At 62.4% G+C, this 47,558-nt stretch carries 42 protein-coding genes; 21 read left to right on the top strand and 21 right to left on the bottom strand.

Translation table 11 applies throughout. The features are described from left to right. A partial coding sequence (locus VGY55_06380) for an ABC transporter permease (protein HEV2969599.1) occupies positions 1-1,234 on the bottom strand: 1,234 nt, incomplete at its 3' end. An 82-nt stretch (positions 1,235-1,316) separates the two neighbouring features. Then, positions 1,317-1,994: an ABC transporter ATP-binding protein gene (locus VGY55_06375; protein ID HEV2969598.1), complete on the bottom strand. Its 678-nt coding sequence runs from the start codon at positions 1,992-1,994 to the stop codon at positions 1,317-1,319. A 330-nt stretch (positions 1,995-2,324) separates the two neighbouring features. Here VGY55_06375 and VGY55_06370 point away from each other — a divergent pair, with 330 nt between their 5' ends. Then, positions 2,325-2,648, top strand: a complete 324-nt coding sequence (locus tag VGY55_06370; GenBank protein ID HEV2969597.1) for a DUF6793 family protein — start codon at positions 2,325-2,327, stop codon at positions 2,646-2,648. Positions 2,649-2,653: 5 nt separating this feature from the next. Here VGY55_06370 and VGY55_06365 read toward each other — a convergent pair whose 3' ends face one another. Both VGY55_06365 and VGY55_06360 read right to left on the bottom strand, forming a co-directional pair. After that, positions 2,654-4,261, bottom strand: a complete 1,608-nt coding sequence (locus tag VGY55_06365; protein ID HEV2969596.1) for a DHA2 family efflux MFS transporter permease subunit — start codon at positions 4,259-4,261, stop codon at positions 2,654-2,656. 23 nt (positions 4,262-4,284) lie between these two features. Beyond that, entirely contained in the window at positions 4,285-5,931 is a 1,647-nt protein-coding gene (locus VGY55_06360) for an HlyD family secretion protein (protein ID HEV2969595.1), read from the bottom strand. Between the two features lie 227 nt (positions 5,932-6,158). On the opposite strand from VGY55_06360, the gene VGY55_06355 reads away from it, so the two are divergent. The 4 genes from VGY55_06355 (at position 6,159) to VGY55_06340 (ending at position 9,739) form a co-directional block, all read left to right on the top strand. Continuing rightward, positions 6,159-6,656, top strand: a complete 498-nt coding sequence (locus VGY55_06355; protein HEV2969594.1) for a phosphatidylglycerophosphatase A — start codon at positions 6,159-6,161, stop codon at positions 6,654-6,656. Between the two features lie 60 nt (positions 6,657-6,716). Further along, positions 6,717-7,589, top strand: coding sequence for a bifunctional methylenetetrahydrofolate dehydrogenase/methenyltetrahydrofolate cyclohydrolase FolD (folD, locus tag VGY55_06350; protein ID HEV2969593.1), 873 nt, complete (start codon positions 6,717-6,719; stop codon positions 7,587-7,589). A 171-nt stretch (positions 7,590-7,760) separates the two neighbouring features. After that, positions 7,761-8,828: a site-specific DNA-methyltransferase gene (locus tag VGY55_06345; protein HEV2969592.1), complete on the top strand. Its 1,068-nt coding sequence runs from the start codon at positions 7,761-7,763 to the stop codon at positions 8,826-8,828. 17 nt (positions 8,829-8,845) lie between these two features. Further along, a complete protein-coding gene (locus VGY55_06340) occupies positions 8,846-9,739 on the top strand; it encodes a NotI family restriction endonuclease (GenBank protein HEV2969591.1) in 894 nt (297 codons plus the stop codon). Positions 9,740-10,003: 264 nt separating this feature from the next. Here VGY55_06340 and VGY55_06335 read toward each other — a convergent pair whose 3' ends face one another. The 5 genes from VGY55_06335 to VGY55_06315 all read right to left on the bottom strand — a co-directional run bounded on the left by VGY55_06335 (position 10,004) and on the right by VGY55_06315 (position 15,337). Then, positions 10,004-10,708, bottom strand: a complete 705-nt coding sequence (locus VGY55_06335; GenBank protein HEV2969590.1) for a hypothetical protein — start codon at positions 10,706-10,708, stop codon at positions 10,004-10,006. A 270-nt stretch (positions 10,709-10,978) separates the two neighbouring features. Continuing rightward, entirely contained in the window at positions 10,979-14,260 is a 3,282-nt protein-coding gene (carB, locus tag VGY55_06330; GenBank protein ID HEV2969589.1) for a carbamoyl-phosphate synthase large subunit, read from the bottom strand. 155 nt (positions 14,261-14,415) lie between these two features. Then, a complete protein-coding gene (locus VGY55_06325; GenBank protein HEV2969588.1) occupies positions 14,416-14,706 on the bottom strand; it encodes a hypothetical protein in 291 nt (96 codons plus the stop codon). Between the two features lie 64 nt (positions 14,707-14,770). Continuing rightward, complete coding sequence (locus tag VGY55_06320; GenBank protein HEV2969587.1) at positions 14,771-15,025, bottom strand: hypothetical protein; 255 nt, start codon at positions 15,023-15,025, stop codon at positions 14,771-14,773. A 60-nt stretch (positions 15,026-15,085) separates the two neighbouring features. Then, a complete protein-coding gene (locus tag VGY55_06315) occupies positions 15,086-15,337 on the bottom strand; it encodes a hypothetical protein (protein ID HEV2969586.1) in 252 nt (83 codons plus the stop codon). A 593-nt stretch (positions 15,338-15,930) separates the two neighbouring features. Between VGY55_06315 and argH the strand changes: the two genes are divergently transcribed. The 6 genes from argH to hemA all read left to right on the top strand — a co-directional run bounded on the left by argH (position 15,931) and on the right by hemA (position 23,813). Next, positions 15,931-17,373 (top strand): argininosuccinate lyase, encoded by a 1,443-nt coding sequence (gene argH, locus VGY55_06310; protein HEV2969585.1) that lies wholly within the window; start codon positions 15,931-15,933, stop codon positions 17,371-17,373. A 50-nt stretch (positions 17,374-17,423) separates the two neighbouring features. Then, entirely contained in the window at positions 17,424-19,724 is a 2,301-nt protein-coding gene (locus VGY55_06305; protein ID HEV2969584.1) for a hypothetical protein, read from the top strand. A gap of 137 nt (positions 19,725-19,861) precedes the next feature. After that, positions 19,862-20,908 (top strand): sigma-54 dependent transcriptional regulator, encoded by a 1,047-nt coding sequence (locus tag VGY55_06300; protein ID HEV2969583.1) that lies wholly within the window; start codon positions 19,862-19,864, stop codon positions 20,906-20,908. Positions 20,909-20,986: 78 nt separating this feature from the next. Further along, entirely contained in the window at positions 20,987-21,535 is a 549-nt protein-coding gene (locus VGY55_06295; GenBank protein HEV2969582.1) for a YqgE/AlgH family protein, read from the top strand. Next, entirely contained in the window at positions 21,535-22,542 is a 1,008-nt protein-coding gene (ccsA, locus tag VGY55_06290; protein HEV2969581.1) for a cytochrome c biogenesis protein CcsA, read from the top strand. The genes VGY55_06295 and ccsA overlap by 1 nt, the downstream gene beginning before the upstream one ends. Beyond that, on the top strand, positions 22,539-23,813 hold the full coding sequence (hemA, locus tag VGY55_06285) for a glutamyl-tRNA reductase (protein ID HEV2969580.1): 1,275 nt from the start codon (positions 22,539-22,541) through the stop codon (positions 23,811-23,813). Before ccsA ends, hemA begins: the two co-directional genes overlap by 4 nt. Positions 23,814-23,930: 117 nt before the next feature. Here hemA and VGY55_06280 read toward each other — a convergent pair whose 3' ends face one another. The 3 genes from VGY55_06280 to VGY55_06270 all read right to left on the bottom strand — a co-directional run bounded on the left by VGY55_06280 (position 23,931) and on the right by VGY55_06270 (position 26,208). Further along, complete coding sequence (locus VGY55_06280; GenBank protein ID HEV2969579.1) at positions 23,931-24,299, bottom strand: hypothetical protein; 369 nt, start codon at positions 24,297-24,299, stop codon at positions 23,931-23,933. Positions 24,300-24,320: 21 nt separating this feature from the next. Then, a complete protein-coding gene (gene scpB, locus VGY55_06275) occupies positions 24,321-24,977 on the bottom strand; it encodes an SMC-Scp complex subunit ScpB (GenBank protein HEV2969578.1) in 657 nt (218 codons plus the stop codon). 502 nt (positions 24,978-25,479) lie between these two features. Continuing rightward, a complete protein-coding gene (locus VGY55_06270) occupies positions 25,480-26,208 on the bottom strand; it encodes a hypothetical protein (protein HEV2969577.1) in 729 nt (242 codons plus the stop codon). Positions 26,209-26,389: 181 nt separating this feature from the next. On the opposite strand from VGY55_06270, the gene VGY55_06265 reads away from it, so the two are divergent. Continuing rightward, positions 26,390-26,752: a 4a-hydroxytetrahydrobiopterin dehydratase gene (locus VGY55_06265; GenBank protein HEV2969576.1), complete on the top strand. Its 363-nt coding sequence runs from the start codon at positions 26,390-26,392 to the stop codon at positions 26,750-26,752. Between the two features lie 113 nt (positions 26,753-26,865). Here VGY55_06265 and ribD read toward each other — a convergent pair whose 3' ends face one another. The 3 genes from ribD to VGY55_06250 form a co-directional block, all read right to left on the bottom strand. Then, positions 26,866-27,978, bottom strand: a complete 1,113-nt coding sequence (gene ribD, locus VGY55_06260) for a bifunctional diaminohydroxyphosphoribosylaminopyrimidine deaminase/5-amino-6-(5-phosphoribosylamino)uracil reductase RibD (protein HEV2969575.1) — start codon at positions 27,976-27,978, stop codon at positions 26,866-26,868. Between the two features lie 123 nt (positions 27,979-28,101). Next, the gene (locus tag VGY55_06255) at positions 28,102-30,249 is read right to left on the bottom strand and encodes a hypothetical protein (protein ID HEV2969574.1); all 2,148 of its coding nucleotides are present in this window, start codon (positions 30,247-30,249) and stop codon (positions 28,102-28,104) included. A 109-nt stretch (positions 30,250-30,358) separates the two neighbouring features. Beyond that, the gene (locus VGY55_06250; protein HEV2969573.1) at positions 30,359-31,420 is read right to left on the bottom strand and encodes a transaldolase family protein; all 1,062 of its coding nucleotides are present in this window, start codon (positions 31,418-31,420) and stop codon (positions 30,359-30,361) included. A gap of 434 nt (positions 31,421-31,854) precedes the next feature. On the opposite strand from VGY55_06250, the gene VGY55_06245 reads away from it, so the two are divergent. Then, positions 31,855-33,165 (top strand): hypothetical protein, encoded by a 1,311-nt coding sequence (locus VGY55_06245; GenBank protein HEV2969572.1) that lies wholly within the window; start codon positions 31,855-31,857, stop codon positions 33,163-33,165. A gap of 107 nt (positions 33,166-33,272) precedes the next feature. Here VGY55_06245 and VGY55_06240 read toward each other — a convergent pair whose 3' ends face one another. Continuing rightward, entirely contained in the window at positions 33,273-34,634 is a 1,362-nt protein-coding gene (locus VGY55_06240) for an ABC transporter permease (protein ID HEV2969571.1), read from the bottom strand. Positions 34,635-34,726: 92 nt separating this feature from the next. Continuing rightward, positions 34,727-35,662 carry an ATP-binding cassette domain-containing protein gene (locus tag VGY55_06235; protein ID HEV2969570.1) on the bottom strand — a complete coding sequence of 312 codons (936 nt, stop codon included), beginning with the start codon at positions 35,660-35,662 and terminating at the stop codon, positions 34,727-34,729. A 149-nt stretch (positions 35,663-35,811) separates the two neighbouring features. On the opposite strand from VGY55_06235, the gene VGY55_06230 reads away from it, so the two are divergent. After that, positions 35,812-37,071: a DegT/DnrJ/EryC1/StrS family aminotransferase gene (locus tag VGY55_06230; GenBank protein ID HEV2969569.1), complete on the top strand. Its 1,260-nt coding sequence runs from the start codon at positions 35,812-35,814 to the stop codon at positions 37,069-37,071. Positions 37,072-37,156: 85 nt separating this feature from the next. On the opposite strand, the gene VGY55_06225 is transcribed toward VGY55_06230, so the two are convergent. Next, a complete protein-coding gene (locus tag VGY55_06225; protein ID HEV2969568.1) occupies positions 37,157-37,390 on the bottom strand; it encodes a hypothetical protein in 234 nt (77 codons plus the stop codon). Between the two features lie 324 nt (positions 37,391-37,714). On the opposite strand from VGY55_06225, the gene VGY55_06220 reads away from it, so the two are divergent. The 7 genes from VGY55_06220 (at position 37,715) to VGY55_06190 (ending at position 44,980) form a co-directional block, all read left to right on the top strand. Next, a complete protein-coding gene (locus tag VGY55_06220; protein HEV2969567.1) occupies positions 37,715-38,326 on the top strand; it encodes an acyltransferase in 612 nt (203 codons plus the stop codon). 94 nt (positions 38,327-38,420) lie between these two features. Beyond that, the gene (locus tag VGY55_06215) at positions 38,421-39,143 is read left to right on the top strand and encodes a glycosyltransferase family 2 protein (protein HEV2969566.1); all 723 of its coding nucleotides are present in this window, start codon (positions 38,421-38,423) and stop codon (positions 39,141-39,143) included. A 42-nt stretch (positions 39,144-39,185) separates the two neighbouring features. Beyond that, positions 39,186-40,238, top strand: coding sequence for a Gfo/Idh/MocA family oxidoreductase (locus VGY55_06210; GenBank protein ID HEV2969565.1), 1,053 nt, complete (start codon positions 39,186-39,188; stop codon positions 40,236-40,238). A gap of 109 nt (positions 40,239-40,347) precedes the next feature. After that, complete coding sequence (locus tag VGY55_06205) at positions 40,348-41,463, top strand: DegT/DnrJ/EryC1/StrS family aminotransferase (GenBank protein HEV2969564.1); 1,116 nt, start codon at positions 40,348-40,350, stop codon at positions 41,461-41,463. Between the two features lie 10 nt (positions 41,464-41,473). Continuing rightward, positions 41,474-42,292 (top strand): hypothetical protein, encoded by an 819-nt coding sequence (locus VGY55_06200; protein ID HEV2969563.1) that lies wholly within the window; start codon positions 41,474-41,476, stop codon positions 42,290-42,292. Beyond that, positions 42,289-43,773, top strand: coding sequence for a hypothetical protein (locus tag VGY55_06195; protein ID HEV2969562.1), 1,485 nt, complete (start codon positions 42,289-42,291; stop codon positions 43,771-43,773). Before VGY55_06200 ends, VGY55_06195 begins: the two co-directional genes overlap by 4 nt. Before the next feature lie 28 nt (positions 43,774-43,801). Then, complete coding sequence (locus VGY55_06190; GenBank protein HEV2969561.1) at positions 43,802-44,980, top strand: LptF/LptG family permease; 1,179 nt, start codon at positions 43,802-43,804, stop codon at positions 44,978-44,980. A gap of 155 nt (positions 44,981-45,135) precedes the next feature. Here VGY55_06190 and VGY55_06185 read toward each other — a convergent pair whose 3' ends face one another. From VGY55_06185 to VGY55_06175, 3 genes are all read right to left on the bottom strand, one after another. Beyond that, entirely contained in the window at positions 45,136-46,326 is a 1,191-nt protein-coding gene (locus VGY55_06185) for a glycosyltransferase (protein ID HEV2969560.1), read from the bottom strand. A gap of 176 nt (positions 46,327-46,502) precedes the next feature. Next, complete coding sequence (locus VGY55_06180) at positions 46,503-47,042, bottom strand: HYExAFE family protein (GenBank protein ID HEV2969559.1); 540 nt, start codon at positions 47,040-47,042, stop codon at positions 46,503-46,505. A gap of 39 nt (positions 47,043-47,081) precedes the next feature. Next, positions 47,082-47,558 (bottom strand): His/Gly/Thr/Pro-type tRNA ligase C-terminal domain-containing protein (locus VGY55_06175; GenBank protein HEV2969558.1); only part of this gene is annotated, 477 nt, incomplete at its 5' end.

Genomic DNA, 47,558 nt, shown 5'->3' with positions numbered 1-47,558 from the left:
CGGCGCCGTCCAATTCCACGATCGACTTGAGCCGAAAACTGGCAGTCCGCTCGCGCGCCTCGCCGTGCAGGCTCTCCGGCTCGAAGTATTGAATTTGGACTGTGTCGCCGCGCTTGAGTTTTGCTCCCTGCGTTGCCATGTCGACCGCCGCCCAGCTATTGAGAACGATTTCGTCGTCCTTGAGCGGCTCGATCTCTTTGTTCTCGCGGTCGAGAAATGGCCCGAGCGGCGGTTTGGAACGAATGTCGAGCGCGGTCACTGTGGAGTATGGAATCTTCGCCTTTCCGTTCGACGCAAGAATGTAGTTCGCCAAATATGTGAAGGTCGGTTGGCCGTCGAGATCCCCGAACGCTCGCTGGGCGGCGCGCTCAATCGGCTCGTCCAACATCATTCGGTCAGTTGCCAGGTTGAAGTAGCCTCGTGGGGTTTCTCGGAGCGACAGCCCATAATCAGCCAACTTCGGGTGCAAGGCTCGCTGGAGCAATTCGTCGTCGGCCGCCGGCGGCGAATCGCTGGGTCGGTCAATGCCCGCAAGGATCGCATTGACGCGGTCGGGCTGGTCGAGTGCCTTCTGCAAGGTCGCGAGGGCGACGTACGCGTTGTACGGAAGCTGCTGCGTGGGGCGCAGGCCGAACCGGCCCAGCCCGGTCGCCGGAATGATCGCCGATATCTTGAGGGCTGGCAGCGAGCGGACCGTTTCCGTCTTGCGGCCTAGCGCGCTTTCCGCGGGGATGTCGCCGGGGAGCGGCAGTCGCACGATCACGTTGTCGCCGACCTTGGCACCCAGCTTCTCGGCCAGTGATTCGTTGAGCACAATCTGGCCACTCTCAAGCCGCGGGTGCGGTCCCGCCGGATCAAAATCCCAGAAACCGTCGCTGCATCCGATTACGGCAACCTGGCCCGCCGATCGCCGCGCCGCGCCGCTTCCGTGAGCCACTGTCGCTTGTAGTAAGATGGCCGGCCGTGCGATGATCCGCGCCTCGGGGCGCTCGGCATCGCGATACGCTGAAATCTCTTCAGCCAGCGCCGCGCGAAAGAACCGCGGCGTGACGAGCGCCGCGTCGATTCGCCCGAGCCGATCCAGTGTGAGATGCCGCAGGCTGCCGCGCACCGAATCGCCGACCAATAGCGCCCCGGTCAGCACCGCCGTGGCCGCCATGACCCCCAGCGCCACGGCGACGTGAATTCGCCGATGAAACACCAGGCTGCGGACTATAAAGCGGGAGGAAGACAAAGCGGTTAAGTACGAAGTACAAAGTGCGAAGTACAAACGTTTAGCCGCGCGCCGCCAGGCGAGCGCGGCGGTTAGCGGCCCATCAATTGCGCTCCTTAAGTTTTCCCTCATCAAGTTCCATCCGCCGCTGGAACATCGCGGCCAGTTCCATGCTATGCGTGACGGCGATCATCATCGTCTGCTCCTGTTCGTGCAGCTCCAGCAGCAGTTTCGCGACGGAGGAGGCGGTGGTCCGGTCGAGATTGCCTGTCGGCTCGTCGGCCAACAGCAAGATCGGCTTGCGAATAAGCGCCCGCGCTACCGCCACCCGCTGCCGCTCGCCGCCGGAAAGTTCCGCCGGGCGATGCTCCAGCCGCGCCGCCAGCCCGACGCGATCGAGCAGCATTTTGGCCCGCTCCAGATCGCCATTATTCGTTGCACCTTGCGCTAGCGTGGGTAGCAGCACGTTTTCCAGTACTCTGCACTGCGGCAGCAGATGGTGATCTTGAAAGACGAAACCGATCCGTCGGCTGCGGAAATCGGCCAGTTTCGGCTCGTCGAGTACGAACGGGTCTTTGCCATCCAGCCGCACCTCGCCGGAGGTGGGGCGGTCGAGCGTGCCAACGATGTGCAGCAGCGTGCTTTTCCCTGATCCGCTCGGCCCGAGAATTGCCAAATTCTGCCCGGCCGACAATGCCAGCGACACCCCGCGCAGCACTTCGAGCGACTCGGCCCGAGCCGGAAACTGCTTGGTCAAATTAGAAACAGCCAGTTCGGGCATGGCAGAGTCGGCGAGATTTGCTGATGGGCGTTTGCGGTATTTCGGATTGGCGGATAGTTCCAGTAGCCGGACATCGCAGATTGTAGCCGCTGTTCGCGCTCAACAGCTACCCTCAGTGCAAGTTGGCAGATGGCAGTGGCCGGCTAAGCCGCAAGCGATCCCCGGCCGTCTGCCGATTGTTGGGCTGGCCCCCTTCCAGCGTGCGTTGACGAAACTCGCCCCCCGCATTAGATTTTTGTTTAGGGCCACCCGCCATGTCTGACGCCCTTTTAGCTCGGCCGCCGCTGACGGCCGCTGGTCATCAACGCTTAGCGCATGAGGGGATTCGCCATGCCACTATTTGAAGTCGAAACGGAAGGACACATTATCATCACTTGGGCGAGCGACGAGGATTCGGCCACCGGCGTGGTCAACGAGGCGTATCCAAGTGAACGGGTGATTCGACTGACCAAGCGCCCGCGGGATACCTGGGTCATCTCGAAATCGGCCCTGGGGATCAACGGGCGAATCGACCCTTGCAACACCGCCCGCGACTGCCTCTCAAAAGCCGCCGGCGACAAAGTCCACGCGATCCGGCTCTACATGCACGAAACCGGGACCGATCTGGAGCGGGCCCGCAAGGTGATCGAATCGAATATGGTGATGGGCTGGTAGGCGACTCACTCCGCCGCCAAATGTTGCCCCGCCTCTGCCGCGGAACGGCGCATTAGCAGTACGAGCGGGATCAGAATCAAGGCCGCAATCGAGAAGAGCCAGAAGCAATCGAAGTAGGCCAAGGCCGAGGCCTGTTGGTCGCGGACGTTGGCCAGTTCGGCGACCGACATCAAGCGCGACAACGCCGGATCGCCGGTTTGCTGAAGGAAATAGCCTTGCGCCTGACGGCCGAACGAGGTCACGGCCGGATTGAGCGGATCGAGGAATTCGCCGAGCCGCAGGGCATGGAATTGAGCGCGGCGCTCCTGAATCGTCTGGGCGAGCGACGTGCCCACGCTGCCTCCTTCGTTTCGCAATAGCGAGAACATGCCGACCGCCGCCCCGCGCAGCGCCACCGGCATGTATTTGTAAGCCGCCACATTCAGCGGGGCGAAGCAGAACGAGAGCCCGATGATCATCACCACCCGCGGCCAGATGATATACATCGGGCTGATCTGCAAATTCATCCGCGACATCCAGTAGGAGCCGGCCGCCACGAGCAGCAGACCGAAGGCGATGAGCCCGCGGGCGTCGAACCGCCGACCGAGCAGAAACCCGACGATCGGCAACGTGATCACGGCGAAAATGCCCGATGGCGACATTACCAGCCCCGATTGCAGCGCATCGTAGCCGAACAGGGTTTGCAAGAGGGCGGGGAGCGAGGTGCTGGCCCCATACAGCACGGCAAAGATCGAGAAAATAATCAGCGAACAGATTGCGAAATTCCGGTTGGCGAACGGTCGGAAATTGACCAGCGGCGCCGGCCGCCGCATCTCCCAAATGAACAATCCGACGGTCGCGATTCCGAAGAGTGCAGCCAAGGTTTGCACGCGGCCGAACGGATCCCCCAGCCAATCCCATTCCTGCCCCTTGCTGAGCGTCACTTCCCAGCAGACCATCGCGATCACCAGCAAGCTTAGGCCGATCGTATCGAACGGCTGCGGGTTCTTCCGCCGCTCGGCTCGCAAGCGCTGGAGATACTCAGGATCGCGGGCCACGGCATAGCAAGCGACCGCCGCGATCATGCCGATGGGCAGGTTGATGTAGAAGATCCAGCGCCAGGAATAATTGTCGGTGATCCAGCCACCGAGCGTAGGACCGACAATCGGCGCCATCAGCCCCGCCACGGCGTAGAGCGTCATTGCTGATCCCTGCTTCTCCGGCGGAAACCGGTCGAGCAGGATCGCCTGGCTGCTGGGCTGTAATCCGCCTCCGCCGAGGCCCTGCAGTACGCGGAAGAGAATCAATTGATTCAGGCTTTGAGCGGTGCCGCACAACACCGAGCTGACCGTGAAGATGCAGATCGATAGGACGAAATAATTCCGCCGGCCGAGTGTCGTCGAAATCCAGCCCGAGATCGGCAAGATGACCGCGTTGGCGGCGAGGTAGCTCGTAATGACCCATTCGCTGTCGGTTGCTGAGGCGGAAAGCCCGCCGGCAATATAGCGGAGCGAAACGTTGGCGATCGTCGTGTCGAGAATCTCCATGAAGGTCGGCACGATGACCGCGCAGGCGACGATCCACGGGTTCACCGCAGGGCGCTCCAGACTCGGAGACAATGCGATGGTGCTCACGTTGCCTCCCTTGCCGACCGGGGCTATTTCATGGGCGATTGCGGCAGCGGCAATCCGGTAGGCGCCGGCGCAGTCGGCAAGTCAGCCGCCGGCGGCCGCGACGGGCCGGCCGGAATCGCAGCGCCGCCGGCGCCGGTCGAATTCGGCGCGACGCTTTCGACTGCCGCCGCAACCACGTGCGGCTGAAGGAATTTCCCCGCCTCGGGGCCCGTCGGCTGTTCGTTGACGTGAACATACGGCGTGACGGAAAGCCCGATGAACAGCGGGCTGTCCTCCGGGTTCGGCTCGACGAGATCGATTCGCACCGGCAATCGCTGCACGACTTTCACGAAGTTACCCGTGGCGTTCTCCGCTGGCAAGAGCGACAGCGTCGAGCCGGTGCCCATCGTGAAGCCCGAAACCCGCCCCTTGAACACGCGGCGGCCAACATACATATCGACAACCAGGTCTGCGGGCTGGCCGATTCGCAGCCAATCGAGCTGCGTTTCCTTGAAATTGGCGTCGATCCAAATCTCGGTCAGCGAGCGGACGGCCATCAGGCCTTGGCCCACTTGCACATTATTGCCGGGGTTGACGTTCCGTCGCGTGACGACGCCGTCGATGACCGCGTAGATTTTGCAGTAGCTGAGATTCAGCTCGGCCTGGTCCAAGTTGGCCTGCGCCATCGCCACTCGGGTCTCGGCCTGCTTGACGGCCGGCGCACCGAGGAGCAGTTTTTCGTAGATTCGATTCACGTCGGCGCTGGGATCGCGGCGCATGAACTCCTCGATCGTCCGCTTCGGAGTAAGTTCGTACGACGACGGATAAACTCCCAACAACGCCGCGCTTTGAATCATGGCATACAGGGCCTCGCGCACTGCGGAGGCAGTTTGATCGAGGTCCGGCGGGACCTGGCTCAAGTCCTTTCCATCAGGCGGCTCCCGCGGCAAGCCGAGCGACGCCCGCGACTGATACACCTCTTCCAGCGCTTCGTTCATGTCGGCTTCCGCCACGCGAAAGGCCGCCTGTCGCTGGTCGAAGTCCTCTTGAGCGATGGCCCGCGATTCCACGAGCTTCTTGCCGCGCTCGTAATCGGCCTTGGCCCGGGCGAGCGTGGCTTGCTTGGTTGCAAGCTGCGCGACTTTGGCCCGCAGCAACGCAATCTGGTTGTCGATGTCCTCGATGGTGTGCTGGAGCTTGAATCGCAGGCTGCGGGCTTGGGCCGCGTAACCGCGCACTTGCGATTGGGCGCCGGCCAGGTCGGTCTTGGCGGCGTCCAATGCCGCCTTTTCCAATTCGACCTGCACCTGATACGGTTTCGGGTCCAATTGAACCAGCAAATCACCGGCGCGAACACGGTTGTTGTCATCCACCAGCACCTGCGTCACTTGCCCTGCCACGCGCGGGGCGACAAACGTCACGTGTCCATTGACGTAGGCATCGTCGGTGGAGACCGTGGTCAGGGCTTCGCGAATCATCGGTATGCCGACCAGGACGAGAATCGCGATCCCGATGACTGCCGCTCCGGCGATGAGCCACTTTCGGCGTCGGTGCCGCCGGGGCGTTGCAGAAATTGCAGCGGCATTGCCGTCAGCTTGCGATTGCGGTGAAACTACTGGGTGCGGCTCGATACTCGGCGGCATGGCGGGTTGCGGCGACGCCACGGCAGGTTGAATCTGGGCCTTCGCCATAAGTCGCTCCAACGCACGACGATTGACATCATTCTAGTCGCTGCTCAAAATCCGGCTAGCCGATTGCCGGACGTATTCGGCGAAATGACGGTGCCTATTGTATCCGCAGACGCACCTGTGGCGACTTGAACCCCAAAAATCGCGTCCCTCCTCTTTCTCATCGCTCTAACTGCCGGTAGCATCCGGCTATGGGCGCTTATGGAAAAAGTGAAAAGCCGACCGGACCTGTGGACTGGCGGGCGCTGTCAGTCGTGCTGGCGACCGGATTTTGGGCCGGGCGAATTCCTTGGGCGCCGGGCACCTTCGGAGCGCTCTGGGGCTTGCCGCTAAGCTGGGCGATCAGTTTTCTGCCGGAGATTTGGTTGCAGGTTGCCGCGATCGTCGCGATCAATCTCGTCGGCATTCCGCTTTGTACCGCCGCCGCGCGGAAGTTTGGCGGCGTGAAAGACCCGGGCGCGATCGTATTCGACGAGATCGCCACGATGCCGATCGCCTTTTTTCTCGTGCCTCGGATCGCGCTTCAACAACCAATCATCCTCGCCGCGGGTTTCGCGCTGCATCGTCTGTTTGACATCACCAAGCCGCCGCCGGCCCGGCAGCTTGAGCAACTCCCCGACGGGTTGGGAATCATGGCCGACGATTGGGCCGCCGGCGCCTACGCCTGCCTCGCCCTGCACGCGCTGCATTGGGCAGGCGCGTTTGGCTCGCTCTGGCTCAGGGGATGACGCCCTGGATCGCGGCGTTAGAATGAAGCGGTCTTTCACGCCCCGATGAAGGTTGTATCCGTGACAGCGGTCCTCCTCAACGGCAAGCAGCTTGCCGAACAGATTCAGACTGAACTGACCGCCGAGGTCGCGGAGTTTGTCGCCAACAGCGGCGTGACGCCTTGCCTTGCGGCCGTGCTGGTTGGCGACAACCCGGCGAGCGAGGTTTACGTGCGCAACAAACGGCTCGCCTGCCAGCGGGTCGGCATCGAGAGCCGGCTTCATCGATTGCCGATTAGCTCCACGACGGACGAGCTGCTGGCGCTAATTCAGCAGCTTAACGAAGGACGCGACCCGGCGGTGCATGGAATCCTCGTCCAGACGCCGCTGCCGCCGCAGGTCGATGCGAACACAATTCTCTCGGCCGTCAGCCCGCTGAAGGATGTCGACGCGTTTCATCCGGAAAACGTCGGCCTGATCGCGCAAGGCCGCCCGCGATTTTTCCCCTGCACGCCGTACGGCATTCAGCAGTTGCTCGTGCGCAACGGGATCGAGACGGAAGGCCGACATGCCGTAATCGTCGGCCGCAGCGACATCGTCGGCAAGCCGATGGCCCTGATGCTGATGCAGCGCGGGCCGGGCGGCGACGCGACCGTGACCGTCTGCCATAGCCGCACTCCGAATCTGGCCAAGATCACCCGGCAGGCCGATATCCTGATCGTGGCCATCGGCAAGGCCCGGTTCGTTACAGCCGAAATGGTTAAGCCCGGCGCGGCGGTGATCGACGTGGGAATGAACCGCATCGACGGCAAGCTTTGCGGCGACGTGGATTTCACCGGCGTCAGCCAAGTGGCCGACCACATCACGCCCGTCCCCGGCGGCGTCGGCCCACTCACCGTCACGATGCTCTTGCACAACACGCTGATCGCGGCACGCGAGCAGAGCAAAAAGTAATCTCTGCCGTCGCGCGGCAACTCCTAACTCTCGACGCTTGTGGCCGTGACAACGGCGAAAGGACTGAAGCTCACCGTCGAGACGGCCTCTTAGTTGAAACCCGTGCGACTTGGACGCTGCGGAGACACGTGGTATGTTGTCCATTGAAATCCCGACGACTGGGCTACATCGATGCTCCAAAACGCCGCCCGACTCGACTACGGACACGAGTTTAGGAATTACCACGACATCGCGTCATATCGGCCGCTGTTTTTGTGCGGCGACTCGATCGACGTTCTTCGTGATTTTCCGGCGGAGTCCATCGATTTCTGCATGACTTCGCCGCCGTACTGGGGACAACGGCAGTATGCCTCGGTCGGGATCGGCGAAGAGGTCAACTTCAAGGATTACGTGCGCGACTTGTCGGCAGTCTGCGGCGAAGTGAAGCGTGTGCTCAAGAGCAGAGGCTCGTTCTGGCTTAACATCGGCGACACGTATCAGGACAAACGGCTTCTGGGTCTTCCATGGCGAGTCGCTTTGGAGTTGACCGACAACCAGGGTTGGCTGCTCCGCAACGATGTGATCTGGAACAAGGTCAAAGGCGGCCCAGACAACGCCAAAGACAAGTTGCGGAACATTCACGAATACGTCTTTCACTTCACTAAGTGCAAGTCGTATTTCTACGACGTGGATGGTATCCGATCGAACCCCAAGACGAGCAGGGTCCGTAATGGCGCGGTCGTTTCAGCTACTGGCGTCAGCGGCGTTCGATATCGGCGTCAGATCGAACTGTCGACGGCGCTCTCCGAAGCAGAGAAGGGAAATGCCTTCGGCGCGCTGGAAAACATTCTTCACGAGATTTTGGAAGGAAAATTGGCCGACTTTCGCATGATAATCCGCGGCCAGCAGCGCGCTACCCATTCCGACTCGGAAAGCGTGTCGGGCAGGGCAAGAGAACTTCGCGAGAAGGGCTTCTATTTTCTGAAATATCACCCGATGGGGAGCAAACCCAGCGACGTCTGGGATATTATGCCGGAAGACACGCAGAAGCGCGAATCTCATTTCGCTCCGTACCCCGAAGACCTCTGCAAGATTCCGATTCTTGCCACGTGTCCCGACGATGGGATCGTTCTTGATCCGTTCTGCGGCACGGGGACGACGAACCTCGTAGCGTTTCAGCTTGGACGCAAATCCGTGGGCGTCGACGTATCGGATGAGTATGTCAGGTTCGCACAAGATCGTTGCAAACTCTTGCTTTGAGCCGGCATCCCTCGAATATGGCACAGACCGATTCGAACAAGGTCTTGGAGTTGTTCGGAAACTCCACGCGGCGAAACCATAATTGGTCACAGATCGTCCAGCAGCAGCGGTGCCCGTTTTCTGCAACCAAGTGCTTCAAGGTTCGCAAGAGCGACCCCGATGTTTCCATCGGCACTTGCTCGGTCCGCTATGGGAAGGGCGATCAGGATATCATCATTTGCCCGAACAGGCTGTTGGAACGCCGACAGGTTTTCACCGATTGCCTTCACTTGCTAACCCAGCACGATCCGGGCAACGAACTGCATGTTGTCCCTGAAGTTTCGATACCGGGCGGCAGCGTTGATTATTTCCTGGTCTCGGTCAAAAAAGGCAAAGTCAAGGATTTCGTCGCCATTGAATTTCAGACGCTCGACACGACAGGAACCGTGTGGCCCGAACGGCAAAGGCTCTTGAAGGTGCTGGGAATCAAAGCCTCGCGAAAGGACGTGAATTCTCGCAAACCTTTTGGCATGAATTGGAAGATGACGGCGAAAACGATCCTTGTTCAGCTTCATCACAAAGTCGATACGCTGGAACACATTGGCAAACACCTCGCCTTGGTGATCCAAGACTGCCTTTTGGAATACCTGCAAAGCCAGTTCAACTTTGCACACCTGACGAATGTGCGCGTCGGCGACACGATGCACATCCATTCGTACAAAATGGAGGAAGGCGACGGCGAATTCAAGATTCAACTCGACACACGTCTCAGCACCGACGCGGCCGGCGTTGCTGAGTGTTTGGGTATTCAGGCGGAAACCAAGATCGAGCTGGAAGCGATCGTCGCCGAACTTGAGAAGAAGATTTCCGCCAAGACGCGGCTGACGATCGATGCGCCAATTGCGCCGGTCGCTGAAATGCCGACCGAATGAATCCCCAACGGCCTTCTGGGTCATCCCGCCCACCGCTGGCGAGAGCAATGGCGACTCTCGCTACCAATCGCGGGCGAGTTGAGCATAACGCGGTTCAAGCTGCCTTATCTCATCGCAGAACGCCTCCACGCCCGGTGGCGAGCCAAACGCAATCGTGTACTCGATGGTGGGCTTCTCCCGCGGATTGCAGTCGCAAATCTTTTGAAGAAACTGAAATAACTGGTGAACGGCGTCGCGCACAGGGTCCGACCAACCCAATTGATGCTAATGTAGCGATTGCAGGTCTTTCGACGTAAGGATTCCTCTGGCCTCGCGCTCGAACTTGACGGTCTCTTGATAAAAACGAGCAAGCGACTCAACCGTTGCCAATATCTCCTTCGGGTCCGCAGCTCTTTCCGGCGTGGATTGGAGCGCGCGAGGGAAGTCCTGAACCAGCAATTTCGTGGCGACCGAGACCATTCGCTCTAAGGTCTCAACCCGAGTTGACGCCCAGCCCCTGTAAGCGTCAATTGTCGGCGGCTTTTCGAGCCGAATAAAGGCGCGACCGGTTTCCACCTCGATCAACTCGCGTACTAAGGGCCCGAGCCTTTCGGCCAGCAGTGCCATCGCAAGCCGAAACTGCCATTTCGGTCGTCGGCGATGAGCGATCAGAGCGGCTCGGCGCGATACGTCCTCGAAACCATCCAGCACTCTTTGCCAGTAGAAGTAACCATTCCAAAGAACCGAAAAAAAGAACGATGCACCAAGCAACGCCCAATAGTAGCGCCAGTCGTGGGTGCCAACGCGGGCAAAATACAGTGGAATATCCGCCAAGGTCCACAGGGCGCAGAAGATCGAACCTGCCGCGAGCACAATCGGAACCGGGTGCTTAACGAAATCCCACAGGTGGCTCGGAACTGCCTTATACGTGAATTCAAACTTCCCTTGGAACGTATTCCTTTCCGTGCTGCTTTCCGTAATCGTACCCATCGTCCGCCCCATTCCTTGACTCTCTGTACAGAGGATTCGAAAGAGGCGGCGAGTGATAACAACGCCTCCCGTCCCTTCCGCCCGACACCATGTTTGAGCTTTCGCACGACAGAATCCTGCCGATCAGTGTTCAACCCGCGAACCCAATGCACGCTCTTTCCGGGCTGTATCGCGCGAGCAAGATACACGAACCCAGTTCTCCCTTCGGTTCAGAAACGTTGTTCAGTGACTATGCATTCCGATTCCGCCCGAAAACTGATCTATTCCGGCCTAAGAGCCCGAAACCTGGGAAAACGGCTCCGCCTTCACAAACCGATCCTGCAGCGCTTGCACCGTCATTTCTTCCTCGCGCAGCGCTTCCATCGCTTTGACGCAGGCGTCGGCCGCCGGGATCGTGGTGATGCAGGGCACTCCGTGGGCCACCGAGGCGGCGCGGATGCGGCCTTCGTCGGTGCGGGCGCCTTTGCCGCGCGGCGTGTTCATGATGAGTTGCACGCGGCCGTCGATGAGGTGATCGATCAGGTTCGGATGACCCTCTTGCAGTTTCTTCACGTGCTCGACCGGGATCCCGTCCTGCTCGATTCGCCGAGCCGTCCCCTCCGTGGCGATGAGTTGGAAGCCCATCGCCACCAGCCGCGCGGCCAGGCCAACCATGTGTTCCTTTGCCGCCGGCGAGGCGACGCTGATGAAGATTCGGCCTTCCTTGGGCAACAGAATCCCGGCGGCCAACTGGCTCTTGGCGAAGGCGATCGAGAATCGCTCGCTCACGCCCATCACTTCGCCGGTCGAGCGCATCTCCGGGCCGAGCACGATATCCACTCCCGCGAATTTCGAGAAGGGGAAGACGCTCTCCTTCACCGACACATGGCTCGGGATCGGATCGCTCGTGTAGCCTTGCTCGGCGAGCGAGATGCCGGCCATCACTTTCGCCGCGACCCGCGCGACCGGCATCCCCGTGGCCTTGGCCACGAACGGCACGGTGCGGCTCGCGCGGGGATTCACCTCGAGCACGTAAAGCACCTGACGGCCATCCTCGCGCTTGATGGCGTATTGCACGTTCATCAGTCCCACGACTTTCAAGCGCCGGGCCATGGCCACAGTCGCTTCGCGGATTTCGTTCAAGATCGGCCCGGCCAGGCTATAGGGTGGGATCGCGCAAGCGGAGTCGCCGGAGTGAATGCCCGCCTCTTCGATGTGCTCCATGATCCCGGCCACGATCACCTGCTGGCCGTCGCAGATCGCGTCGACATCGACCTCGATCGCATCTTCGAGAAAACGATCGATCAGCACGGGCTGCCCCTGAGCGACGATGAACGCCTCGGCCACGAACCGCTCAAGCTGCGATTGGTCGTAACAGATTTCCATTGCCCGGCCGCCGAGCACGAAGCTGGGGCGCACCAGATTCGGATAGCCGATCTTGGCGGCCTCGGCGCGAGCCTCGTTCATCGTGCGAGCGATGCCGTTGGCCGGCTGTCGCAGGCCGAGCCGCTGGAGAAGCCGCTGGAATTTCTCGCGGTCCTCGGCGTCTTCGATCGTATCGACGCTGGTGCCGATGATCGGCACGCCGGCCGTGGCGAGCGCCCGCGACAGATTGAGCGGCGTCTGCCCGCCGAACTGCACGATCACGCCGTCCGGATCCACGCGATCGACGATGTTCAGCACGTCCTCGGTCGTGAGCGGCTCGAAGAAGAGCAAGTCGCTGGTGTCGTAGTCGGTGCTCACGGTCTCGGGGTTGCTGTTGACCATGACCGACTCGATCCCCATTTCGCGCAGAGCGAAGCTGGCGTGGCAGCAACAATAGTCGAATTCGATCCCTTGGCCGATGCGATTCGGCCCGCCGCCAAGGATCATGATCCGCTTGCCGCCGGGCGGTTTCGGAGGCGTCTCGTCTTCGTCCTCGTAGGTCGAATAGTAATAGGGCGTGTAGGCCTCGAACTCGGCGGCGCAGGTATCGACCGATTTGAACGTGGCGACGATCCCGCGGCGCTTGCGCTGGGCGCGGATATCCATCTCGGAGCAATTCCAGATCGTGGAAAGCTGCCGGTCGGAGAAGCCGAACTGCTTGGAGCGGCGGAGCAGCGCGTCGGTCACGCTGGCCGCGTCGTCGTACGTCCGCAGCTCGTTTTCCAGCTCGACGATCTGCTCGAGTTCGTCGAGAAACCACGGGTCGATGTGCGTCAAGGCGTGAATTTCCTCGACCGTCATGCCGCTCTTTGTGGCATAGCGGAGATACCACGCGCGGTCGGCATTGGGCGTCGCCAGTTTGGCGCGGATTTCGCCGATCGAAGGCTGCTGCGGCGTGCCCCAGAGGTCCTTGCCGTCGCAGCCGAATCCGAAGCTGCCGACCTCCAGCCCACGGAGCGCCTTCTGGAACGACTCCTTGAACGTCCGCCCGATCGCCATCGTCTCGCCGACGCTCTTCATTTGCGTGGTGAGCCGGGAGTCGGCCTCGGGAAACTTCTCGAACGCGAACCGCGGCACCTTCGTCACCACGTAGTCGATCGTCGGCTCGAAGCAGGCCATCGTCTCGCGCGTGATGTCGTTGGGCAGCTCGTGCAGCCGGTAGCCGACCGCCAGCTTGGCGGCGATCTTGGCGATCGGAAAGCCGGTGGCCTTCGACGCCAGCGCGCTCGATCTGCTCACCCGCGGATTCATCTCGATCACTATCATCCGCCCGGTCTGCGGATGGATCGCGAATTGGATATTCGAGCCCCCCGTCTCGACGCCGATCTCGCGGATCACTGCCAGCGACGCGTCGCGCATCCGCTGGTATTCCTTATCGGTGAGCGTTTGGGCGGGAGCGACCGTGATCGAATCGCCAGTGTGCACCCCCATCGCGTCAAAATTCTCGATCGAGCAGATGATGACGACGTTGTCGTCGGCGTCGCGCATCACCTCCATCTCATATTCTTTCCAGCCGACGATCGATTCCTCGATCAGCACCTCGCTAATCGGGGAGGCATCGAGTCCGCGGCTGACGACCGAATCGAACTCCTCGCGATTGTAGGCCAGATTCGAGCCGCTGCCGCCGAGCGTGAAACCAGGGCGGATCACGCAAGGCAGGCCGATCTCCTTGAGCGTCTCGCGGGCGGCGGCCAGACTATGCACCGTCCGGCCGTGGCAAACCTCCAGCCCGATCTTTTCCATCGCCTGCTTGAACTGCTCGCGCTCCTCGGCCTTGGCGATTACGTCGGCCCGGGCGCCGATCATCTCGACGCCGAATCGCTCGAGCACTCCGTTGCGGGCCAGGTCCATCGCCAGATTCAAGCCGGTCTGGCCTCCGAGCGTCGGCAAAATGGCGTCGGGCCGCTCGACCTCGATCACCTTGGCGACGATCTCCCAGGTGAGCGGCTCGATGTAGGTCCGATCGGCCATGTTCGGGTCGGTCATAATGGTGGCCGGATTGGAATTGACCAGCACCACCTCATACCCCTCTTCGCGCAGGGCTTTGCAAGCCTGCGTGCCCGAATAATCGAACTCGCAGGCCTGACCGATCACGATCGGCCCGGACCCGATGAGCAGAATCTTGTGAATATCGGTGCGACGAGGCACGTGGGGATTCCTTGAGGTCGCTTCGCAGGCGCAGGGCGGCATTGCCGCCATCCATTATGCGCTTGGACGCAAGTAAAATCCCACGAAGTTACCACAGAGAGCGCTGGGACTTCAAGGGGCGCGGAATCCCGATGATGATGCCGGTGGCGGGTTTGTCAAGGAAAAAACCGGGCATGGTCGCTAGTGATGCCGTGTGCCAGAATGCCTATTCCGGCCAGCCAAATCCACACAGCCATGCCACAGAGAGCGCCAACGATTGGCCTCGCTGCGACAACAATTCCGAGTACACCCCCGATGATTGCGAAGATTGCGACCCAAAGGAGATAGCCGAGAACAAAGTCCGGATCATCCCTTTTATCGAGCATGGCGAGTTCCCATGCGCCGACGCAGAAGACGGCTGTAGCCGCGAACGTCCGACGCATCGAGAACTGGATTGGCTTGCTCATCGCCCCATTATATCACTTCGCCAAGACGCGAGCCCGTTGGCCGAGCGACATACGCCGTCGCCATTCATCGCGTATACGGGATCAGAATGCTGCCGATAATCCCCACTAGAGCGCCGACGCAAGCGCCCTTGATCGAATTGCCCGCGATAAGGCCGATGACAGCCCCGCCGGCGACGAAGAAGCCAACGAAGAGCACGACCGGATTGACCGACCGATCGAGCCTCGAGGCAAAGAACAACACGGCCAACTGCGCCGCCATAGAAACCAGCGCCACTGTGCCGAACATCTGCCGCATCGAGAACTGGACGGGTTTGCTCATTTCCGCATTGTATCACGCCGTCGATGAGCCGACTCGTTGACCAATCCACGGGCAGCAACGTCAGCCGCGCGGCGGCCGCTTGCGGCGTTTCCCGTTCTCGCCGTTTCGCTTGGGGAGCGAATCGAGCGACACGATCAGAAGCGGCTCAATGATCGACCAAGAATTGTCCTCGTCAACCACCAAAACCAAGCGGGGCCCGACGGCGACGAATTCCGGATGCCTCACCGGCACCGTGCGGCCATCTGCCAAACGGATTGCAAACTGTTGAAATGGTTCCCGGCGAAGTGCCGACCGCAAACCGTCTATGTTCATCTCACAAACCTCTTGCTGAGCCAATCACCGGGACTACGACAATGCCAGTCATTATTCCCAACTGAGCGCCCATGTAAGCGCCCCTGAGCGGACTGCCCGTAATGCGGCCGAGCGCCGCCCCACCAGTGGCAAAACACCCAATGTAGAGCAGGACCGGATATGTTACTTGCGGATTGGTCCTCTCAGCGATGAACAACATTGCCAGTCGCGCTGCCAAGGCGAGCAGCGCCACAGCGCCAAGCATCCGGCGAACTGAAAACTGCAATGGCTTACACATGCCCGCATTGTAGCATCGCGAGGTGTTGGCGGCCCGCGACAAACATCTGTGCAAATCTGTCTAATCTGTGGATCAGATCTTTCATCCACAGATTAGACAGAGTTCCACAGATTTGGATGGGAGAGCGAGGGGACGGGTTCCATTGACAAAAACGAAGAGAGGCAGATGAGATCGGTTGTGAGGTCTTACGAGAAAAGTAGCCGCGATTACAGCCGTTTAGCGGACGCCGCCGCGTTGACACCTCGCCGTAAGCCATTTACAGTAAATGTGTTGGCGAAAGTTGATCGTTTTACGAGCATGGTTTTAGGGAGTGAGCGTGGCTGCGAAAGCTTGGTCGGGCGTATTCAGCGAGGCGACGGACCGCCGTGTCGAGCAGTTTACCGAAAGCATCAGCTTCGACCGCCGCCTCTACGCGCATGACATCCAAGCCTCGATCGCCCATGCCCAAATGCTGGTCCAAGTTGGCCTGCTCACTGCCGCTGAATGCCAAAAGATTGAGCAGGCTTTGGCCGCGATTCGCCAAGAGATTGAGCAAGACCGATTCGAGTTCAAAATCGAGTTGGAAGACATCCATCTGCACATCGAGCGGGCACTGATTGACCGGCTCGGCGACGTCGGCCGCAAGCTCCATACGGCCCGCAGCCGCAACGACCAGGTCGCGACCGATCTGCGGCTCTGGCAGCGCGAGGCGATCGACCAAATCGACCGGCGGCTCGTCGAATTGCAGCGAGCATTCGTCGGCCGCGCGAAGCAGGACGCCGGCTGCATCCTGCCCGGCTACACGCACCTGCAACGTGCCCAGCCGGTGCTGGCCGCTCACTATTGGCTGGCGTATTGCGAGAAGTTGGAGCGCGATCGTTCGCGGCTGGCCGATTGCCGGCGGCGGGCGAACGTGCTTCCGCTCGGCGCGGCCGCGCTGGCCGGGACCAGCCTGCCGATCAATCGGCACGACGTAGCCGGGCGGCTCGGCTTTGACAGCGTCTCGGCAAACAGCCTCGACGCGACGAGCGATAGGGATTTCGTGCTCGAGTTCGCCTTCGCGCTCGCCACAATCGCGTTGCACTTGAGCACGTGGGCCGAGGAATGGATCCTCTGGACGACGACGGAGTTCAGTTTCTTGACGCTGCCGGAGGCGTTCTGCACCGGCTCGTCAATCATGCCGCACAAGGTCAACCCCGACGTGCTCGAATTGATCCGCGGCAAGACGGCTCGCGTCGCGGGAAACTTGCAGGCCCTGATGATGCTCGTGAAAGGGCTGCCGCTGGCGTACAACCGAGACCTGCAAGAAGACAAGCCGCGGCTGTTCGATTCGTTCGACACGGTATCGGCCTGTTTGGAATTGGCCGCGCCGCTGGTGGCCGGGGCGGAATTGAACCGAGCGGCGATCACCGAGCGGCTCGACCGAGGCCATCTCGACGCCACGACGCTGATGGAAGAAATGATCCGCCGCGGGCTGCCGCAGCGAACGGCCCACGAGGTGGTCGGCCGGCTGGTGCGCAAAGCGCTCGACCGGGGCGTGCGGCTCTCCGATCTGGCGGCCAGCGAATTCATCGACGCGCATCCGAGCTTGGACGCGAGCGTCAAAGAGGTGCTGGGCGTGGAGCGAGTCATCGCGCGGTTCACCAGCTACGGCTCGACCGCCCCGGCGGAAGTCGAGCGGCAAGTCGCGGCGTGGAGAGAGAAGTTGCAAACGTTTAACCCGGAGCCAACGGCGACGGCGATCCCCGCCATGACGCCCTCGCCGTTGGCTGGGGGTTAAACTACGGACATGAACGAGGGTGGCGCAAAGGCACGCTGGAAATCGACACCATGAAATACAACCATCGCACCATTCTTGCCGTGATCGCGGTCGCGGCAACGCTGGCAACGGCCGCAGCGCTCCGCGCCCAAGACGAAAAGGCCGCTACTGGTCAGCCCGCGGCTGAAAAGGCGCCGGAGAAGGCCGCGCCGGAGAAGAAGGCCGGGGCGGCCGGCGCCAAAGCCGCAGCCCTAGGCGAAGCTGCCGCCGCGGCGCATCCGCCAAATCCGGCGGTCGATACGATTGTCGAATCAAAGCCCAAGACGCCTCAAGAGCTGGTCCAAGCGGCCATCTTGCTTTCGGAACTCGATCGGGCCGATTTGGCGAAGCAGTATCTCGACCAACTTCTCACTGCCAAGCCGAACGCGGGGACGCTGGCCGATCTCGCGCGGCAATTCGGCAGCGGACCGCTCCTGCAAATGGCCGGCAATAAATCGCTGAACCCTCAAGCGCAGCAAGTGGCCGACCAGATTCTTGGCGCCGCGGCCGCCGAGCGCCGCGATCCGGCCCGATTGGCCGCGTTTGTGAAGCAGCTTGGCGATCCGTCGCCGGACTTGCGGCTCACTGCGGTGACGGCCCTGCGGAATTCCGGACCGCGGGGGGCGCCGCTGTTGCTCTCGGCGCTCGCCGATCCGGCGCAGGCGAAGATTTGGCCGCTGGCGCGCGAAGCGCTCGTCGGCATTGGCTCGGCCGCGGTTGCGCCGTTGGTCGCGGCGATCGACGCTCCGGATGCTCGGCAGCAAGTCGAAGCGATCAGGCTCTTGGGCGAGATCGGCCCGCCAGAAGACGCCGTGCCGTATCTATTGGTTCCTTATCTCTCGCCGAAGACTAACTCCGCCGCCCGCCGCGCGGCTGAAGAATCGCTCCGGCAGCTTGTCGGCGTGTTGCCGAGCAAAGCGGAGGCGGTGATTCTGTTGAACCGCGAGGCGCGGGGCTATCTGGAGCACGAGCGTCCGCTGCGCGGAGACGAGAGCGAAAACGTCGCCATCTGGCAATGGGACCCAGCAGTGAAGCAATTGGCCATGGCCGAGTATCCGCCGCGGCGGGCGGCGGCTTTCGTCGCGGCCCGGCTAGCGCGCGACCTGTTCGAGTTGGATCCGGATTCCGGATCCCATCGCCGATTATATCTCATCAGCCTTTTGGAATCGGCGGACTACCGAGCGGGGCTCGATAGTCCGCTGCCGACCGGCCCCCGCACGGACTACGACCGGGCGGCCCGCCTGGGAGTCGACGCGCTCAACGACGCGCTCGCTCAGGCGCTCGCCACCGGTCACACGGCGGCCGGGAAAGGGGCGGCGCAAATCCTCGGCGACATCGGCGACGTGCGGCTGCTCACGCGCGACGGCGCGAACCTGTCGCCGCTGGTGCAGGCCCTGCGGTCGAGCGATCGCCGGCTCCGCGTTGCCGCGGTCGAGGCGATCATGAAGCTCAAGCCGACGGCGCCGTTTGCCGGTTCAAGCTACCTGACCGACGCGCTGGCCGATATGGCCGCCGCGACCGGACATCGCCGCGCGGCGATCGCATTTCCGACGCTCGCGCCGCTTCAAGAACTGGCCGGCATGACCAACGCCTTGGGCTTCGAGTCGGTGACCGCCACCAACGGCCGCCAGCTTGTTGCCGCCGCCACCGAATCGCCGGACACGGAGTTGATCCTCGTCAGCGGGCGGATGAATCGTCCGGCCACATTCGAACTCGTGCAAGAGCTGCTCCGCGACCCGCGCACGGCCGACGTGCCAATCTGCGTATTGGCCGAACTCGACGAGCGCGATTTGGACCAACAGGTCTACGAGAAATTCCCTCGCGTGTTCGTCGCAACGCGTCCGCCGAGCCTCGATGCGATGAAGCCGATCGTCGCGCGGGGCGCCGAAATCGCCGGCGACCGATTCGTGCCGGTCAAGCTGCGGCAGCAGCAGGCGGTGCAGGCCCTCGATTGGCTGGCGGTCTTGGCGACGCTACCCCCCGACATCGCGGACGTGCGGCACTACGAGCCGGTGGTCGAGCGGGCGCTCTATTCGCCGCTGACGGCGCCGCACGCCGCTGCCGTCATGGCCCACCTAGCGACGCCGTCGTCGCAGCGGTCGCTGATCGACTTGGCCAGCCTCGCGACGCAGCCGCTGGCGGTCCGCCGCGCCGCCGGGGCCGCCTTTCGCGATAGTGTTCGTGAATTCGGCCTGCGCCTCAGCCCCTCGGAAATCCTCCGCCAATACGAGCGCTACAACCAAAGCGCTCAGCAAGACAAGGAAACGCAGCAACTGCTCGGCGCCGTGCTGGATGTGATCGAGAAGAAGAAGGGACTGGGGGCTGGGGGTTAGGGACTGGCAAATCCGCAAGCGGCATTCTTTCGTAGCGACAAAACAATGACGAACAGCGATCGCCTTAATCTCTCACCGACCGGCCGCTGGGCGACGCCTCTTCCCCAGCCCCCAGTCCCCAGCCCCTAGCCCCGCCTATGTCACCGCCGATCAAAGGGATCATCGGCTCCGGCGCGGCGATGACCGAGGTCTATCGGATCACCCGTCAGGTGGCCCGATCGAACGCCTCGGTCTTGCTGCTCGGCGAGACCGGTACGGGCAAGGAGCTGATCGCCAAGGCCATTCACCAGCTCAGCTCGCGGGGGACCGGGCCGTTCGTGCGCGTGAACTGCGGGGCGCTGAGCGAGAGTCTGCTCGAAAGCGAGTTGTTCGGCCACGTTCGCGGCTCTTTCACCGGGGCGATCGCCAACCGCACTGGCCGCTTCGAGGCGGCCCACACCGGCACGATCTTTCTCGACGAAATCAACTCGACCACTCCCAAGCTGCAAGTCAAGCTGCTCCGCGTGCTGCAAGAGCGCGAGTTCGAGCGCGTGGGGGACACGCAGACGATCCGCGTCGATACGCGCGTGATCGCCGCCAGCAATCGTGAGTTGTTGGAAGAGATCGAGAAGGAGACCTTTCGCGAGGATTTGTATTACCGATTGAACGTCGTGCCGATCCATCTCCCGCCGCTACGGATGCGCCGCGAAGACATCCCCGAACTGGTCGGCCATTTTCTCAATAGCTACAACGAAGAGAACGACCGCTATGTGGTCCACATCGAGCGCAAGGCGCTCGAGGCGCTGCAGGATTATCACTGGCCGGGAAACGTGCGCGAGCTGCAGAACATCGTCGAGAGGGCCGTCGTGATGGCCACCGGCGACGAGCTGACCTGCGAACTCCTGCCGCCGGCCGTGCTCGGCCAATCGCGCCCGCGGAGCGGCCGGTTCCGCGCCGCCGATTTGGAAACGCTCACCTGCGAACTCGTCCACCAGGGCCTTTCGACCGCCGGCCCGCAGGAAGACGCCCTGCACACGAAGATCGTCAACCGCGTCGAGCGCGAGCTGATCGCCCAGGTGATGGCCTCCTGCGACAACGTGCAAACCAAGGCCGCCAATCGCCTCGGGATCAACCGCAACACGCTGCACAAGAAACTCAAGGAATACGGCCTGGAAGGGGCCGAGCAAGGACAGAATGAGGAATGAAATTGGCATTCTTCATTCCGTGTTCCTCGTGATGATAGAATTACCCGTGGGACTCATCCGCTAGCTGCAAATCATTCCATGTCGCTTGAAGGTCACTTTCTCGTCGCCTCGCGGGAGCTGCTCGACCCGAACTTCGCCCGCTCGGTCGTGCTGCTCGTGCAGCATTCCGAAGAGGGCGCGATGGGGCTGGTGATCAACCGACCGACGAAGACCACTTTGTCCGAGGCTTGGCGGCAGGTGAGCGAAGCCGCTTGCCCGATGGACGGCCTGATCTATCTCGGCGGCCCCTGCCGCGGCCCGCTGATGGCCCTGCACGGCGATGCGGAGCTGGGGGAGATCGAAGTCGTCGCCGGGCTGCAATTCTGCGCCGATCCCGACAAGATCGAGGCGGTGATCGGCAAGGCCGAGGAGCCGTCGCGGTTCTTCATCGGCTTCGCCGGCTGGGGACCTGGTCAGCTCGAAGCGGAAATGGCCCAAGACTCTTGGCTCACCGTCCCTGCCACTCCCGAGCACGCCTTCGACGCCCCGCACGACATCTGGCTCAAGATCATGCGCCAAATCTCGACCTCGCAAATGATCTCGGCGCTCAATATCAAACACGTCCCCGCCGACCCGTCGCTGAACTGATGTCTGGTATTACCACCCTCTGTTTTGCCGGGAGTTATGCGGTGGCGCTGGGGTTGGAGCTGGCGCGGCTGGGGTGGCGGGGGCGGGCGCGCGGGGTGTTGGCGATCGGGTTCGCCGTCGCCGGGATCGTGGCTGAGACGCTTTATTTGGGGTATCGGGCGGCGATGGCCGAGAGCGTTCCGCTGTCGAGCGCTTACGAGTGGTTTTTGCTCGCCGCTTGGGGGCTGGTCGCGGTTTATTTGTATCTGTCGCTGTTTCATCCGGCGGCGGCGAGCGGAGTTTTCATTCTGCCGCTGGCCCTTGCGCTCGTCGCGGCGGCTCAATACGCGTCGAAGAAGCCGTTTCCGCAATCGCCAGCAACGCAGGTTTGGGGGGCGATTCACGGGGCGTTCTTAGTGCTGGGGGCCGTGGCCGTGATCTTCGGGTTCGTGGCGGGGGTGATGTATCTGTTGCAATCCAGCCGGCTCAAGCGGCTCTCGCAAAGTCACCGGCAAGGGGGACAGTCCCCTTTTTTTCCGACGACCATCGCGGCGATGGTGCCCGCAAAAAAGGGGACAGTTCCCGGGCTGCGGCTGCCGAGCCTTGAATGGCTGGAGCGGGCCAACGGCCGAGCGATTTTGATCTCGGTGCTGATGACCGGGGCGGGCCTGGTCTCGGGGATCGTGATCAACCTGATCAACCATTGGCACCAGCGCGACGAATTGCCTTGGACCGACCCGATCGTGTGGGAGTCGGCCGGGCTGTTCGGCTGGCTGTTGGCGGCGGCGCTCTTCAATGCGCTCTATCGTCCGGCCCGCCGCGGCAGGAAGGTGGCCTATCTCACGGTGGCCAGCTTCGTTTTTCTGGCGATATTTCTCGCGGCGCAGTTGTTCAATCGCTCGGAACACGATGGCAAGTACGAAGTACGAAGTACGAAGTATGAAACCGGAGACGAGGGGAAGTACGAAGTACGAAGTACGAAGTACGAAAGTGGAAACTACGCAGCTTCGGGGAGGGCGCTCTCATGAAGTTGCAAATGGTCGGGTGCAGTCATCACAATTCGTCGCTGGCGCTGCGGGAGCAACTCGCATTTAGTTCGGCGCAGGCGGCCGAGGCGCTCGAGCGCTGGCGGCGGCGCTATCCGGCGACCGAGGCCGTGCTGCTCTCGACCTGCAATCGGGTCGAGCTGTACACGGCCTGGGACACGGAGGCGACCGGGCCGAATCATCAGCAAGTGGCCGAATTCCTGGCCGAGTGTCACGGGCTGGATCTGTACTCGATCTTCGACGATCTGTTCGAGCAATCGGGAGAGGCGGCGGTGCGGCATCTGTTCACGGTGGCGGCCAGCCTCGACAGCATGGTGCTCGGCGAGCCGCAAATCCTGGCCCAGGTGAAGCAAGCCTACCAAGTCGCGCAAGCGCAGCAGAGCGCCGGGCCGCTGACGCACGAAATGTTTCAGGCCGCGCTGCGGGTGGCCAAGCGCGTGGCCGGAGAGACATCGCTCTATCGCAAGCGGGTGAGCATCGCCAGCGTGGCGGTCGGCGATTTCGCCCGCGACATCTTCGACCGCTTCGACGACAAGCAGGTGCTCGTGATCGGCGCGGGGCAAATGGGGGAAGAGGCGCTGCGCTATCTGCGCGACGAAGGCGTGGGCCGGCTCACGATCATCAATCGCCACGCCGAGCGCGCCGCGGCGATGGCCGAGCAATTCTCCGGCCGGGTGGCGGACTGGGACGAACTCGACGACTGGCTCGTCGCCGCGGATTTAATCGTCAGCACGACCGGCGCGCCGGAGCCGGTGGTGTCGCTCGAACGGTTTCGGCGGATCGAGCCGCGCCGTTATCAGCGGCCGCTGTTGATTCTCGATCTGGCGGTGCCGCGCGATTTCGAGCCGGCGATCGGCGATTGCCTCGGAGTGTATCTCTATTCGATCGACGACTTGGAGGCCGTTTGCCAACGAAACCGCCGCGAGCGCGACAGCGAATTGCCGGCCGCGGTGGCGATCATCGAGGAAGAAACGCGGCGGTTCATGGAGGATTTGCACCATCGGGCGACGGGGCCCGTGGTGCAGCGGCTGCGGCAATCGTGGCAGGAACTGCGCGATCAAGAATTGGAGCGGCTATTCAACAAGCTGCCGAACCTAGAGGAGCCGCAGCGCGAAGAAATCCGCCGCTCATTCGAGCGCTACGTGAACAAGATGCTGCATCCGCCGCTGGAGCGGATCCGCGACGAATCGCGCCACGGCCACCCGCATGGATTGCTGGAAGCGCTCAAGAGGCTCTTTCATCTGAAGGACTGAACGCCAACGTCTAATGACTAATGACGAAGCTCGATTTGTCAATTGTCAGTTGTGCTTCGTCAGTTGCTAAGCACAACTGACGACGGACCACTTTCGACATTCGACATTCGTCATTCCCTACTCGTCGTCCTCCCAGTCCTCTTCCTCCTCGTCGTCATCGTCATCGTCCCAGTCGTCGTCCTCGTCGTCCCAGTCGTCTTCCTCTTCAGCCTCCTCTTCCTCGTCCTCTTCCTCGTCGTCATCGACTTCTTCCCACTCCTCGTCGATGAAATCGTCGTCCTCGTCGTCATCGACATCGTCCTCGTCGTCTTCGAGATCGTCTTCCTCCTCTTCCTCGTCGTCTTCCAGGTCGGCATCTTCGTCTTCACTCTTGGCGGCGACGAGGAAGGAAGCCAGGCTCGCGCGGCCCGCCACTTCATCGAGCACCCAGAAGCGCTCGCCGGCCATCTCATCGGTCGAAGTCTCGAAGCGATTTGCGATCGTCACTGAAAGTCCCTCCTGCATTGCTTATCTGGAAATCGGATCGGTGGTCAGGGCAATTGATTCGGCTTGGGCTGCATTCGGCGATCCGTCGATGGCAGGCGAAGCGGCCGCAGTCGCGGTCATCGCGGGGTTGGCATCGCCGCAGCGCCGCAAATCCGCGGCCAACGGCAGTTCATCTAAATGTCGCAGTCCAAAGATTTGGAGAAATCGTTTTGTCGTTCCATACAACAGCGGCCGTCCCAAGTCGTCCGACCGGCTCGTGATCCGGACCAGATCGCGGTCCATCAACTGCCGCAAAATGTCGCCGCATTGCACGCCGCGAATCTCCTCGATCTGGGCCCGCAAGACCGGCTGACGATACGCGACCACCGCCAAAGTTTCCATCGCCGGTGGCGAGAGCCGCGTTTCAACCGGCGTCTGCAACAATCGCCGCAACCAAGGACCGAACGCCGGACGGGTCAGCAATTGAAACCCGCCGGCCAGTTCCTCGACGCGAAACGCGCTTCCCCCTTGATCGTAAAGTTGATTCAACCGGCGAACCAATGTACGCGCTTCGGTGCCGTCCGCCAAGCTGGCGAGCTGAGCAATTTTTCGGCTGGCCAACGGCTCGCGGGCGAGGAACAAAGTAGCCTCGACGCGGGCGAGCCGCTTGTCGCGCGCCAACGGTCCGGCGATCGCCAAAGGCCCGGATGTTTCTTGCGGACGGAATTGCCAGATGCGAGCAAAGCCGATGCCGCGTCGCGATCTGGCAGCAAGGCCCGATTTTCGAACCGGGCAGAGGCTGCGCTGTTTTCGTCCAGCGGTGCGAAAGCCAACTTGCATGGAAGTGATCAAAGGGTTGATTGGAAAAGGCTCGCCCGGCCTGGAAAGTGAATCGTTATACCCCGAGCACCGCCGAAACGCCACTTGGATTCTGCCGAACCAGAATGATCGCAAGTCGTTCCGTGCCCAAAAGTAAAGCCAAAGCCGGCCCAGTTGGCAAGCCCCCTTGTTCCGACTTACGGATGGCGGTCAGCAGATCTGTCTGAGGTCGGAAGTCGGAGATCGGAGGTCGGAAGCCAGACGCGACGCTCGGCCGCCATGCGCGCGCACCTCGGTTCGCAAGCGAACCGGCCAACGCGAGACATCCGGCCTCCGATCCCCGACTTCTGATCTCCGACCTCTAACCTCCGATCTCCTCCGGTCAGGGCTGGCGGCCGGAGTGCCATTCTTCGACCTGATCCAGCACGTCGCGCATCGCGCGGAGCGGATCGGCGGCGGTGGCCTGAAAGATACGGTTACGGTTGTTGTCGGCGTTGCCCGCGAGTGCCATTTTGCAGAAGAATCGGTAGCGATCGCCGCTGGAACCCCATGTCTCCAGAAGATAATAGGTGGCCCCGAGTTCACGCAATCGCTGCTCCATTCGGCGAAACTGAGTCGTGCAGTCGGACTGATTCTCGCCGGGCGCGCCGGCGGTTTGCAGATTGCCAGGCACTGCTGGCGGAGCTTCGTTTCGACGAGCGATATCGCCGGCGGCCTCGCCCGGATGTCCGGTCAATGGAGCGTCGAAGCTGGCTTGTTTGAAACCGGCGCTCTGGTCTGGCGCGCCTGGCTGTCGAAATTCAGATAGCGGCCGAGCCGCCTGACCGGAATCAGTCCAAGGGGCGGGAGCGGCCGCCGATGGCCCTCGACCGCTCAGCGGCGGAGTCGGGCTATTGTTGGCGCGGATCGGCGCGCCGGCAAATGGCGGTGCGTCGTCGGCCGCCGCTTGCGGATTGGCGACCGCCTTGGCTTGCGTGCGGGACTTGTAGGCTTCCATTACAGCCTGGGCGAAGTCGGGCACATATTTGCCATACATCGCCACCAGCGGCACCACCGCCAGGCAAGCCAGCATCACGAGCGCGCGAAACACGAGGCCGACAGAGGATTCCATCGCCCAATCCGACTCCCCTTCGATTTGAAACTGCTGTGGGGCCGGATCATAGCGACGGCGCGCCAGCAAAACAATGCCAGTCGGATTGCGCGGAAATAGGCCAAAGAGGCAAGATCGCATCGGGCGGCGATTGAATATAATGGGTGCAGTTATCCGCAGGCCACTTCAAGGAGCATCTGTCATGGAAACTCAAACATTGGATCGATTGGTCGCTAAGAAGTGCGTATCGTGCGAGGGAGGGGTTGCGAAATACTCGCGATCCGAGGCGAGGGAGCAGCTCGATCAACTCTCCGGTTGGCGGATCACGGACGATGGGAATCAAATCCGCAAGGACTGGGTCGTCAAGAATTTCATGGCCGGCATCGACTTCGTTAACGAAGTCGCCCGCCTCGCGGAAGAGGAGCAACACCATCCCGACCTGCACTTGGAAGGATATCGCAACCTGTCGATCGAACTTTCGACTCACGCGATCGGCGGGCTCTCGGAGAACGATTTCATCCTGGCGGCCAAGATCGATCAACTCCCGATCAAGCTGAAGAGCTAGGCGTGTAGCTGTAGGGTGCGTCAAGGCTCGGCGCAGACGCACCGCGGCGGCGGAAACTTAACGCTGCCGATAGTTCCGGTGCGTCAGCGCGGACTTGACGCACCCTACGTTCGCTATTGCGCGCTCGACGCTGCCGCCAAACGTCCCGCGAGGTAAAGATCGGCGCCCACGTGCTGGACGTCCATTTCTTCGAGATGCAAGGCCTCGGCAATGCGCTCGATGCCGCTGCCGCCGATCGGTCCTAACGCCGACTCGCCGCCGCAGAGTTTCGGGGCGATGAACACGTGCACCTCGTCGATTGCACGGACATCGAACAAGCTGCCGAGCAAGCGGCCGCCGCCTTCGACAAGCACGTTGGTCATTTGCCTCCGCCCGAGTTCGTCGAGCAATTGGCCAAGCCGCGTCTCGGGGCTCTGGCCGTCGCAAACGAGAACTTCGCAGCCGGCGCCGGTCAATCGTGAACGATCGGCGTCTGCCGCGTCGGGGCCGGCGACAATCACCAGCGGCGTCTCTCGCGCGGTGCGAACCAGTTGGCTATCCAAACTGAGCGCCGCGCGTCCGTCGAGCACGATCCGCGCGGCCGTCCGTGGTCCCGGCGGCCGGGCCGTCAGCAGCGGATCGTCGGCCACCGCGGTCCCGCGCCCCACGAGAATCGCATCAACCCGGCCGCGCAGCCGATGGACGATCTCGCGGGCTTGCGGGCCGGAAATCCAGCGGCTATCGCCGGAATGGGTGGCAATCTTGCCATCGAGCGTCATGGCCCATTTGGCGATGATCCAGGGCCGGCCGGTGGCAACACGCTTTAGATATGGAGCGTTCAGTCGCCGGGCCTCGGCTTCCATCAGCCCAACGTCGATTTGAATTCCAGCAGCCTTCAATTCGGCGAAACCCCGACCAGCCACCGCGGGAAACGGATCGGGCATCGCGGCGACCACGCGCTCAACTCCCGCCGCGATGAGCGCCTGCGTGCAAGGCGGCGTCTTGCCGAAATGGCAGCATGGCTCGAGCGTCACGTAGGCCGTCGCGCCGCGAGCGAGCGGTCCCGCGGCGGCAAGCGCCTCGACCTCGGCGTGAGGCGCGCCGAACTGACGATGCCAGCCCTCGCCGACGATTCCCTCCTCGCGCGCGACGACGCAGCCGACCATCGGGTTCGGCTCGACGAACCCTTCGCCGCGGCGGGCCAACTCCATCGCGCGAGCCATGCAAAATGCGTCGGCTTCAGTCACGGCAGAATTACCGAAGTACGAAGTGCAAAATACGAAGTGCGAAAGGAAGAAGGGCGCTGGGCCGGAGAATAAAGAAGCGGCAGGATCGTCCGCTTTCGTACTTTGTCCTTCGTACTTCGCACTTCAATTCGGCGTCCAGAGGACGGGTTTGCGCTCGGCGGTGGCGGGCTGGCTGTCGGGCGTTAGGATTCGGCCCATCGCGGCGGCGCCCGGCACGACGATCGGCGAAGCTTCGGCGACGGCGGGCAAGAGCAGCCGTCCGCTCGGATCGACCAATCCGTTCGAAACGAGAATCTGCCCCAAGGTCTCGGCGACTCCTTCCTCTCCAATGTGCTCTTTGCGGAGATGCTCGAACAGCCGCGCGGCCCCCTGTAGGTCGAGGAACCGAATGCGAAGCGACAGTTCCTCAAGGTCCCACCGGGCCGAAGATTGCCGCGCCTTTTGAGTGATCGCGCGCGCTTGATCGACGTGGACCAGTGCGTCGTCCAGGGTCTCGGAAAGATTCGCCAGCAAGCCGTGCGGCTCGGCGAAATCAATCTGCTCGGCAAGCCCCGGCCGGCGCACCAATTCGGCGGCCATTTTACCGATGGCCCGGGCAATCCCCAGCACCCTCGCGCGGCGATAGAATTCGATCAGCAATTTGTCCGACAGACGCTCTGCTTGCATACGGTGCAGCCGGGCCGCGGGCAACCGAGCGTCGCCGACCAGCGAGACCGGATCGATCGGACCGGGAACCGGCAAGCCGAGTTGGCGGCGCAGGTCGTTGTAAAGCTCGACATCGCGGTCCCGGACGAGCGGCAATTCGAGGTTCAAGATCAAGGCCGACGCGCGAATCCGTCCCGCCGGAAGGGTCGCGGCCTGCTCGAGCGTTTGGCCCCCGAGTCGGTTGAGACGGAGCTTCGGCAATCGGTTCAGAATACTGTCGCGGCGCCCGGCCGCCGCCAGGGCCGCGCGCTGCTCGGGAGTCGCGTCGCGCGGCAATCGCCAATCCATCCGCAAGGCGTGGGCAATCGCCGGGATTCGATCAACCACCTTTTCGGGATCACTCGTCCGCTCGCCGAGTGCGTCGCCGGCGATTCGCTTGAGGAGGGAATCCACCTGCGGCAACGTATCGCGCTCGGTCTGAACGACCAACCGCTCGGGCCGGTCGGTCTGGCGGCCAAAGAGCAACACCGTGGCGCTGACTCCCGATGCCTGATCGTGAGTCAATCCAGCCGCCGTCGCGGCAATCGGCCGGTCGAGCAACAGAAACAACGCTCGCGGCGGCGGGCTTGGGGCCTCATCCACTTCGTCGCTCTCCCAGGCGCGCGGATCGAACGGAGTCCGTTCCATCTGGCGATCTGCGGAAAACCGCTCTTCGACATCCGCTTGGTTGGCGACGGCATAAGCCACCTCCACGATTTCCACGGCGTCGGTGGTGGAATTCTCGTCGATCAGTTGCGCGAGCGCCTCGGCCTCGATCGCGTCGTCGGGCTGCGCCTCGAGGGTCGACAGCTTGCGCAGGGCCTCGACCATTCCCGGATAGTCGCCAAGCCAGCCGCGCAGCAGCGACAAATTGCGCCACAGGGCGGGGGATTGGCCGGCCAGCGGAACGAGCGCGGCGAACTTCTCGGCCGCGATGCTCCAGCGGCCTTGAACGGCGCTTTTATACGCCACATCGAATTCGAACTTCCACGGCGCGCCCTCCGGCGGCGGCTCCAAGTCGGGCTCCTCCCTCAACAGCAGCGGCAGGCGTTGATCGCTTTGAAGCTGGTATAAAGCGAGCGCGGGCTGTTGGTCTTCTCCGCGCGAAATCCTGAATTGCCACAACAGCAGCGCACGCGCGGAAATCACGTACCCCATCGCTTCCAAGTTGATGGCGACCGCCGTGATCGCTTGATAGATGTTGGTGCCGATTTCTTCGCCACTCACCTCGGTTGCCCGCAGCAGCGACACAATCGCCTCGCGCGGCTCGCCCTGGCGCGATTTCAGGACCGCCGAGCGGGCCAACGCGACCGGATTGTCCGGATACTTTGCCAGGAAGGCGGCGATCGTGGCGGTCGCCTCCTCCGGTTTGTCGAGTGAGATTTCCAGGAGCGAGCGAACCGCCATCAGGCAAGCGCGCTGCGGGCATTTCGCTTCCAGCTTGGTAATGTGGTCGAGGCAGGCAATCCGCTGATCGCCTTCCAGCATCCGCTCGATTTTGTCCAAGTCGGCAACCAAATCGGAGCAGCAGAATTTCACTTTCTTGCCGGTGCCGCCGGGACAAATGGAATAGGGATCGATGGTCATGGGAGAAAGATCGAAGAAAGATGGTTGGGCCGGCCAAGTCGAGCGGCGCCCATCGTGTCAAGGACGCCCGCCGGATTATCGTATCATCTTGGCCGCCATTAAACAGACGTCACCGGCCAGCGGGCGCGAGCGCGGCCCGCTTTTCGCCGATAAGGCTCAGCAGCGCCTTTTGCGGATCGGCGAACTTCTTGACCCCTTCCTCCATCAGCGTCCGTTCGAGATGATCGATATCGACCAGCCGATCCATTTCGGAGAGCACCGCGGCATCGGGCATCTCATCGATTCGGCGGGTGAACGTGCGGCCGCTCTTTTGCACCGCATCGTTCGTCGCGGGCGGATTGGTTTCGATGTCGCTTCCCGCGAAGGCCTCGACATATTTCCAGGGCGGATCCTCGGGCTTCTTCGTGCCCGTGCTGGCGAAAATCATCTCCTGTTGCAGCGGCGTGCGATGCTCGGTCCAAAACTGCCGGTTCTCGGCCCAGATTCGCTTGGCGTTGACGATCCCAACCATGCCTTGGGCCGCCGGCGAGAGTCCCGGTACGTGCTTTTCCGTGTAGACGTCGACTCGCGAGACAAAGATGCTGTATACGCTCTTGAACCGCTCGAGCGTTGACCGCCGCTGCGCACCGCGCCAAATGCTATCGCGCGCGATCCGGTATTGCCGCAGCGAAAAGATCAACGTGACGTTCAAGGTCACGCCCGACGCGCACAACTCCTCGAGCGCTTCGAGCCCGGCGGGGGTCGCGGGAACTTTGATCATCCGGTTGCGATGCCCTGCCGACCATTTCTTGCCCAATTCGATATATCGCGCGACGCGCTCCTTGTGCGGCGGGCCGGCTTGCGGGTCTTCCAGCAGTGGATCCAGTTCGAAACTGACGTAACCGTCGTTGCCGCGAGTCTCCTCCCAGGACGGTAGAAAGACTTGTTGAGCGTCGCGGACCAAGCTGTCGGTCAATTGCCAGGCGATCTGCTGATCGTCGAGTCCCTGCTGGATCAGCTCATCGAGCCGGCCGTCGAACCGGCCCGTCTTGATCAGGTCGGAGATAATGATCGGGTTCGACGTGGCGCCGCTGGCACCGAGAGCCCGATTGGAACGGACCAAATCCGGGTCGATCGAATCGAGCCACAACTTGGTGCCAGCAGCGACGAGCGATTCCAGAGGGGTGGTCATGGCTGGAAATCCTTTTTGAGGTGAGATGAATCCCTGAATATCCTATCCGCGGAATCCAGGCTTGGACAGCGGCCGCCAAATTCAGGTGGTTGCCTAATCTGATATAGGTCCGGGTTGCGGCTCTACTGAACTCGCCGAAGTCCGAGCCGGACCGGTCGCATCCTGCAGGCGGAACTTACTGAGAATTAAGCTGCCACCCAATTCCGAGCACGAGTGAGCGCCCGTGAATGTCGCAACAGCCTTATTTTCAATAACTTGCGAAATGCGTTGCTTGGATAAGTTAGCCTGACCCTGTCGATTTTCCGGGTTTTGCCGTTTATTCCTATGGCGTAAGGCTTGCGCTATCCGATGACCATTAGGGATTTTTGACTCCGCCCGGCCCAGAGTGGGCGCGGCGCCGCACACCGCACGGCTGGCATTGAAGGAGACGAAGGGTGGTCCGAACTGCGATCTGGCGAATTGCGATCGGCCTGATGGCAACCGCTTGGCTGGGCGGTGCGTCGATGGCGGCCGAGCCCTCCCCGACCGGAATGTCCGCCGTTTCGCCAGCGGGAGCGCCCGAGGAATCGGGCGTCGAATCGACATCCGCTGTCGGTCCGGAAGAACCGCCGGCCACCGACGCGATTCCGCCCGAGCAACCGGGAGCGGAAGCCGTTCCGCCCGGACAGATGGAGGGGCAGCCAGAGCAAACGCCCGACGGGACAACGCCGGCCGATGCTGAGCAAGTCTTCGAACAAGGGCAGCCCTGCACGCCGGTGATTTCATCGAACTGCTGGTTCGCCCCTGACCGTTGGTATGTAAACTCCGATTTTGTCGTGCTCAACCACGACCGACCCCTGCGCGATACTCGCTTCGCTGTTGACGTGGCCCTGGGAAATTTCTTCACCGAGCAGAATCTCTCGCTGGGCATCACTGAAGGGGCGCGATATACGATCGGCCTCTGGCGCTGTCACGACACCTTCGGCTGGGATCATGCAATCGAAGCCTCCTTTACCGGGATGGAGGATTGGCACCGGAGCTTCGCTTTGATTGGCGTGGTTCCGGGCGCTATTTCGACCTCTGGGAATCTGTTGGGACTCGCCGGTTTTAGCGGTGCCGACGGCGCATTTTTCTATTATAAATCGCAGTTCAACAGTGGTGGCCTCGATCTCCGCTGGACGAAGCGGCCCGGCAAAGACGCCCTCGTCTACGATCCCGACGGGTTTTGGAAACGCCAGGCCGAAGACGGGGCCGTCTTCACTTTCCTGCTGGGCATCCACGACGCCGAATACGACGAGCGATTTAGTTTCTCGACGCGAAAAAACAACGTCAGCCCAACAGTCTTCGGCGGCGACTACGCCAACCATACGACGAACAATCTGCTCGGGCTCCACATTGGAAGTGAATTGGATTACAAGCACGACTTGTGGTATGTCGGGATCCGCGGTGGTTCAACCGTCTGCGCCAATTTCGCGGAGGTTGACGCAAGCTTGAGATTCGTCGATAGTCCGGCGACTCCCGCGGGCTCGCACACAGAAAATGGTTTCCACACTGGCCCCGCCGCCGTGAGCGAACTGGGCTTTGTCGCCGGCTGGCAAATCCGGCCGAATTTGCGGCTGCGAACCTCTTACGATTTCATGTGGCTGACCAGCGTCGCGCGGGCGCCGGATCAGGTGCACTTCGGCGCATTCCAGCCGAATGCGATCAACGTTGCCGGCGGCCAAATGTTCACCGGTATGTCGTTGGGCTTGGAATTCAACTGGTAGCGGCCGCCGCCCTGACCTGTATTGTTTATCACCTACACTAGCCCGATGCGCTAGCGAGGGTGCGGGATGCCGCACCCTCGCTAGCGCATCGGGCTAGTGTTTCGTCGCTAACTCACCTCTTCCAACCGCAGCAGCGACCAGCCAAGCAAGATCAGGCCGACGCCGAAACCCGACAGAGCGGCGCAAGACTGGGCGACGATCGCCAGATTCGGGCCAGTCGGATTGGCCAACAGTTGCCGATAGGCGTCGAGCGCCCAAGCGTGCGGCGTGATCAGGCTGACCTGCCGCATGGTCTCCGGCATCAACTCGCGATCTCCCATCAGGCAGCCGCTCAAGCCGGCGAGCGCTAGCACCAGCAGCGTCCCGTAGACGGCCACTTGCGACTCTGTCTTGGCGAGCGCGGCCACGACCAACGCCAATCCCATCGCGGAGAGTGACGTGGTCAGCACGACCGGCACGAGCCACAGCGGCTGCGGTCCCCAGCTCATCGCAAACACCAGCTTGCCGGCCGCCAACAAAAAGAAACCTTGCACGATCGAGAGCAAATAGGCGGGAACAAACTTGCCGACGAGAATCTGCCACCGCGAGAGGGGTGCCGCCCGCAGACGTTTCATCGTCCCCTGCCGCCGTTCGCTGACAAACAGCCGGCCCACCACGAGGACCAAGAAATAGGCGAACATCACCAGGTACGAGGGCACGAGAATCTGATACCGCGCCGCGCCGCGGTTGAGCAATCCCGTGCTCGCCGGGGGCTGGTATGTGCTGATCTCGCCCGCGTGGTCGGCATGAGAGGCTTCGCGAGGTTTCGAGCGAGTTAGATCGGCCCAGGTGGTGGCAGTCAGGTCGTAGTTGGGAAAAAGCTGTTTCAAGCCAGCTTGCACCAGCGGTCCCAGCTCCTTTCCGACTTTGTCGAACGCCCGGCCGATCATCCACGGCATGACGACTCGCAGCGTGGTCACTTGCGCGACTTGCTCGATGATCGAAGCGGCCGTGATTTGCGTCGGATCGGTCAGCAGCTTGGCATCGACGGCTTCCAAATTGACGCCGTCGCGATAAAACGGGTTGACGCCGTCGGCCAGAAATGAGCATAGCGTGATCTGCTCGCTGAATTTGGGACCGAACACGAGCACCGCCGCTCGCCGGCCACGGTCGATGAGGTCCTTGGCCTCGCGCTCGCTCGCAATCAACTCGACGCGAATGCCGGCCGTTTGGGCCAGGTCGTTCTCGACCACTTTCGACCAGCGCCGAGCCGTCTCGACTTTGCTGGCGGGGTCTTTCTCGACGTAACCGGCATCGAGATCGACGATCGAAATCCGCAGCCGATCATCGGCCTTCTGACCGAATCCCTCCCCCAGCGACAGCCCCAACACGAGCACCAACAACAGTGGCATCAAGAGCAGCACGACCAGCGAACGCCGGTCGCGCCAACTCAGCCGCAAGTCTTTTTTGATGAGAATCCAGGTGGGCATGGGGGAAGGGAATGGGGGCTGGGAATGCGAGTCTTCGTGGCGGAGTAATCCGCTGGCGTAAGCCGCCGGAATTAGTGGCTCGAATTCAAACGCTAATCTCGCAGTGTCTTGCCGGTCAGGTGCAGGAATACGCGTTCCAGGTTTGGTTCGATGGTCTCGATATGCGTCAATTCGATTTGCAATTCCTTGAGTAGAGCGATCAGACGGAGCAGGGTGCCCGTTACATCGCGGCATTCCAGCGCCATTCGATGATCTGCTTCTTCGATAAAGTGAGCGTCGGTTAACGCAGCCAGACGCTCGCGAAGAGCCAACGCGACTTCGGAGACCTGAAAGCGAATCTGCCCCTGGAGTCTTTGCAGGAGCAATGGCAAGGTGTCGCAGGCGATCAGTCGGCCGTGATCGATGATGCCGATTCGACGGCAGAGGGCCTCGACCTCTTCCATGTAGTGGCTCGTATAGATGATCGTCACCCCGCGGGCATTGAGCCGCTTGATCTCCTCGAAGATGTGGTTTCGCGATTGCGGATCGACGCCGATGGTCGGCTCGTCGAGCAACACGAGCTGCGGATCGTGAACGAGCGCCGCTCCGAGGTTCAACCGCCGTTGCATCCCGCCGGAGAACGTATCGACCCGGTCATCGGCCCGATCGGCAAGCCCCATCGCTTCGAGCACGGCGTCAGTCTTTCGGCAGAGCACGTCGTCGGCCAGCCCGTAAAGGCCGCCGAAAAACAGAAGATTCTCGCGCGCCGTAAGATCGCCATAGAGGGCCAGCTCCTGCGGCACGATGCCCAGCCGCCGCCGCACCTCCCGATCGCGCGGGCTTGCCGCGCGGCCAAAAAGCCGCGCTTCGCCCGAATTCGGCGCCAAGAGACAAGCCAGGATCGAGAGTAGAGTCGTCTTCCCCGCGCCGTTTGGGCCCAACAGCCCGAAGATTTCTCCCTCCTCGACGCGAAAGCTGACGCCTTCCAGCGCCATCGTCTCGCCGAAGCGCTTTCCCAGCTCAACAACCCCCACGAGCGGTTCAGTCATGCGGCCATTCTAGCCGCCGTCGCGAGAATGACGAGTGGGATCGGGCTTGACGTGCCGCGGGGATGCTTTTAAGGTTCGCAGCCTAATCACGTCCGCCGCCGGCTGCTGTCATCGCGGCATTGCGTCTCCCAATCAGGAAGGAGTTATCCATGGATGGATTACCTCCCAAAGAGTCCCCCGTCCTGCACCACGATCCGGTCCTCCCGGCCGTGCCGCTGTTGGACATGCAACGGCAGTACGAGCCGCTGCGCGACGCGATCCGCGCGGCGATCGACCGCGTCTGCGAGTCGGGCCGATTTATCCTTGGGCCGGATTGCGAGCAATTGGAAAAGGGCGTTGCGGCGTTCACCGGCGCTAAGCACGCCGTCGCCTGCGCCTCGGGAAGCGATGCGCTGCTGCTCGCGCTCATGGCGGTTGGCGTGCAGCCGGGGGATGAGGTGATTGTGCCCAGCTTTACTTTTTTCGCCACGGCCAGCGCCGTCTCGCGGCTCGGCGGGGTGCCGGTGTTCGTCGATATCGAGCCGCGCACCTTCAACATGAATCCCGAACTGATCGCCGAGCGGACCACCGCAGCGACCAAGGCCATCGTGCCCGTGCATCTGTTCGGTCAATGCGCCGATATGGACGCCATCCGAACCGTCGCCGCGGCACACCAACTGCCTCTGATCGAAGACGCGGCCCAATCGATTGGGGCCGGCGTGGGCGACAAATCGGCCGGGGCGCTGGGAGACATCGGCTGCTTCAGCTTCTATCCGACCAAAAACCTGGGTGGTTTCGGCGATGGAGGCCTGCTGACGACCGAAGACGACGACTTGGCGGCCCAACTAAAGCTCTTGCGGGCGCACGGTATGGAACCGCGCTACCACCACAAAGTGGTCGGCATCAACAGCCGGCTCGATTCGATCCAAGCGGCGATTCTCAACGTCAAGTTGCCGCACCTGAATCGCTGGGCGCAACTGCGCCGCGCGAATGCGGAGTTCTACACGGAATTGATGACCGAATGCGGTCTGGATCGGATTCTCACGCTCCCCGCGGTCGCTCCGAACCGGCGACATGTCTGGAATCAATACGTGGTCCGCGTGCCGAACGGCCGTCGTGATGCCCTGCGCACCCATCTATCCGCGGCGAAAGTCGGCACGGAGGTCTATTACCCCTTGGGACTGCACGAGCAGGAATGCTTCAAGCCGCTCGGCTACCGGCCGGGGAGCTTGCCCGAGACGGAGCAGGCGGCGCGCGAGGTGCTGGCGCTGCCGATCTTTCCCGAGCTGCGAGTCGTGGAGCAGCGGGCAGTCGTCACGCGGATCGCCGAGTTTTTCGGCGCCGCGCGGCCGAGTTCGCCGACCAGCGTCAAACGGCCGAAATTCCTCGATCGGCCAACCGGATCGCGCGCCAAGCGGGAAGTCGGCTAGGTCGCGCTTGGGCCCCGCGACACGCAACCGTGGCCGACGCTGCTAGCGTCGGCGCGGATGCTGGCAGCGTCCGCCATGATCGCGCTCAGTCGTCGTCTGTTCGTTTGATCTCGCTCGAGCGGTTGGAGGAGCGGCAAACGATCAGCAGTCCCAGCGCACATGCCAATAGCACCAGAATATAAGGGACCACATAGCTCTTTTCATAGGACTGCGCTGCGCCTGGCGCCTGGGCAAAGACTGCCTGCGCTCCGAGTGTCCAGGCGATCACCGCGAAGGCGGCGATTCGTACCCAGCCGAACCAGCGGTGAAACGCTTCCATGATGGTCTGCCGGCCAATGAGGCGAAGGATTGCTTACGAGTGAGAACTCGGAATTCCGGCGAATTCCGCTACAAAGTGCGCGGTGTCACCGATTGCTTGCATTCAAGAATTCTACTTGTGAACGCGGGGATCCACAAGCCGCGGCGATGCGTCGCGCATCTTCCGGAACCCCTTCCGCCGCAATGGAATCTGACCTTGCGGCAATCGCGCTGAAGGGGTAGATATTCCGCTCCCCGCCGCTGGTGCGCGTCATGGATTCGATGCGCAAGGGCATGGCCGGGAACTCCCCCAATTCACGAGCATTTTCGAGCAAGGGCGCCAAGGATGGGCAGCTTTACTCACCGATTGGCTCTCTGCGAATCGGCGCAAATCGGAGAGGGGACGCGCATCTGGGCTTTCGCTCACGTCATGGCCGGGGCCGTCGTCGGGCGCGATTGCAACATCGGCGACGGCGCCTTCATCGAGTCGGGTGCCACGCTCGGCGACCGCGTGACTGTCAAGAATCAAGCGATGATCTGGGACGGAGTCACGATCGCCGACGACGTCTTCATCGGGCCGGGCGTGATTTTCACCAACGATCGAACGCCGCGCAGTCCGCGGATGCCGGTAGTGGCCGCTCGCTATGTCGATCCGTCCGGTTGGCGCGTTGCGACGACGGTCGGCCGCGGGGCGAGCCTGGGGGCCGGGGCGATCGTCGTGTGCGGAGTGACGATTGGCGATTTCGCGATGGTCGGGGCTGGCACGGTCGTGACCCGCGACGTTCCGCCGCATCGGATGGTGGTCGGCAATCCGGCCCGCGTTGTCGGTTGGGCCTGCGCCTGCGGAGGTCGGCTCGATCCGACGCGGTGTTGCCCGCAGTGCGGGCTCCAGTACGAAGTGCGAAGTGCGAAGTACGAAGAAACGCTCGTGGAGTGCGCGGCGCGGATGTCGGCCTGAGCGACCTCGTGGCGGACGCTGCCAGCGTCTGTATCCGACGCTAGCAGCGTCGGCCACGTCTAGGTCGAAGTTTCAGAAATCGTTAGGGACCCAAATGTACCAAGGCCGGCGAATCATCGCGATCGTGCCTGCTTACAACGAGCAGCAGAAGATCGGACAAGTGGTCGCGCGCACGCCGCGCGACATCGTCGACCGCCTGTTGGTCGTCGACGACGGCTCGATCGATCGGACGGCCGAGGTGGCCCGGTCCGGCGGGGCTGAGGTGTTGTCGCTCGGGCGGGTGCTGGGGGTGGGGAGCGCGCTGCGGAGCGGTCTGCAATATGCGCGGCGCGAAGGGTTCGAGATCGCCGTCATCATGGCCGGCAACAATAAAGACAACCCGGCCGAGATTCCGCGACTACTCGATCCAATCTGCGCCGAGCAGCAGGACTTGGTGATCGGCTCGCGGTTCCTTGGCGGCGGCGGATATGGGGGAGACATGCCGGCCTATCGCAAAGTGGCCACGCGACTGCATCCCTGGCTGATGAGCCTGGCAACTCGCAAGCGGCTTACCGAAACGACGAACGGATTTCGCGCCGTCCGGCTCTCCTGCCTCGACGACCCGAGAATCCGACTCGATCAGAAGTGGCTCGATGGGTACGGCCTGGAAGTTTACTTGCTCTACAAAATGCTCGTTTGCGGCTACCGGCACGCCGAAGTGCCCTGCACCAAGATCTACCCCCCCAAGAAGCTCGGCATTACGAAGATGAAACCGGTTGTCGGCTGGTGGGACATCTTGCGGCCGGTTGTGCTCCTGGGACTCGGGCTACGGCGTTAGAAACGTACTCTGTAATTCGCACTTGTTAGCGGAGCCAGTCGCGTGACAACGGTCAACTTCATCGGCTTGGGGCATTGGGGACCGAATCTGGTCCGGGCGTTCATCAACAGCCAGCGTGCTGGGGTCGGCACGGTCTGCGATCTTTCCGACGCGCGGCTGGCTACCGTGCGGCGCAATATCTCCGCCTCGATTCGTTGTAGCAGCGATCCGCAGGCTACGGCCACCGATCCGGCCGCCGAGGCGGTCGTGATCGCCACGCCGACTGAGACGCACTATTCCTTGACGAAGGCGGCCCTGCTGGCCGGCAAGCACGTCCTCGTGGAAAAGCCGCTGGCCGCGCGTTTGGACGAGGCGGAAGAATTGGTCGCTCTGGCTGACGAGCGGCGGCAGGTGCTCTGCGTCGGCCACGTGTTCTTGTTCAACAACGGCATCCGCGCGGTGAAGGGGCTGATCGACCGCGGGGACTTGGGGAGCATTCGCTACATCTTTTCCTCGCGGACCAACTTGGGACCGTTTCGCTCGGACGTCAATGCCTTGTGGGACTTGGGGTCGCACGACGTGAGCATCTTCAACTATTGGCTCGGCTCCGAGCCGCTGCAAGTGACCGCCTGCGGCACGTCGTATCTCAATCCCAACGTTGAAGACGTCGTCGTGGCCAACTTCGCTTATCCCAAGCAGGTGCAGGCCTGCGTCCACGCGAGCTGGCTCAACCCGCAAAAGGTGCGCGAAATCACGGTCGTCGGCGAGCGGCAGATGGTCGTCTGGAACGACATGGACCTGAACGAGCCAGTGCGGATCTATCACAAATCGGTCGACGTCGAGCGCGGCCCGGCTTATGCCGATAGCTTTGGGGCATTCCGCCTGCTGGTCCGCAGCGGCGACGTGGTGATCCCGAGGATCGACGCCGCCCAGCCGCTCGACGCCGAATGCCAGCATTTCCTGGATTGCATCGAAGGCACGGCCCAGCCGCTCAACAGCGGCCAGGTTGGCCTGCGCGTCGTGAGCGCGCTCGAGGCGGCGCAGCGGTCGATGCGCAACCGTTCGATCTTGACCCCCGTTGCTCCGTCGAAGCGCGACCTCGCGCGAGCCGCATAATAAGTACGAAGTGCTAAGTACGAAGTACGAAAGTAAGCCACTCCGCGGCAAGCCGCGGGCCTAACGACCTCTGACCTCCGATCTCCGACCTCCGATCCCCTCAGATGCCATGATTCCACTTGTCGACCTCAAGGCTCAGTACGCGTCGATTCGCGAAGAGATCAATGCCGCGTTGCAGGACGTATTGGATGAGACGTGCTTCATCCTTGGGCCGCCGGTCGCGCAATTCGAGGCGGCGTTCGCCGACTTCTGCGGGGTGCAACATTGCGTTGGAGTGGCCAGCGGCACCGATGCGCTGCACCTGATTTTTCGGGCGCTGGAGATCGGCTCGGGGGACGAAGTGATCGTGCCCGCGTTCACGTTCGTGGCCAGCGCCTTGGGAGTGAGCCTGGCCGGGGCCAAGCCGGTGCTCTGCGACGTGCGGCGCGAGGATGGCCTGATCGATCCGGATCAAATCGAAGCGGCCATCACGACGCGGACGCGCGCCATTCTGCCGGTGCACCTGTATGGGCGCTGCGCCGACATGGACAAGATCCGCGAGATCGCGGCGGCCCACGACCTGGTGATCGTCGAAGACGCCTGCCAAGCGCACGGCGCCGTCTACAAGGGCCGCCCGGCCGGCTCGCTCGGCCATGCCGCCGCGTTCAGTTTTTATCCGGGCAAGAACCTCGGGGCCTATGGCGACGGCGGCGCGATCACAACGGCCGACGCCGCCCTATCCGATCGGCTCCGGCTGATGCGCAATTGGGGTTCGCGCAAGAAATATCATCACGAAGAAGTTGCGCTCAACAGCCGGCTCGACACGATTCAGGCGGCGGTGCTCCAGGTGAAGCTCAAGCACCTCGCCCGTTGGAATTCCCAGCGGCGAACCCATGCGGCGGCCTACGATCGGCGGTTGCGCGGCCATCGCGATATCGTGGTCCCCGGCGCGGTCGAAGCGGGAAGCGAGCACGTCTATCACTTATACGCGGTCCGCGTCCCGGACCGAGCGGCCAAGCTGCAATGGCTCGAGCAGCATCAGGTGCAGGCCGGAATCCACTATCCATTCCCCGTTCATCGGCTCCGCGCGTATCGAAACTTGGCGCCGCAAGGCCGCTCGCTCCGGGAATCTGAGGCCTGGGCCGACGAGTGCCTGAGCCTTCCCATGTTTCCCGAGCTGACCGAGCAACAGATCGACTTCGTGGTCGATCACCTGCCCGCCGGCCGGATATCGCTGGCCGCGTGAGAGAAATCCGATGGAGCGAGCCATGCTTTCGCCGCGGGCCCGATGGTGGATCAATCGTCTCGGCTTTGCGCTGATGTTGCTTTGCGGTCTGCTGACCGCGGCTGCCACGCTAGCGCCCAGCCAATGGGAAATCGGGCCGATGGCGCTCAGCTTGCGGAGCGTCCGGAATCCGGTCTTCGGGCTGATCGTCGGCTACATCATGTGGCGGATGACCTTCGACGGGTACGGCCAATGGCTGAAGCGGCGGTTGCGCCGGCTGGAGGGATATGGCAACGGGATCGGCCAACAGGCGCCGGGCGTCTGGCGACATTTTCGCGATCTCTGGAGCCGTTGGGGCTGGCGCGAGCGGTTGGTTTTCGCGTTCGTCGCCTTGCAGGCTCTGTTCGTCCTGAGGTTTTGGCAAAGCTACCCGTCGTACCTCGCGCAAGAGCGGCAGGCGCAGGAGCATTCGTATCGGACCGCGGCTTACAATGTCAACGGCCAGAGCGTGCCGAATCTCGAATGCTTCGCCCGCCGCGTCAGCGAACAACTGCCGCCCAACGCCCGCATTCTGTACCACGGTCAAACGGCCGCGCTGCGATTTGCCTACGAGGTGTATCCACGGCCCGTCTTCATGTTGCCGCAGGAGTTGACGGCGCTCGCCGGAAGTTGGCACGTTCAGCCCCAGTTACGCGACATTCCCGAGGACCGGAAACTGGATTTTTGGCGGCAGCGGCTGCCCACCGCATCGATCGACGAGCAGGACTTTATCCGAAACCATCGCATCGACTACGTCGTGACATTCGATGAATACGATCTGGCTCGATCCCACCTGGAGCGCGTGCGATGATTCATTGGATCGGGATCGCGCTGTTTCTCATCGCGGTGACTGGCATCGGAGCAGTGGCCGAGCGCTGGCTGCGTTCCGGGCCAGATCGCGATCCAATGGACCTTTCGCTCGGCTGGGCGTATTTGCTGGGAGCGGCCATCGTCGGGATCGCGCTGCACGTGCCGTTGGCCATCGATGGGCGGATCACGCATCTGAGCTTTCTGATCGTAGCCGAGGCCGGCCTGGCCGCCTGGTGTTGGCTCGGCATCGGATGGTGGCGCCGGCGCCGACGGCCGCGGCTGTTCGCCTGGGTGCGGGATTTGCCGCTGGCGGGAAAAATCGCGCTCGGGATTGCGCTAGCTCCGGCGGTGCTCCATTCGGCCCGCAGCGAACTCACCGGCTACGATGCGCGGAGCATTTATGCCTTGAAGGCCCGGATGCTATACGATTCCGGCACGGTCCGCAACGAAGATTTTCAAGACGTGACGCGGGTCAACTTCAATCCGACCTATCCGCTGCTTCTGCCGCTGTTGGAAGCGGAGATGGATTGGGCCGAGCAGACGTATGAGGCGCCGGGGCTAAAGTTTCTGTTCGTCGGCTTTGCTCTGGCGGCGGCCTCGATTTACGCCGGTGCGGCAAAACGGTTCGACTCGCCCGGCTTCGTGGCGGTCTCAGCGCTGTTGTTTTTGCAGACCCCGATCCTCCTCTGCTGCTTCGAGGGGGCCGGGTTTTCGGGATCGGCCGATTTGCCGCTGGCGGCATTTCTGTTCGGCGGGGTGTTGGAATTGACGCGCTGGCTCGCTTGGCCGAGCTGGCGCGGCGCCGCGAGCGCCGGCGTGCTGCTGGGGGCGGCGGCGTTGACCAAGTCGGAAGGGATGCTGTGGATCGCCGTCTGCGGAGGTTCGCTGGCGATCGTGCTTCTTGTACGCAGCCGCTCGTTTTGGCCGCGAGCGGCAACGATCTTGCCCGTGGTGGCGATCGTCGGCGGGGCGATCGCGTTGGGCACCGAGGCGCATCGCGGAATGCCCAACTCACCTTACTACCCGTCGTATGCGGCCGCGCTCGATTGGAAATGGTTGAAACAATTGGCCGATCGGCCCTGGCCCGTGCTGATTTACGCGAGCGAAGAATTCTTTAGGGTTCGCTTTTGGAACCTGATCTGGCCCTGCCTATTCGCTGCGCTCTGTTTGCTCCGGCGAGGGAGGCTGCCGGCCCACGTCTGGCTCTGGCGGCTGACGGCCGGCGGCATGGCCGCCGCGTATCTGGCCGTGCTCGTCGTCACCCCATTGCATCTCCGCTATCAGTTGCTCACCTCGACGACGCGGCTGATGTTGCATCTTTATCCGCTCGCGGTTCTGATCATGTCGGAGCAACTGGCCGCCTCAGGCTGGTCGCGCCAGCTTACCGATATCTTCAGGACCGAACCGGCGCTCGAGCGGCCGGCCCCGATTGTGCCCATGGCGCTCGATCGAACGGAAACCCGACCGGCGCGAGCCGCCTAGTGGTAAATGACGAAAGTATCGCCGGTCGATGCGAGTGCTGACCCGCTACGTGCTGTTCGAGATCGTCAAGGTGTTTCTGATCACTTTGACCGCGATGACGCTGTTCATGATCCTGGTGAGCGTTACGAAAGAGGCGTATTCGCAGGGGTTGGGGCTGAAGCAGATTCTTCTGCTCTTGCCCTTTGTCTTGCCCGAGGCGCTGCGGTTTTCCGTTCCGGGCACGATCTTGTTCGCCACGTGCAGCGTCTACGGGCGGATGGCGTCGACGAACGAAGTGGTGGCGATCAAGGCGATGGGCATTTCGCCGTTGGTGATCCTCATGCCGACGTTCGTGTTCGCATTCGTGCTCAGCCTGGTCTGCGTAGTGCTCAACGACGTGGCCTGCTCTTGGGGGCGCGACGGGGCGCGGCGGGTCGTGATCGAGTCGGTCGAGGAGATCGTCTATTCCAAGCTCGCGCTTCAGCGCCACTACGACAGCAAGCAGTTTGGAATCAACGTCTGGCGCGTCGACGGAAAGAGACTGATCCGGCCCACCTTCACATTCAGCTCCTCCGACGACAGCCCCTCCGTGACGATCACTTGCGAGGAAGCGGAGTTGCGGAGCGACCTGAAGGCCGCCACGCTGACGATCGTTGGTCTCAATGGCACGATCGACGTGGGAGGCGTCGGCGGGTTCATTCCGGGAACGTTCGAGCGCGTCATGCCGCTGGACGAAGCGAGCCGCCGCACCACCAAGGGAGCTTCCGACTTGGCGATGTCGCAGGTGCCCGGCGAGATCAAGGCCTCGCAAGACCGCATCGCGCAAATCCAGCAAAAAATGGCCCTTCTGGCCTCCGAGCAGTTGACCACGGGAGATTTCTCCGGGCTGGCGGGGGGCCAATGGGCGGCCGACGAGAGGCGGCTGGACGAGGAGCGAGTGCGGTTCTACCGCCTGCTGATCGAGCCGTCGCGCCGCTGGGCGAATGGGTTTAGCTGCCTCTGCTTCGTGCTGCTCGGAGCGCCCGCCGGGATCATCCTGCGAAACTCCGATTTCTTGACCAGCTTCTTCGCTTGCTTCATGCCGATCCTGCTGATTTACTATCCGCTCTTGTTCCTCGGCGTCGATCAGGCGAAGCTCGGCATCCTGCCGGCGTGGTCGGTCTGGATCGGCAACGCCATTCTCGCCGTTTGCGGCGCCTGGCTGATGCGCCGCGTGCAGCGGTATTGAATGACGAACCGTGTACGGTCAACTGAGCGAATGCATAGGGTGCGTCAAGGCTCTGAGCAGACGCACCATGACGCGGCATCAATCGCGCGCTATGGCGGGGTCCGTTGCGTCTGCGCGGACTTGACGCACCCTACCGTTCCTTGGCTGATCTGCATTCATCCGCGTTCATCCGTGGCCGAGAAACTCAATCGCGCCGCGGCTGGCAACCGCGTGGTCTTTGCGCCGAGCAAGTCCTCGACCACCGCGCGGAACTCGGCCGCGAAGCGAGCCCGGGTGTGATAGGAGCGGGCGTATTCCCAGGCCGCCCGGCTGCGGCGGCGAAGCTCGTCCCCGGGGCGGCGGCTGAAGTCAATTGCCGCGGCCCGAACGTCGGCGACGGTCGAGCGCGGGAGGATCACGCCGAAGTCGCCGACGTCGACTCCCGATTCCCGGCTGATGATCGGCACCAGTCCCGCGTGCAGGCTGGTGACGACGGAGCCGGCGCAGCCTTCGGAGCACGACGGATATACGATCGCGCCGCTCGAGCGGACGATTTGCGCGAACACGTCGCCGGCCACGTCCACCCAGCCGACCGTGCGGATGTTCGGCGCGTGGTACAGTTCGCGGCGGTAGAAATCGGCGAAGTCACGCTCCTGATCGACCGGTCCGCAGACCGTCAGGTGCAGATCGGGCGTCGCGGCGAACGCTTCGAGCGCGAGATCGAGCCCTTTGTGCACCATCCCGCTCGAGCCGAACCAGACGAACCGCCTTCGGCAGGCCGCAAAATCCTTGGCATCATCCCACGGGAACTCGGCGGTGGTCGAAAGCGGGATTCGGTAGCAGGGCTTGCGGGAGTAGGCGAGCGTGGCGATCGTCAGCTCGTTGCCGAGCACGGTGAGGCAATCGGCCGCTTCGACCCCCGATCCGGCCGGGGCAATTCTCCGCGGTTGCAACGCGACGCCGCGCCGCGCCATGAGCGCTGCGAGCCGCTCGTACTCGGCCCGGTTCTGAAACAACCAATGCTTGCCGGTGGCGTGCAGAATCTTGGTGCAATCGGGCCCGACCATTGGCGCAAGCCGCTCGAGGCTCGCGCCGATGTCAACCAAAAAGCGATAGGGTCTTGCCGGTCGGAAGCGAAGGTTGTTCCAATCGATCACATCGACCGCGTAGCCGAAGTCGAGAAACGTTTGGGCGATCTGCCGGCATTCCCAGACATTCGTGTGCGCATCGGCCTCGACGCGGCCGGAGGCAACGAACGGGCGCGTAATGTACGACAACAATACGTCGCCGGTCGGCTCCCGCCGCGGAATGAGCCGAATCGCCCGCCCGCGCGAACCGCCGGCGAGCCACCGAGCGGTGCTTTGCAACGACCGCACTATTTTGCGCAAAACTCGCTCCATCGAGTCCAATGACGGTTAGCAACCTTCGCATGATTTCGCAGAAGGCTACCAAATCGGATTACCGCGAGCCAGAGGACTGCGCGCCATACTGCCCCGACGCTGTCGTCCCGACTTCCGACCTCCGACCTCTGGCTCCTCGCGGCTTAAGCGGTCAGCTCGGCCGGCGGCTGCCCCAAGAAGAGCGTTTCAATCGGAACGGCCAATTGCCGGAAACGGGCGGTTGGCATCGCCACGGTGTCCCAGGCGAGCGAGATGGGACGGGCGTGAAAGGCGTAGTCCTCCAGCCGCAAGGCGACAAAACCATACAGCGCCCCGCGGCACTCGAACAATTGCTCGGCCGGCAGCGGCGCACGTTCTCCCAGCACATCGTACGCGAACACGAGCAAGCTCTGGAAGCCGTTGCCGAACAGCCGCTGCCAGGCCGCCAGGCTTCGCAGATCGTCGCGGGTGGACCAATTCTTCCAGTATTGCTTCCCTTCACAGGAGGCCGTCGGAAAGCGCCTCCCCTTCACGTCCACCAACCAGGACGCCCCGCCCGGCTTCGAGACGATAAAATCGAGGCTCTTGAGCGATCCGTCTCCCAACAGGCTGCGCTTCGATTCATCCACGGCGACATAGGGAATCCGCCGTGCGCGGAGATACTCCTCGAACGCCGCTTCGTACGGATTCTCGCGATTAGCCATGTTAGAGGTCAGAGGTCAGAGGTCGGAGATCGGAGGTGGTCAGTCTTCACCGCTCTTCAATTGTTTCGATAGCTCACAAATCAGGGCCGCAGCGTCTGGCTTGAGCGCCACCGTTTGCGTTTGGGACGTCGCGAGATTCTTGATTTGAATCTGTCCAGCGGCGAATTCATTCTCACCCGCGATCAAGGCCACGCGGAAGCCCCGGCGATCGGCATATTTCAACTGCTGGCCGAGTTTCTTTGGCTCCGGAAAGAACTCGACGCGAAAACCGGCGCTCCGCAACCGCGCCGCCAATCGCAGATAGTCGGTGAGCCGCCCGGCGTCAAAGAACGGAATGAATACTTCGGCCGACGTGGCCCCCTTCGGAAGCATACCCAGCTCTTCCATTCCGGCCAAGAGCCGATCCAGGCCAAGGCTCGCGCCGATCCCCGGCAGCTTCTGGTTCGTATACAACTCGGCTAGATTGTCGTATCGCCCGCCGGAGCAGACGCTGCCCAGTGAAGGCAGGGCGTCGAG

Source organism: Pirellulales bacterium (genome assembly GCA_035939775.1).
Classification (GTDB): Bacteria; Planctomycetota; Planctomycetia; order Pirellulales; family DATAWG01; genus DASZFO01.
Note: the sequence above shows the minus strand (reverse complement) of the source record. Positions and strands in the feature narration are given on the sequence as shown.

Excerpts from the sequence above, each read along its gene's own strand:
- VGY55_06295 (HEV2969582.1), top strand. The coding sequence starts at position 20,987 with ATGTCGCTTGAAGGTCACTTTCTCGTCGCCTCGCGGGAGCTGCTCGAC.
- VGY55_06255 (HEV2969574.1), bottom strand. The coding sequence starts at position 30,249 with ATGACCATCGATCCCTATTCCATTTGTCCCGGCGGCACCGGCAAGAAA.
- VGY55_06300 (HEV2969583.1), top strand. The coding sequence starts at position 19,862 with ATGTCACCGCCGATCAAAGGGATCATCGGCTCCGGCGCGGCGATGACC.
- VGY55_06325 (HEV2969588.1), bottom strand. The coding sequence starts at position 14,706 with ATGAGCAAGCCAATCCAGTTCTCGATGCGTCGGACGTTCGCGGCTACA.
- VGY55_06215 (HEV2969566.1), top strand. The coding sequence starts at position 38,421 with ATGTACCAAGGCCGGCGAATCATCGCGATCGTGCCTGCTTACAACGAG.
- VGY55_06270 (HEV2969577.1), bottom strand. The coding sequence starts at position 26,208 with ATGGAATCCTCTGTCGGCCTCGTGTTTCGCGCGCTCGTGATGCTGGCT.
- VGY55_06195 (HEV2969562.1), top strand. The coding sequence starts at position 42,289 with ATGATTCATTGGATCGGGATCGCGCTGTTTCTCATCGCGGTGACTGGC.
- hemA (HEV2969580.1), top strand. The coding sequence starts at position 22,539 with ATGAAGTTGCAAATGGTCGGGTGCAGTCATCACAATTCGTCGCTGGCG.
- VGY55_06220 (HEV2969567.1), top strand. The coding sequence starts at position 37,715 with ATGGGCAGCTTTACTCACCGATTGGCTCTCTGCGAATCGGCGCAAATC.
- VGY55_06370 (HEV2969597.1), top strand. The coding sequence starts at position 2,325 with ATGCCACTATTTGAAGTCGAAACGGAAGGACACATTATCATCACTTGG.
- VGY55_06230 (HEV2969569.1), top strand. The coding sequence starts at position 35,812 with ATGGATGGATTACCTCCCAAAGAGTCCCCCGTCCTGCACCACGATCCG.
- VGY55_06335 (HEV2969590.1), bottom strand. The coding sequence starts at position 10,708 with ATGGGTACGATTACGGAAAGCAGCACGGAAAGGAATACGTTCCAAGGG.
- VGY55_06375 (HEV2969598.1), bottom strand. The coding sequence starts at position 1,994 with ATGCCCGAACTGGCTGTTTCTAATTTGACCAAGCAGTTTCCGGCTCGG.
- VGY55_06360 (HEV2969595.1), bottom strand. The coding sequence starts at position 5,931 with ATGGCGAAGGCCCAGATTCAACCTGCCGTGGCGTCGCCGCAACCCGCC.
- VGY55_06315 (HEV2969586.1), bottom strand. The coding sequence starts at position 15,337 with ATGAACATAGACGGTTTGCGGTCGGCACTTCGCCGGGAACCATTTCAA.
- VGY55_06190 (HEV2969561.1), top strand. The coding sequence starts at position 43,802 with ATGCGAGTGCTGACCCGCTACGTGCTGTTCGAGATCGTCAAGGTGTTT.
- VGY55_06200 (HEV2969563.1), top strand. The coding sequence starts at position 41,474 with ATGGAGCGAGCCATGCTTTCGCCGCGGGCCCGATGGTGGATCAATCGT.
- ccsA (HEV2969581.1), top strand. The coding sequence starts at position 21,535 with ATGTCTGGTATTACCACCCTCTGTTTTGCCGGGAGTTATGCGGTGGCG.
- VGY55_06180 (HEV2969559.1), bottom strand. The coding sequence starts at position 47,042 with ATGGCTAATCGCGAGAATCCGTACGAAGCGGCGTTCGAGGAGTATCTC.
- VGY55_06235 (HEV2969570.1), bottom strand. The coding sequence starts at position 35,662 with ATGACTGAACCGCTCGTGGGGGTTGTTGAGCTGGGAAAGCGCTTCGGC.
- VGY55_06340 (HEV2969591.1), top strand. The coding sequence starts at position 8,846 with ATGGCACAGACCGATTCGAACAAGGTCTTGGAGTTGTTCGGAAACTCC.
- VGY55_06225 (HEV2969568.1), bottom strand. The coding sequence starts at position 37,390 with ATGGAAGCGTTTCACCGCTGGTTCGGCTGGGTACGAATCGCCGCCTTC.
- VGY55_06320 (HEV2969587.1), bottom strand. The coding sequence starts at position 15,025 with ATGAGCAAACCCGTCCAGTTCTCGATGCGGCAGATGTTCGGCACAGTG.
- VGY55_06305 (HEV2969584.1), top strand. The coding sequence starts at position 17,424 with ATGAAATACAACCATCGCACCATTCTTGCCGTGATCGCGGTCGCGGCA.
- VGY55_06345 (HEV2969592.1), top strand. The coding sequence starts at position 7,761 with ATGCTCCAAAACGCCGCCCGACTCGACTACGGACACGAGTTTAGGAAT.
- VGY55_06250 (HEV2969573.1), bottom strand. The coding sequence starts at position 31,420 with ATGACCACCCCTCTGGAATCGCTCGTCGCTGCTGGCACCAAGTTGTGG.
- VGY55_06205 (HEV2969564.1), top strand. The coding sequence starts at position 40,348 with ATGATTCCACTTGTCGACCTCAAGGCTCAGTACGCGTCGATTCGCGAA.
- VGY55_06265 (HEV2969576.1), top strand. The coding sequence starts at position 26,390 with ATGGAAACTCAAACATTGGATCGATTGGTCGCTAAGAAGTGCGTATCG.
- VGY55_06240 (HEV2969571.1), bottom strand. The coding sequence starts at position 34,634 with ATGCCCACCTGGATTCTCATCAAAAAAGACTTGCGGCTGAGTTGGCGC.